Origin of the sequence: Bacillus sp. JHAA, assembly GCF_036961585.1 — a bacterium.
Lineage (GTDB): Bacteria > Bacillota > Bacilli > Bacillales > Bacillaceae > Bacillus > Bacillus velezensis.
In genome coordinates this window covers 1-55,243 of sequence record NZ_JBAMDE010000011.1, presented here as the reverse complement: position 1 = coordinate 55,243, position 55,243 = coordinate 1, and the positions used below count along the sequence as shown (strand labels likewise).

Below are 55,243 nucleotides of genomic sequence, written 5' to 3'. Positions count from 1 at the left end.
CCAAAGACGCCGAACCGGCCGCCTAATAAATACGCTTCAATTGCAAAATCTATGCATCCTTCACTCAGAATGCCGTTTTCGTCTTGAAGAAAGGGAAACAAAGGGGTAAGACATGCTTTTACGGACTGAATGATCTGCGTCAGTGACAGCTCCTTTAGTAAACTCTTCTCAAGCTCAAAATCCTTCTGCCGTTTCACGTCTGAAAAAGATAATACTTCTGCCATTGCCAGCCACGCTCCTTTTTACTGTTATTTTGAAAGGAAAAGGGAAAAAGCATGCTTTGTTGATAGTGGAAATCCTCCCAAATGAAGGAGTTTTATGTTAACTGGAAGAAGAAAGAACTGAGGTGACGTGATGAAAAAGCTGTTTCAATACAATTGGACGGTGCGTGACGAGTGGTTTATGATATGTGAAAAGCTGAGCCGGGAGGAACTGACGAAAACCCGGACGGGCGGAATGAAGAGCATCTTGCGGACTTTATTTCATATCATTGATGTCGAGATCAGCTGGGCTCGTGCCATTTTAGGTAAAGATGATGTTTTACCTGCTGAGTCTGACTATACGAGCATTCAGGATCTCAGAAAACTGTCTGAACAGTATCGGGAGGATGTCATTCATGCGGTCTCCCTCAAAGGACCGGATCTTGTTAAGCCGGGCTGGATGGACCAAACCTTTCCTAAAGAAGATATTCTCCGCCACATCCTTGCGCATGAGATTCACCATATGGGACAACTGTCGGTTTGGGCCAGAGAAATTGGAGTAGAACCGGTTTCGGCTAATGTGATCAGCCGTCCGCAGGAAAAAGCCGCAAAAAAACAGCACCTCTGACGGGATGCCGTTTTTATATTTTAATGCTTCTTGTTACGGAGTATGTATTAATGTATTCATCCAGCACGAGGCCGCCTTTGTCCTCGTAAAAACCGGCAACCATGAAGCCTGCGTCAATCTGACCTTTAATTTGATCCTCCAGCGTATGGCCGAATTCAAGCGCTTCATGATTATCAATAAGTTCCTTTACCTTTTTCTTACTCAGATCTTTTTCATCCGAAAACGGAATGGAATACTTTACTTTTAGTACGCCTTCCTGCTCTAAATCCATATCAAATAAGAACACGACGGGATTTACAAAACCGGAGACTAAAGACCCGCCTTTTTTCAATACGCGATGAGCTTCTTTCCATACCGGAAGAACCGTATCAACAAAGCAATTCGATACCGGGTGCACGATAAAATCAAATGACTCATCATCAAAACAGCTCAGATCATTCATGCTGCCTTTGACAGTCCGAAGCGTAAGATCGTCCCGCTCGGCAACCATTCTGTCTTGCGCAAGCTGTTTTTCCGAATTGTCAAAGATGGTCACGTCCGCTCCTGCAGCAGCAAGGACCGGCCCTTGCTGTCCTCCTCCTGAAGCGAGACAAAGAACCTTCAGACCGTCTATGGGCGGAAACCAATCCGCCGGCACATCTTTTCCGGGGGTCATTCTGATGCTCCAATTGCCTTTTTTCGCTTCACCAATCGTATGAGAATCAACCGCAACCGTCCATTCATTGCCTGTTTCGACTTTTTTATCCCATGCCTTGCTGTTATGTATGACTAACTTATTCATTATAACTGCGCTCCTTATTGGTAATGAATAGAGTATAACAAACAATTCTAGAAAAACATCGGATAACCTCTTGAATATGAGAAAAAAATACAAAAAAACCACAACCAAGAAGTTGTGGTTTTTGCCATCCAAAACGATTAACGTTTTGAGAACTGAGGTGCACGACGAGCGCCTTTAAGACCGTATTTTTTACGTTCTTTCATACGAGCGTCACGAGTCAGAAGACCAGCACGTTTAAGTGTTGCACGGTATTCTGGATCTGCTTCAAGCAAAGCACGAGCGATACCATGACGGATTGCTCCAGCTTGACCAGATAAGCCGCCTCCATGTACGTTTACTAAAACATCATAAGTACCAGCTGTTTCAGTTAAAGTTAATGGTTGTTTGATATCTTCGATTAGAGCTGGAGATGGAATGTGCTCGCTGATTTCACGATTATTAACGACGATACGACCTTCACCTGGAACTAAGCGCACACGCGCTACAGAACTTTTACGACGGCCAGTACCGTAATATTGAACCTGTGCCAAATTGGTAACCTCCTTTTTAATTAACCGCGAAGTTCGTAGACTTCAGGTTTTTGTGCTTCATGTGGATGCTCAGAACCACGGTATACGTTCAATTTCTTGAACATTTGACGACCTAGAGAACCTTTTGGAAGCATGCCTTTGATAGCAAGCTCAAGCATTTTCTCAGGGTAGTTTGTACGCATTTCAAGAGCAGTTCTTGATTTTAATCCGCCTGGATGTTGAGTGTGACGGTAGTAGATTTTGTCAGTTAACTTTTTACCAGTTAACTCGATTTTTTCAGCGTTGATGATGATCACATGATCTCCAGTATCAACGTGCGGTGTGTAAGTCGGTTTGTGTTTCCCGCGAAGGATAGATGCAACTTCTGTAGAAAGACGTCCTAAAGTCTTACCAGCAGCATCAACAACTAACCACTTGCGTTCAATAGTACTTGCGTTAGCCATAGGTGTTGTACGCATTGAATTTCCCTCCTAAATGATCTGTCATTTTCAATAATCTTCGATTACGTTCTATTTCACAACACAATAAGTTCCGGGGCTTATCGTGGGGTTGAAATACATACCATATGATATCTTATAACTTTATGCAGACTCTGTCAAGAAAATGTTACACCTGGTTTAGTTGTCATAGCAAACGCTCCATAAATACAGCCCGTGCCCCGGTGCGGTGCGCCCCGCGGCTTCGCGATCTTTCGCTTCGAGCATTGCTTTTACATCATCGGGAGAAAATTTTCCAGCTCCTGTATCCAATAACGTTCCGGCAATGATTCTGACCATATTATAGAGAAAACCGTTTCCGGTGATCCGCATCTGCAGGCCGTCTCCGGTCTCAGTCCAATCCAGCTCGTAAATCGTTCTGACTTTATCCTGAACCGCGGTATCAGCCGCGCAAAAGCTTGTGAAATCATGTGTCCCGACGAGGTGCCTTGAAGCTTCCCTCATTTTCTGCACATTAAGCGGATATGCAAAATGGTAAGCGTAATGTCGTTTAAATACGTCCGGGTGTTTCTCCGTATATACAAAGTAGCGATATTCCTTTTGGACCGCGCTAAATCGTGCATGGAACCCATCATCCGCAATCTCTGCTGTTTTGACGGCAATATCATCAGGCAGCAGGGCATTGAGCGCAAACGGCCATTTCTCAGCCGGGATGGACAGCGGCGTATCAAAATGAATGACCTGCCCGGCAGCATGAACGTCGCTGTCCGTGCGGCCGGATGAGTACACAGGCACTCTGCCGTCCGTTTTATGGATGACAGCCAGCGCTTTTTCCAATTCACTTTGAACGGTCCGTTTTCCAGGCTGAACCTGATATCCGTTAAATAAATGCCCGTCATAAGCAATGGTACATTTCACTCTCATTCAGCAGCACCTCTAACTTCTTAAGAAAAACAATAACACGGCTAATAAGATGATGAGCAGAATAGCTCCGGTATCCTTTCCGGTCCAGACGAGCTTTCTGTATTTCGTTCTCCCCTCACCGCCCTGGTAGCCTCTCGCCTCCATGGCGACCGCGAGCTCTTCCGCGCGTTTAAAGGCGCTGACAAACAGCGGGACAAGCAGCGGAACAACCGCTTTGATTCTGTCTTTCACCGGGCCGCTTGTAAAGTCCGCACCCCTCGCCATTTGCGCCTTCATGATTTTATCTGTCTCTTCCATCAATGTCGGGATAAATCGCAATGATATCGACATCATCAAAGCGAGTTCGTGTACGGGCAGCTTCACCTTTTTAAAAGGATTCAGGAGCTGCTCCATTCCATCCGTTATTTCAATCGGCGTTGTTGTCAGCGTCAGCAGCGTCGTCATAAAGATAAGGTAAACGAAACGGAGAGAGATAAAAATCCCCTGTATAAGTCCGCCCTCATACACTTTAAACCAGCCAAGCTGAAAAATGACAGATCCTTCATGCGTCATGAAAATGTGTAATAAAAAGGTAAACGCCACAATCCAGATAATCGGCTTAAGCCCCTTCAGCAAAAAGCTGAACGGCACGCGAGTCAAGGCGATCACCCCGAATGTAAACAAACCGAGCAAAGCGTACGTCTGTACGTTGTTTGCCAAAAAAACGATACATACAAAAAGAAAGATGCTGACAAGTTTTGTTCGCGGGTCCAATCGGTGAATAAGCGATGATCCGGGAACATACTTTCCGATAATCATGCTGTCCATCATTGGTCCTTTTCCTCCTGAAAGAAAGCCTTAATTTCACTGGCGGCATCCTGCAGGGTCAGCATGGGTTTTTCATACTTGACTCCGAGAGCCTTCTCAAGCCGTCTCTGAAACTTCACCGATTCAGGAAGATCCAGTCCCATTTCGGCCATCTCTTCACCTTTTACAAACAAGTCACGCGGACTCCCCGTCGCTTTAATGGTTCCTTTGTGCATGACGATCATTTCGTCAGCATAGCGGGCGGCGTCCTCCATGCTGTGGGTGACGAGAACGGTAGTCAGGTTTCCCCGCTGATGAAGCGCATAGAACATGTCCATAATGTCCTGGCGCCCTCTCGGATCAAGACCGGCCGTCGGTTCATCCAAAACCAGCACTTCCGGCTCCATCGCGAGAACGCCGGCAATCGCCACTCTGCGCATCTGGCCGCCGCTGAGCTCAAATGGTGAACGATCCAAAATGTCTTCCGGAAGGCCCACAAGCCCCAGCATTTCTTTTGCTTTCCGTTCAGCGTCTTCTTTTTTTACACCAAAATTCATCGGCCCGAATGCGATGTCCTTCAGCACAGTCTCTTCAAACAGCTGATGTTCGGGAAATTGGAAAACGATTCCGACTTTTTTTCGCAAAGTCTTAAGGTCTTTATTCTTTTTACCGGCTGCCAGAATCGTGCTCCCGAGTTCAAGCTGTCCTTTAGTCGGTTTCAGCAACCCGTTTAAATGCTGCAGGAGCGTCGATTTGCCCGACCCTGTATGCCCGATGACGGCAACGTAGCTGCCCTCTTTTATCACGGCATTGATATCATACAGAGCCAGCCGTTCAAAAGGTGTCTTCATTTGATAGCGGTGTTCTACATCTTTGATTTTAATGTCCACAGCTCATTCACCAGCCCTTCCTGAGTCAGATGGTTTTTCGTTAACGCCAGTCCGCTTTCTTTCAAAAGCAGGCTGAGCTGGAATGAGAAAGGCAAATCAAGACCGATGCGAACCAAGTCTTCGTTTAATTTAAAAATCTCTTCAGGCGTGCCCTCTGCATATTTCCTGCCGCCGTTCATCACAATGATCCTGTCCGCCCTTGCGGCTTCTTCCAGGTCATGTGTTATCGAAATGACGGTGGCCATGCCCTGATCTTTTAAGCGTCTGACAGTATCAAGGACTTCTTCTCTCCCAATCGGGTCAAGCATGGATGTCGCTTCATCCAAAATCATAATATCAGGACGCGCGGCAATAATTCCCGCGATCGCCACTCTTTGTTTTTGACCTCCGGAGAGATGGTGCGGCTCTTGATCAAGAAAATCCTGCATATTGACTTGTGTGACAGCCCAATCTACTCTCTCAATCATTTCTTCGCGCGGAACACCATTGTTTTCTAAACCAAAAGCCACATCATCGCGAACAGTCGTTCCGACAAATTGGTTATCGGGATTCTGAAAGACCATCCCTATTTTTTTTCTCACATCCCACACGGTATCCTCAGTCAGCTTGATGCCGCCGACTTCAATTTCTCCGGCCTCAGGCAAAATCAGCCCGTTCAGCGCTCTGGCCAAAGTCGACTTCCCTGAACCGTTGTGGCCTACGATAGCAAGCCATTCTCCTTCGTATACCTCCAGACTCACACCGTCCAGCGCCGGTCTTTCTGCATCTTTGCGGTAGCGGAATAGAATGTCTTTTACGGATATAAGCTGTTTTTGATCCACGGGCGCCTGACCTCCTCTCAGCTATAGCTCTGCTTTTCTGTCTCATGATAAAAAGTTCTGATATCTAAAAAAAGGGCATAGATCCAGTTAGAAACTGTCCCGCCCTTCTTTAGATACACAAAAATATGTGATTAAACCAATTCGATGATTGCCATTGGTGCACCGTCACCACGGCGAGGACCAAGCTTCATAATACGTGTGTATCCGCCTTGGCGCTCCTCGTAACGAGTTGCAATGTCAGAGAATAATTTTTGAAGTGCATCTTGGTTATTTTCTTCATTAGCAACCTCGTTGCGAATGTATGCAGCTGCTTGACGACGAGCATGCAAGTCACCGCGCTTACCAAGAGTGATCATCTTTTCAACAACAGAGCGAAGTTCTTTCGCACGTGTTTCAGTTGTTTCAATTCTTTCGTTGATGATCAAATCTGTTGTAAGATCACGAAGCATAGCTTTACGCTGTGAACTCGTACGTCCTAGTTTTCTGTATGACATGTGATGTCCCCTCCTTTAATGGAATGCTGTTTCTAAATAAAAAACACACGAAAATCCTAGTTCACATGGAAACTAGATCAATCGTCTTTGCGAAGGCCGAGTCCAAGTTCTTCTAGTTTCGCTTTCACTTCTTCAAGTGATTTGCGTCCCAGGTTGCGAACTTTCATCATATCTTCTTCCGTCTTGTTCGCAAGTTCTTGAACCGTGTTAATGCCCGCACGCTTCAAGCAGTTGTAAGAACGGACAGAAAGGTCAAGTTCCTCAATCGTCATTTCAAGAACTTTTTCTTTTTGATCCTCTTCTTTTTCAACCATGATTTCAGCATGCTGAGCTTCGTCAGTTAAACCGACGAATATATTAAGGTGTTCAGTTAAAATCTTTGAACCGAGAGCAATTGCTTCCTTCGGTCCAGTGCTTCCGTCAGTCCAAACATCAAGTGTAAGTTTGTCATAGTTTGCAACCTGGCCTACACGAGTGTTTTCTACCTGATAAGATAAACGAGAAACTGGCGTAAAGATTGAATCGATCGGAATCACGCCGATTGGCTGATCGTCTCTTTTGTTCGAATCAGCAGGTGTATACCCACGTCCTCTTTGTGCAGTAAGGCGAACTCGGAAACTCGCATTCTCACCAAGAGTCGCGATATGAAGATCCGGATTAAGGATTTCAACATCGCTGTCGTGTGTAATATCAGCTGCTGTGACAGTTCCTTCGCCCTGTACATCAATTTCAAGCGTCTTCTCTTCATCAGAGTAGATTTTCAATGCAAGCTTTTTAATGTGCAAGATTATCGTTGTAACATCTTCCACAACGCCTTCGATTGTCGAGAATTCGTGCAGTACACCATCTATCTGGATCGATGTTACAGCGGCACCAGGGAGTGAGGATAAGAGGATACGACGTAAGGAGTTACCCAGAGTTGTACCATATCCACGCTCAAGCGGCTCTACGACAAACTTACCAAATTTGGCATCGTCGCTGATTTCAACCGTTTCGATTTTTGGTTTTTCAATCTCGATCATTACTTAAAACCCTCCTTCAAAACGTCGAAACCTCGAATAGAATCATATGAGATTCCATCCGAAATTCCCCATTGTTTAGTCCCGTATGTGCTCAGGCAACGAGTCGGTGCATTCGTTTCATAAATAACTGTATCATAACCCATTATTGACAGGGACACAAAATCTATACAAACAAATTACACGCGGCGACGTTTTGGTGGACGGCATCCATTATGAGGAACAGGAGTTACGTCTCTGATAGCTGTAACTTCAAGTCCGGCAGCTTGTAAAGCACGGATTGCAGCTTCACGGCCAGAACCTGGTCCTTTAACAGTTACTTCAAGAGTTTTAAGTCCGTGTTCGATTGAACCTTTAGCAGCTGTTTCAGCAGCCATTTGCGCAGCAAAAGGAGTAGATTTACGAGAACCTCTGAATCCTAGAGCTCCGGCACTTGACCAAGAAAGAGCATTACCATGAGTATCAGTGATCGTAACGATCGTGTTGTTGAAAGTTGAACGAATATGAGCGATTCCTGACTCAATATTCTTTTTCACGCGACGTTTACGCGTGTTTTGTTTACGAGCAGCAGCCATTGTTTAGGTACCTCCCTTACTTATTTTTTCTTGTTAGCTACAGTACGACGCGGACCTTTACGAGTACGCGCATTGTTTTTAGAGTTTTGTCCGCGAACAGGCAAACCTCTGCGATGGCGGATTCCGCGGTAGCTTCCGATTTCGATCAGACGCTTGATGTTAAGAGAAACTTCACGGCGAAGGTCACCTTCTACTTTCAGTTTGTCAATAACATCACGGATTTTACCAAGTTCTTCTTCAGTAAGATCACGCACACGAGTATCTTCAGAAACACCAGCCTCTTTCAAGACTTGCTGAGCCGTTGTGCGGCCAATTCCGAAGACATATGTTAAAGAAATAACAACACGTTTGTCACGTGGGATATCTACACCAGCAATACGAGCCATTCTCTGGGCACCTCCTTATTAATTATCCTTGTTTTTGTTTATGCTTTGGATTTTCACAGATCACCATTACTTTTCCTTTTCTGCGAATAACTTTACATTTCTCGCAGATTGGTTTAACTGATGGTCTCACTTTCATGTGTTTCCAACCTCCTTCAGTTTCCGGAGTGCTTTATTTGTAACGGTACGTAATCCTGCCACGAGTTAAGTCATATGGAGATAATTCTACCGTAACTTTGTCTCCAGGTAAAATGCGAATGAAGTGCATGCGGATTTTACCAGATACGTGAGCCAAAACCGTATGGCCATTTTCGAGTTCAACTTTGAACATCGCGTTTGGCAGTGTTTCGACAATCGTACCTTCCACTTCAATTACATCGTCTTTCGCCATTCAAGTGTTCTCCCTTCTTCAAATCAGTAACTTGCTCTCTGACAAATTTCAAAAGAGAAAATCTCAGTTATCCGTTTGTCACACGCCCTGTTTCGTTTATACTGTTCTGAACTTCCGGAGATACGCAATCATAAAGGGTGAATGATTGATATTCTTTTTCTAAGGAGAATGAAATGTACGCTTTTCTCCGTCTGCTTTAGTACACGATGATGAATCTTCATTCCGATGACAGCAGCTAGCCGGTTTTTCTTCCGACCAATTGTAAACCTACAATCTGCCCAGGTGCGGAATGAAAAACATATGTCATGGAATTCATTTCATCATCTAGACTTTTGTCAGTATATCAAAACCCGTTTCCGTAATCGCAATCGTATGTTCAAAATGAGCACACTTTTTCCCATCTACCGTTACAACCGTCCAGTTATCAGCCAATGTTTTCACATATCGGCTGCCAGCGTTAACCATCGGTTCTATAGCGAGAACCATACCAGGCTTCAGCCTAGGTCCTTTGTTTGGCGGACCGTAATGAGGAATTTGCGGATCCTCATGCAAGTCTTGACCAACACCATGTCCGACATACTCCCTAACAACTGAAAACTGCTCATTTTCGACATACGTTTGTATTGCGTGGGAAATATTCGACAAACGTTCACCTGGTTTTGCTTCCTTCAAGCCTTTATATAAAGACTCCTCTGTTACTTCCAGCAGTCGTTTATCATCATCACTGATGTTTCCTACCGGATATGTCCAAGCAGAGTCACCATGATAACCATTTAATTTAGCACCGATATCAATGCTGATAATGTCACCGTCACGCAAAACCCTTTTACCGGGTATTCCGTGAACGAGTTCTTCATTAACTGATACACAGATGCTCCCGCGAAACCCATTATACCCCTTAAAAGATGGGATTGCACCCTGCTTCTCAATAAAACGTTCGGCAATTTGATCCAATTCTTTTGTCGAGATTCCTGGTTTAATGTGCTTTTTCATCTCTTCATGAGTCAAAGCCACGATTCGCCCTGCTTCCCGCATGATGCCAAGCTCACGAGGGGTCTTACAGATAATCATTTGCTCAATCCTCCAAGAAGCTCTTTCACATCTTTGTACACGTCGTTAATGTCCTGCTGGCCATTGACGTTGACAAGATACCCTTTCTCAGAATAAAAATCGAGTAAAGGCTGAGTCTGCTTCATGTTGACCTCAAGCCGTTTTGAGACGGTTTCCTCATTATCATCTGCCCGTTGATAAAGGTCTCCTCCGTCTTTATCACAAACACCCGGCGTTTTCGGCGGATTGAAAACCAAATGATAGGTTGTGCCGCAAACACTGCAAATTCTGCGTCCAGTCAAACGTTCCATTAAAGAGTCTTTGTCTACTTTAATGTTAATGACATAATCAATCGGCTTGCCGTATTCCTCAAGAATGTTTTCAAGAGCTTCAGCCTGAGCGACTGTTCGCGGAAATCCGTCCAGAAGAAAACCTCTTTCACAATCATCTTTGCCGAGTCTTTCTTTGACAATGCCGATTGTGACTTCGTCCGGTACGAGCTCGCCTTTATCAATATAAGACTTTGCTTCGAGTCCGAGTGGTGTTTCTTCTTTCATAGCAGCACGGAACATATCTCCCGTTGAGATATGAGGTATCCCATAATCCTCAACAATTCGTTCTCCCTGTGTGCCTTTACCGGCTCCAGGAAGTCCCATTAAGACTAAGTTCATTCGGATTTCCCCCGTCCTCTCTTATTTAGAGGAATGGTTAAAACCAGTCCTCTAATTTTTCATAAATCCTCGGTAATTACGTTTCACTAACTGGCTCTCCAGCTGCTTCATTGTCTCCAAGGCTACCCCGACGACAATTAACAATGATGTTCCGCCAATCTGTGCACTTTGAGGCAATCCAGCGAATTGAATGAAAAAGATAGGAAGAATGGAAATCACGGCTAAGAATATAGAACCCACAAACGTAAGTCGATACAAAATGCTCGTAATTCTATCTTGAGTCATTTTCCCTGGACGAACCCCCGGGATATAGCCACCCTGTTTTTTTAGGTTATCAGCCATTTGTTCAGGGTTTACCTGCACAAAAGCATAGAAGTACGTAAAGGCGATAATTAATGCGACATAAACCGCCATGCCCACCGGATGTGTATTGTCAAAGTTGGCTTGAATCCACTTTGTCACATTGTTTTCTCCGAAAAATGACGCGATAGTACGCGGCGTAATAAGAAACGCAACCGCAAAGATTACCGGAATAACCCCTGCCGGATTCACTTTAAGCGGAAGGTGAGTTGACTGGCCTCCGCCAACAGGTGAACGACCTTGCCCTTTTGCATATTGAATCGCGATTTTGCGTACGGCCTGCTGAATGAAAATAACACCAACAATAACGGCCAAAATCGCAATCACCAGTAAAGCGATTTTTACAATATGAATAAACAGCTGATCGCTGCTGCCGACAAATTGAGTCTCATAAATCTGCCCAACAGTTTTCGGAATACTAGCCACAATCCCCGCGAAGATGATGATCGAAATTCCGTTACCTACTCCATTGGAAGTAATTTGTTCTCCCAGCCACATTAAAAAAGCAGTTCCTCCAGTGAGTACTAAAGCAATAATCAGATATGTCGATATGCCGGATTTTTCAATCAGCATACCGTTTGCCAGGTTGTTAAACCCGTAAGACATACCTAATGCCTGGATAAAACCAAGCACAATCGTAAAATATCTCGTGAACTGAGCTAATTTACGGCGGCCGACTTCACCTTGCTTAGACCACTCGGTAAACTTCGGCACAACATCCATCTGAAGCAGCTGAATGATGATTGAAGCAGTGATGTAAGGCGTAATTCCCATCGCAAAAATGGAGAACTGATAAAGCGCACCGCCGCCAAATGTATTAAGGAGATCAAAAACCCCCATCGAACTTTGTGTCTGCAACGCCTGAGCATTTACATATGGCACAGGGATAAATGCACCTATGCGAAAGACGATAAGCATGAGTAATGTAAAAATGATTTTATTCCGAATATCACTCACACGCATAAAGTTGGAGATTGTCTTAAACAAGTTAGATCACCTCAGCTGTACCGCCAGCAGCTTCAACAGCTTCTTTCGCAGAAGCAGAGAATTTATTGGCTTTTACAGTTAATTTTTTCTCTAATTTACCGTTGCCAAGAATCTTTACTCCTGCATTAAGTTTGCTAATAACACCAGTCTCAAGAAGAAGTTCAGGAGTGACTTCCGTTCCTTCCGCAAAACCGTTCAATTTGTCTACGTTCACAATAGCGTAATCCTTACGGTTGATGTTTGTAAAACCGCGTTTAGGAAGACGTTGGAATAAAGGCATTTGTCCCCCCTCGAATCCAGGGCGTACACCGCCGCCAGAACGAGCGTTTTGACCTTTGTGACCTTTACCAGCTGTTTTACCGTTACCAGAACCAATACCACGACCTACGCGATTGCGTACTTTACGTGAACCTTCTGAAGGCTTTAATTCATGAAGTTTCATTAGGACACCTCCTTAGCCTATAATTTATTTTTATTGTTCTTTAACAGAAACTAGATGAGATACTTTATTAATCATACCGCGGATCGCAGCGTTATCTTCATGAACGACAGTTTGGTTTGTTTTCTTTAAACCAAGTGTTCTTACAGTAACGCGCTGATCTTCCGGGCGACCGATTACACTGCGTTTGAGGGTAATTTCTAATTTAGCCATTAATGTTCCCTCCTTATCCTAACAGTTCTTCTACAGATTTTCCACGAAGCTTCGCAACCTCTTCAGCACGTTTAAGCTCACTTAAACCTTGAAGTGTTGCACGGATCATGTTGATCGGTGTGTTAGAACCTAAAGACTTAGAAAGGATATCAGCAACGCCAGCAAGCTCAAGTACCGCACGTACAGGGCCTCCAGCGATAACTCCAGTACCTTCAGAAGCAGGTTTCAACAAGATATTGCCTGCACCGAAACGTCCGATGATTTCGTGTGGAATCGTAGTTCCAACCATTGGTACTTCAATCAAATTCTTTTTCGCATCTTCAACAGCTTTGCGGATTGCTTCAGGTACTTCTTGTGCTTTACCAGTACCGAAACCTACGTGACCGTTTTTGTCACCGACAACGACTAGAGCTGCGAAACGGAAACGACGACCACCTTTAACAACTTTCGCTACGCGGTTAACCGTAACTAAGCGTTCTTCTAACTCTAATTTGCTTGGGTCAATACGACGCATAATCATGTGTCCCTCCTTTTTTTATTAAAATTTCAGTCCGGCTTCACGAGCTGCATCGGCCAGAGCTTTTACACGTCCATGGTATAAGTATCCGCCGCGGTCAAATACTACGTCAGAAACACCTTTCTCAGAAGCGCGTTTCGCAACGAGTTCACCGACTTTAGCAGCAGCAGCGCTGTCACCAGTGCTTTCCACGTTCAAATCTTTATCGAGAGTAGAGGCACTAGCAAGTGTAACGCCATTTACATCATCGATGATTTGAGCATAAATGTGTTTGTTTGAACGGAACACATTCAGACGAGGTCTTTCAGCTGTGCCTGAAAGTTTAGCACGAACACGGGCATGTCTTTTTTGACGAGCAGCATTTTTGCTAGTTTTCGTAATCATCCTTAGGTCACTCCTTTCTTCACTTTAAGCGGTCTTACTTAGCAGATTTACCCTCTTTACGGCGAACAACTTCACCTTCGTAGCGGATTCCTTTACCTTTGTAAGGCTCTGGAGAACGTACAGCGCGGATGTTAGCAGCGATAGCTCCTACACGCTCTTTGTCTGTACCTTTTACAACTACTTTAGTTTGAGAAGGAACTTCGATTTCGATGCCCTCTTCAGGAACGATCTCAACAGGGTGAGAGTATCCAACGTTTAAAACAAGTTTGTTTCCGGATTTAGCCGCACGATAACCGACACCGACTAATTCCAAACCTCTTTCAAATCCTTTAGATACGCCTTCAACCATGTTTCCAAGCAGACTGCGAGTCGTACCATGCAGCGCACGGTGCTCTTTGTGATCAGAAGGACGAGTAACTGTAAGCACGTTGTCCTCAATTTTGATTTCCATATCAGGATGGAAAGTACGAGTTAATTCTCCTTTTGGTCCTTTTACAGCTACAGTGTTGCCTTCGTTCAGCGTTACTGTAACTCCAGAAGGGATCTCAAGCAGTTTTTTACCTACACGAGACATACTAAAACACCTCCATTCTTGTTAAACTTCTTACCAAACGTATGCTAGAACTTCTCCACCAGCTTGTTTTGCACGGGCTTCTTTGTCCGTTAAAACACCTTGTGATGTAGAAATAATCGCGATTCCAAGACCGTTAAGTACGCGAGGTACTTCATTTGATTTAGCGTATACACGCAAACCTGGTTTGCTGATTCTTTTAAGACCAGTGATAACGCGCTCGTTGTTTTGTCCGTATTTCAAGAAAACGCGGATGATACCTTGTTTGCTGTCTTCTACGAACTCAACGTCACGAATGAAACCTTCACGCTTTAAAATGTCAGCAATTTCTCTTTTCAATTTAGAAGCAGGAATTTCAAGCTTCTCATGACGTACCATGTTTGCATTGCGAATACGAGTCAGCATATCTGCAATTGGATCTGTCATAACCATTATATAATTACCTCCTTCCCATTCTTGGGGATTACCAGCTGGCTTTTTTCACGCCAGGAATTTGTCCTTTATATGCAAGCTCACGGAAACAAATACGGCAAAGTTTAAATTTACGAATGACTGAGTGCGGACGTCCGCAGCGTTCACAGCGAGTGTACTCTTGCACTTTAAACTTTGGTGTACGTTGTTGTTTCGCAATCATTGACTTTTTAGCCACGATTTCGCCTCCCTTTCATTGATTATTTCTGGAACGGCATACCTACTTGAGTTAATAGCTCACGAGCCTCTTCGTCAGAGTTAGCAGTCGTTACGATAACGATGTCCATTCCGCGAACCTTTGTTACTTTATCGTAGTCAATTTCAGGGAAGATTAACTGTTCTTTGATACCAAGAGTGTAGTTTCCGCGACCGTCGAAAGATTTCTTAGAAATCCCGCGGAAGTCACGTACACGCGGTAAAGATACAGAAATAAGTTTATCAAGGAAATCATACATGCGCTCTCCGCGAAGAGTTACTTTCGCACCGATAGGCATTCCCTCACGAAGACGGAATCCAGCAATTGATTTCTTCGCACGAGTAACGACAGGTTTTTGACCTGCGATAAACGTTAATTCTTCAACAGCACTGTCGATTGCTTTTGCGTTTTGAACAGCATCACCGACACCCATGTTGATTACGATTTTTTCGATTTTTGGCACCTGCATAACAGAGTCGTAGTTGAACTTCGTCATTAAAGCAGGTGAAATTTCTTTATTGTACTTTTCTTTAAGGCGGTTCATGAGATAGACCTCCCTTCCTTTAAATACTATTTATCTAAGACTTGCCCAGATTTTTTTGCAACACGAACTTTTTTGCCATCTTCCACTTTGTATCCTACGCGAGTCACTTCACCTGTTTTAGGATCGAGCGGCATAACGTTTGATACATGAATTGGCGCCTCTTGATTAGAAATACCGCCTTGAGGGTTTGCTTGAGTTGGTTTAGAGTGCTTCTTCACCATGTTTACGCCCTCAACTAGAACGCGGTCCTTTTTAGGGAAAGCAGCAAGGATCGTACCTTGTTTGCCTTTATCTTTACCAGAGATAACCATTACTTTATCGCCTTTTTTCACATGCATCCTGATCGCACCTCCTTGAGTAAGGCATTTATTTCATTAGATAACTTCTGGAGCCAGAGAAACAATTTTCATGAAGTTGTTTTCACGTAATTCACGGGCAACCGGTCCGAAGATACGAGTTCCACGCGGGCTCTTGTCGTCACGGATGATAACACATGCATTCTCATCGAAGCTGATGTATGATCCGTCAGTTCTGCGTGCTCCGCTTTTTGTGCGAACGATAACAGCTCTTACGACTTCACCTTTTTTGACAACGCCTCCTGGTGTTGCTTGTTTAACCGTGCAAACAATTACATCACCAATGTTAGCCGTTTTACGTCCAGAACCGCCAAGAACTTTAATAGTAAGTACCTCACGCGCACCGGAGTTGTCAGCAACTTTTAAACGAGTCTCTTGTTGAATCATTATTTGTTACCTCCCTTCGGAAAAAGAATTCCGAACTTTATTAGATAATAACAGCTTCTTCGACAACTTCTACTAGACGAAAACGCTTAGTTGCAGATAATGGACGAGTTTCCATGATCTTTACGATGTCTCCGATTTTAGCTTGGTTATTTTCATCATGTGCTTTGAATTTCTTTGAGTATTTTACGCGTTTACCGTAAATAGGATCCTTTTTGTATGTTTCAACAACAACAGTGATGGTTTTATCCATTTTGTCAGAAACAACACGGCCTTGGTAAACTTTGCGTTGGTTACGTTCGCTCATGCTCACGACCTCCCCTCAGTGATTATTTGTTGGCAGCAATTTCTCTTTCACGAATCACAGTTTTCATGCGCGCGATAGCTTTGCGCACTTCACGAATGCGAGCAGTATTTTCAAGTTGTCCTGTCGCTAATTGAAAGCGAAGATTGAAAAGTTCTTCTTTAAGAGACTTTACTTTTTGTTCAATTTCAGCAGTGGTAAGGTCACGAATTTCATTAGCTTTCATTTGATTCACCACCAATTTCTTCACGTTTTACGAACTTCGTTTTAATTGGCAATTTGTGAGATGCAAGACGAAGAGCTTCACGAGCTACCTCTTCAGACACACCAGAAATTTCAAATAAAACTTTGCCCGGTTTTACAACAGCTACCCAGCCTTCAGGAGCCCCTTTACCGGAACCCATCCGTACCTCAAGCGGTTTAGCAGTGTAAGGTTTTGAAGGGAAAATTTTAATCCAAACTTTACCGCCACGTTTCATGTAACGAGTCATCGCAATACGTGCAGCTTCGATTTGGCGGTTTGTGATCCAAGAAGCTTCAAGAGCCTGGATACCGTACTCACCAAAATGTACTTCAGTACCGCCTTTAGCGCGACCGCGCATTTTTCCGCGATGCTCTCTGCGATATTTAACGCGTTTTGGTAATAACATATTATTTTCCTCCTTCCTCAGTTTTCTTCTTAGTAGGAAGAACCTCTCCACGATAGATCCAGACTTTTACACCAAGCTTACCGTAAGTTGTGTCAGCTTCAGATGTTGCATAGTCGATGTCAGCACGTAAAGTGTGCAATGGAACAGTTCCTTCACTGTAGTATTCAGAACGAGCAATGTCAGCTCCGCCAAGACGGCCGGAAACCATTGTTTTCACACCTTGTGCTCCAGCACGCATAGTGCGTTGGATTTGTTGTTTCTGCGCACGGCGGAAAGAAATACGGTTTTCTAGTTGACGAGCGATGTTGTCAGCTACAAGCTGAGCATCAAGATCTGCTCTTTTGATTTCAAGAATGTTAATGTGTACACGCTTGCCAGTAAGGCTGTTAAGGGCTTTACGAAGTGCTTCAACTTCAGATCCGCCTTTACCGATTACCATACCAGGCTTAGCAGTGTGGATCGTAATGTTAACGCGGTTTGCTGCGCGCTCGATTTCTACTTTAGAAACAGAAGCGTCAGAAAGGCGTTTGCTAATGAATTCACGAATTTTTAAATCTTCGTGCAGGAAGTCAGCGTAATCTTTACCAGCGTACCACTTAGATTCCCAATCACGAATGACTCCGATACGAAGACCGACTGGATTTACCTTTTGACCCACTACTTATCCCTCCTTCTTTTCTGATACAACGATTGTAATGTGGCTCGTACGTTTGTTGATTTGGCTCGCACGTCCCATAGCACGCGGGCGGAATCTTTTTAACGTTGGGCCTTCGTCAACAAATGCCTGAGAAATAACCAGATTGTTAGCGTCCATCTCGTAGTTGTGCTCAGCATTTGCGATAGCAGATTTTAAAACTTTTTCGATGATCGGAGAAGCAGCTCTCGGAGTTAAGTTCAGGATAGATACTGCTTCGCCTACTTGCTTACCTCGAATCAGGTCCATTACTAGACGTGCTTTACGAGGAGCAATACGGACTGTTCTTGCAACAGCTTTAGCTTGCATTTAAAAGCCTCCTCTCTTAGCGTCTTGTTTTTTTATCGTCACTGGCGTGGCCTTTGTAAGTACGAGTCGGTGCGAATTCGCCCAACTTGTGGCCTACCATGTCTTCAGAAATGAATACAGGCACGTGTTTACGTCCGTCATATACTGCGATAGTGTGACCGATAAATTGTGGGAAAATAGTTGAACGGCGAGACCAAGTTTTTACAACTTGTTTCTTGTCCGTTTCATTTAATTTCTCGATTTTTGTCATCAAGTGTCCATCGACAAATGGTCCTTTTTTCAAGCTGCGAGCCATTTTGGAACCTCCCTTCGTGATTGCACTACGGTCCGAAATGAACCGTAGACAACCCCGTTATTTATTTTTACGACGACGTACGATAAATTTATCAGATTTGTTCTTTTTCTTACGTGTCTTGAATCCAAGAGTCGGTTTGCCCCAAGGAGACATTGGTGATTTACGTCCGATTGGCGCGCGACCTTCACCACCACCGTGCGGGTGATCGTTAGGGTTCATTACAGAACCGCGGACTGTAGGGCGGATGCCTTTCCAGCGAGAGCGTCCTGCTTTACCAACGTTGATAAGTTCGTGCTGCTCGTTACCTACTTGACCGATAGAAGCGCGGCAAGCAGAAAGGATCATGCGAACTTCACCAGAGTTAAGACGTACAAGAACGTATTTGCCTTCTTTACCAAGAACCTGAGCAGATGTACCAGCTGAACGTACAAGCTGTCCGCCTTTACCAGGTTTTAATTCAATGTTATGCACAACTGTACCAACAGGGATGTTGATAAGCGGAAGTGCGTTACCTACTTTGATGTCAGCTTCAGGGCCGGACATGATTTCAGTACCTACTTGAATTCCTTTTGGTGCAAGAATGTAACGTTTTTCTCCGTCTACATAGTTGATTAGTGCAATGTTAGCTGAACGGTTTGGATCGTACTCAACTGTAGCAACGCGTCCAGGTATACCATCTTTATCGCGTTTGAAGTCGATAACACGGTATTGGCGTTTGTGTCCGCCACCTTGGTGACGTACAGTCAATTTACCTTGGTTGTTACGTCCGCCTTTTTTGTGAAGGGGCGCAAGCAAGGATTTTTCCGGCTGGTCAGTCGTGATTTCAGCAAAATCTGAAGTTGTCATGCCACGACGTCCGTTAGAGGTCGGTTTATACTTTTTAATCGCCATTTTGAATTTCCCTCCTTCTTTTTACAGATAATTAAGCTTCAAAAATTTCGATTTCTTTGCTGTCTGCAGTAAGTTTTACGATCGCTTTTCTGCGACGGCTAGTCATACCAGTGTAGCGGCCGACACGTTTTGATTTCCCTTTGTAGTTCATGATGTTGACTTTGTCAACTTTCACTCCAAAGATACTTTCAACTGCATCTTTCACTTCTGTTTTGTTAGCTCTTACATCAACTTCAAAAGTATATTTTTTTTCAGTCATTAAATCAGCAGAACGTTCAGTAATGACGGGGCGCTTAAGAACATCACGAGGATCTTTCATTATGCAAGCACCTCCTCTACTTTTTCAACCGCAGCTTTTGTAATCAGAAGCTTCTCGTGGTTGACAACGTCTAACACGTTGATTCCGTTAGCTTGAACAACTGTAACTCCAGGGATGTTGCGTGCAGAAAGAGATACTGCTTCGTTTGCATCCGCAGTTACGATTAAAGCTTTTTTCTCAACAGATAATCCTTTAAGGATAGCTGCCATTTCTTTTGTTTTAACCGTATCAAGAGTAAGATCTTCAAGAACAATAATGTTGTTGTCGTTCACTTTAGAAGACAATACTGATTTGATTGCCAAGCGGCGAACTTTTTTAGGTAATTTGTAAGAATAGCTGCGTGGTGTTGGGCCGAATACGACACCACCTCCGCGCCATTGCGGTGAACGGATTGAACCTTGACGGGCACGACCTGTACCTTTTTGACGCCATGGTTTGCGACCTCCGCCGCGTACTTCAGAACGATTTTTTACTTTGTGAGATCCTTGACGTAAGGAAGCTCTTTGCATAAGAATAGCGTCGAATACTACGCTCTCATTTGGCTCAATTCCAAATACAGACGCGTTTAATTCGATATCACCAGCAGTAGAACCGTTTTGGTTGTATAATGCTACTTTTGGCATGATCAATTTCCTCCTTTCCTAAGAGACTTATTTAGATTTAACAGCACTTTTAACAGTGATTAAAGTTTTTCTCGCACCAGGTACGTTACCTTTAATCAAAAGAAGATTGCGCTCAGCATCTACTTTTACGATTTCAAGGTTTTGGACAGTGATTTGATCTCCGCCCATGCGTCCAGGTAATAGTTTACCTTTGAATACACGGTTAGGATCTACAGGTCCCATTGAACCAGGACGACGGTGGTAGCGTGAACCGTGAGACATAGGTCCGCGAGATTGTCCGTGGCGCTTGATTGCACCTTGGAAACCTTTACCTTTAGATACTCCTGTTACATCTACGATTTCTCCTGCAGAGAAAATTTCAACCTTGACTTCCTGACCAATTTCATACGCATCCATATCCACGCCGCGTAATTCTTTAACGAAGCGCTTAGGAGCAGTTTCCGCTTTTGCAACGTGTCCTTTTTCCGGTTTGTTTGAAAGCTTTTCACGCTTATCGTCAAAACCAAGCTGGATCGCTTCATAGCCATCATTTTCAGCTGTTTTCTTTTGAAGAACAACGTTTGGAGCTGCTTCAATAACAGTTACCGGGATAAGATCACCGTTCTCTGCGAATACTTGCGTCATACCAATTTTTCTTCCTAAGATTCCTTTGGTCATTCGTCACACCTCCTATTAAGATCATTCTATATTTTAGAATTAAAGTTTGATTTCGATATCGACACCAGATGGTAAGTCTAATCGCATGAGAGCATCAACAGTTTGTGGTGTTGGGTTCACAATGTCGATTAAACGTTTATGTGTACGCATTTCAAATTGCTCACGAGAATCTTTGTATTTGTGCACCGCACGAAGGATTGTGTAAACTGATTTTTCAGTTGGCAACGGAATCGGACCAGATACGCTGGCACCAGAACGTTTTGCCGTTTCAACAATCTTCTCTGCAGATTGATCAAGGATTCTATGATCATATGCTTTTAAACGAATACGAATTTTTTGTTTTGCCATTATTTTCCCTCCTTTTCGCCTACATCACGTTAGACAGTTCTCCGTGAGAAAAACCTGATCACCTTGCCATGGCAAAGCGGCCGGGTGTGTCAGCAACCTCTCACTTCATCGCAGTCAAAGACCAACATACACTATTATACAGAAAATAGACGCATGTTGCAAGGTTTATTTAAAGAACCTTGTGGTTTTCACACTTTGATTATTATACAGGTGATACCATGATTAATCAAGGATATGCCTGTTTTCTTTCAGAGATGGAACGATGCGAACCGGCTGACAACTTCGGCAAAGCGATCCGGTTCCTCCAAGTGAGGCGAATGGGCTGAGTTCTCAAACCAATGCCATTCTTTATACGGCGCATCAACCTTCTGATAATATTCATAAGACGTCGTCCCCGGGACCGTCAAATCGTATCTCCCTGACATAAAACAGCACGGTATTATAATAGAAGAAACTGATTCTCCGGCATCAAAGAAAATGAGATCCTCCCACAGGTGTTTCAGGCTGAACATTTGCCCCCGCGCGGCTAAGAAACTCCCTCTCACACCGTACGGTTCACCAAACAGCATTCGCCCCCCTGCTTTAAGAGCACCGATCGGATGATGGGTAAAGCCCCCTCCCCTCATCTCGATACAAAGCAGAAACAACGTTCGCTGCAGCTGTTTCTCCCATGGAGGCGCTCCGATAAAGCTCAGCGTCTTTTCCAGCAGGAAATGTTTGCGTTGCCTGCTCCATTCCATCATCAGCCGGTAAGCTTCCGTTTCTTCCTTTTGAATATTAACCACCTGACTGATACCGATATACCCATAATACAAATCAGGTCTCTCTTGAAGAACATGAAGCGCCAGAACTGAACCCCACGAATAGCCGGCGATATATATTTTTTGCCTGCTGAATTGCTTGCATAGGCGTTCGGTCAAATGAATGGTATCGGCTGTCAGCTGATCCAAGGTCATAGATGAACCCGGAATTTCCTTTGAATAAGAGAGACCCGCCCCTCTCTGATCCCAGTTCACAACGGTGAAATGCTTTTCCAGCTTATTCTGGTATTTTCTCGCATAGCCGATTTGGGGCGTGCCGGGACCGCCGTGCAAAAACAAAAGCAGCGGATTACTCCTGTCATCACCATTAATCATAATGGTTTGTTCACTGCCATTAATCAGCAATTGCTGAAGCATTGAAATACGATTGGTTTTCTTGAAGTTATCGTTCATCGCTCTGCTCCTAAAATTTGTATACGTTCTATTATACATGGAATCAGCGGGGAAACAAAAAAACGAGGCCCCATAAGGGACCCCGCATTAATGAACGAGTCGATTACTCAGTGATTGTAGAAACAACGCCTGAACCAACTGTACGTCCGCCTTCACGAATAGAGAAACGAGTTCCTTCTTCGATAGCGATTGTAGAGATAAGTTCAACGATCATTTCAGTGTTATCTCCAGGCATAACCATTTCTACGCCTTCTGGAAGATTGATGATACCAGTTACGTCAGTTGTACGGAAGTAGAACTGAGGACGGTAGTTAGAGAAGAATGGAGTATGACGTCCACCCTCTTCTTTAGAAAGAACGTAAACTTCAGCTTTGAATTTGCTGTGTGGAGTGATTGTACCTGGTTTAGCAAGTACTTGTCCACGTTGGATGTCTTCACGAGCTACACCGCGAAGAAGTGCACCGATATTGTCTCCAGCTTCAGCATAGTCAAGAAGCTTACGGAACATTTCAACACCTGTAACAGTTGTTTTGCTGTTTTCTTCTTGAAGACCGATGATTTCAACTTCGTCACCGACTTTAACTTGTCCGCGTTCTACACGGCCAGTAGCAACTGTACCACGACCAGTGATTGAGAATACGTCCTCAACTGGCATCATGAATGGTTTGTCAGTGTCGCGTTCTGGAGTTGGGATGTACTCGTCAACTGCAGCCATAAGTTCAAGAATTTTTTCTTCGTACTCAGCGTCACCTTCAAGAGCTTTAAGAGCAGAACCTTTAACAACTGGTACATCATCACCAGGGAAGTCGTATTCGCTAAGAAGATCGCGAACTTCCATTTCAACAAGCTCAAGAAGCTCTTCGTCGTCTACCATGTCGCATTTGTTAAGGAATACTACGATGTATGGTACACCAACGTTTTTAGAAAGAAGGATGTGCTCACGAGTTTGTGGCATTGGGCCATCAGCAGCAGATACTACAAGGATAGCTCCGTCCATTTGCGCAGCACCAGTGATCATGTTTTTAACATAGTCAGCGTGTCCTGGGCAGTCAACGTGTGCATAGTGACGAGTGTCAGTTTCGTACTCAACGTGTGCAGTAGAGATTGTGATACCGCGCTCACGTTCTTCTGGAGCACCATCAATTTGATCGTACGCCATAGCTGTACCTTTACCAGATTTCTTATGAAGTACTGTTGAGATAGCAGCAGTTAATGTTGTTTTACCATGGTCAACGTGTCCAATTGTACCGATATTGGCATGTGATTTGGAACGGTCGAATTTTTCTTTAGCCATTCTAAAATCCTCCTTAAGAGCTTTTAATTAGTAATGTATAGAGTGATAGAAAGTGAAAGCAAGCTCTCACTTCCTCATCTTACAATAGTAGTTATACTTGAGTTAAGTGGCAAAATCAATTATTCGCCTTTATTTTTTTTGATAATTTCTTCAGCGATGCTCTTCGGCACTTCTTCGTAGTGATCCATGAACATTGTGAACGTACCGCGTCCTTGCGTGTTAGAACGAAGGGCAGTAGCGTAACCGAACATTTCAGCAAGAGGTACCATCGCACGCACAACTTGAGCGTTACCGCGAGCTTCCATACCTTCTACGCGTCCGCGACGAGAAGTAACATCACCCATGATGTCTCCCATGTATTCTTCAGGAATAACAACTTCAACTTTCATGATTGGTTCAAGAAGAACTGGGTTACATTTGCTGACTGCATTTTTCAATGCCATAGAAGCAGCGACTTTAAACGCCATTTCGTTTGAGTCAACATCATGGTAAGATCCATCAAAAAGTTTCGCCTTGATGTCGATTAGCGGGAATCCGGCTAGGACACCATTTTCAAGAGAGTCTTCAAGACCTGCTTGTACGGCTGGGATGTATTCACGAGGAACAACACCACCGACGATTGCGTTTTCGAATTCAAAGCCAGCGCCTTCTTCGTTCGGTTCAAATTCGATCCAAACGTGACCGAACTGACCGCGTCCGCCTGATTGACGTACGAATTTACCTTCAACTTTTGCACCGGTACGGAATGTCTCACGGTACGCAACTTGAGGAGCACCAACGTTAGCTTCAACTTTGAACTCACGCTTCATACGATCAACAATGATATCAAGGTGAAGCTCACCCATACCAGAGATGATTGTTTGACCCGTTTCAGGGTTTGTTTGTGTACGGAATGTAGGATCTTCTTCAGCAAGTTTCGCTAAAGCGATACCCATTTTATCTTGGTCAGCTTTTGATTTAGGCTCAATCGCTACGTCGATAACAGGCTCTGGGAATTCCATTGATTCAAGGATTACAAGATCCTTCTCATCACATAGAGTATCTCCAGTAGAAGTATCTTTTAGACCTACAGCAGCTGCGATGTCTCCAGCGTAAACAGTAGAGATCTCTTCACGGCTGTTAGCGTGCATTTGAAGGATACGTCCTACGCGCTCACGCTTGCCTTTTGTAGAGTTCTTTACATATGAACCGGAATCAAGTGTACCGGAATATACGCGGAAGAATGTCAGCTTACCGACATAAGGGTCAGTCATAACTTTAAATGCAAGTGCAGAGAAGGGCTCTTCATCAGAAGAATGACGAACGATCTCTTCATCTGTGTCAGGACGTACACCTTTGATTGCAGCAACATCAGTTGGCGCAGGAAGGTAGTCAAGAACAGCATCAAGTACAAGCTGAACACCTTTGTTTTTGAAAGCAGATCCAACAAGTACAGGGTAGAATTCAACATTCAGTGTACCTTTACGGATAGCAGCTTTCAGTTCAGGGATAGTGATTTCTTCACCTTCAAGGTACTTTTCCATAAGCTCTTCATCAAGCTCAGCTACAGCTTCAATCAGGCTGCTGCGAAGCTCTTCAGCTTGCTCTTTGTACTCTTCAGGGATTTCTTTCGCATCTGAACGAGTTCCAAGGTCATCTTCGTAGAAATACGCAACGTTTTCTACTAAGTCAATGATACCTTCGAAGTTGTCTTCAGCGCCGATCGGCAATTGAATTGCGTGAGCGTTAGCTTGAAGACGGTCTCTTAAAGTGCCTACAGAGTAAAGGAAGTCTGCGCCGATTTTGTCCATTTTGTTGACAAATACAACGCGCGGTACTCCGTAAGTTGTTGCTTGACGCCATACTGTTTCTGTCTGAGGCTCAACACCTGATTGAGCATCAAGTACGGCAACCGCACCATCAAGTACACGGAGTGAACGTTCAACTTCAACTGTGAAGTCTACGTGTCCCGGTGTATCGATGATGTTTACACGGTAACCTTTCCACTGTGCAGTCGTTGCTGCAGAAGTGATTGTGATACCGCGTTCTTGTTCCTGCTCCATCCAGTCCATTTGCGAAGCACCTTCGTGAGTTTCGCCAATTTTGTGGATACGGCCTGTGTAGAACAAGATCCGTTCTGTAGTAGTCGTTTTACCGGCATCGATGTGAGCCATGATCCCGATATTACGAGTTTTTTCTAAGGAGAACTCTCTTGCCATTGGGTAATTTCTCCTTCCTTATTAGGGAATTATTATTTTGATTATATGAATCCTACCAGCGGTAGTGAGCAAATGCTTTGTTCGCTTCTGCCATCTTGTGAGTGTCTTCACGTTTCTTAACGGCAGCACCAGTGTTGTTAGCTGCATCAAGAATTTCGTTAGCCAGGCGCTCTTCCATTGTTTTTTCTCCGCGAAGACGCGCATAGTTAACCAACCAGCGAAGACCAAGAGTTGTACGGCGTTCAGGACGAACTTCTACAGGCACTTGGTAGTTAGCTCCACCTACACGGCGTGCTTTTACTTCAAGTACAGGCATGATGTTTTTCAATGCTTGTTCGAAAACCTCCATTGCATCATTGCCAGTGCGTTCTTTAATGATATCGAATGACTTGTATAGGATTGTTTGAGATTTACCTTTTTTACCGTCGATCATCATTTTGTTGATCAGGCGGGATACCAGCTTAGAGTTGTAAAGCGGATCAGGTAAAACATCTCTTTTTGCTACAGGACCTTTACGTGGCATCTGAATATCCTCCCTTCATAGTTTTAATGATTTATTTGATTACTTTGCTTTAGGACGTTTCGTACCGTATTTAGAACGGCCTTGCGCACGGTTTTCAACTCCGGCAGTATCAAGCGCGCCACGAACGATGTGGTAGCGTACCCCCGGTAAGTCTTTTACACGTCCGCCGCGGATCAGTACAACGCTGTGCTCTTGCAGGTTGTGACCGATACCAGGAATGTAGGCAGTAACCTCGATTCCGTTAGTCAAACGAACACGAGCATATTTACGAAGTGCTGAGTTCGGTTTTTTCGGTGTCATTGTACCCACACGAGTACATACCCCGCGTTTTTGTGGAGAAGATACGTTAGTGTGCTCTTTTTTAAAGCTGTTGTATCCTTTGTTTAGTGCAGGTGACTTAGAGTTTTCAACTTTGCTCACGCGTCCCTTGCGAATTAGCTGATTAATTGTAGGCATGTTGTGTTCCTCCCTTCATTACGTTTTATAACCCACATACCCAGGTGGTTCATCATTAGGCAAAAAACAATGTCTTTACACAAGATTGATATCTTATATAAAAACAAAAAGTACGCTATAACATAATGGCAACAGCTGCTGCTCCCACTTCAATTCCGCAGGCTTTGCCGAGCTTTTTCATGGAATCCACCATACAGACAGCGGTATTTTGGTTCTTTGCAAGCTGGATAACGCCAGCTGTAAGAACTGAATCCGCGTCTTTTGCCACGACGACTTCCTTCACTGAACCTCGTTTTAGAGCTTTCACTGTTTGCTTCGTACCAATAATAATTGATTTGGCCTGTGATACTTTATCATAAGACATAAACATATCCTCCAAAGTAACAGGTTTTATTTCGAGCACCTTGGTTATATTATCACTCTGCGGGACGGATGTCAACAACGTATGACATTTTTTAGTGCAGTCCACCGCCAGAATAATTGTAATACTGAGGAAAAGCTGTCGAAACAGCCTTTCCTGCAGCAGTTTCTATTATTCAGCCGGAACCATATCTTCCGAAGGCTGAACGTTTGAAACAGGTTTTACTTTTCTGTAATTCATCATACCGGTACCGGCCGGAACCAGCTTACCGATGATAACATTCTCTTTCAGGCCGAGAAGTTCATCGCGCTTGCCTTTAATCGCAGCATCTGTAAGAACGCGTGTTGTTTCTTGGAATGATGCGGCAGACAAGAATGAATCCGTCTCGAGTGAAGCTTTTGTGATACCGAGAAGGACAGGACGGCCTGTAGCAGGTCGATTGCCTTCAAGCAGCACTTTTTTGTTCGCTTCTGTGAATTGGTGAATATCAAGCAATGTGCCAGGGAGAACATCAGTATCTCCGGCATCGATCACACGGACTTTGCGAAGCATCTGGCGAACCATTACTTCTACGTGTTTATCGCCGATTTCAACCCCCTGCATACGGTAAACCTTCTGAACCTCATGCAGAAGATATTCCTGAACCGTTGTCAGGTCAGTGACTTTAAGAAGTTCTTTCGGATCGATTGAACCTTCTGTCAGCACTTGACCGCGGGTAATCTGATCACCCTCAGCCACTTTCAGGCGTGAGTTGTAAGGTGCCGTGTATGAACGTGTCTCAACAGCGCCCTGAACAACAATCTCCTGCTGTTTGTCGCGGACTTCATTGATTTCGGCAATTGTACCGTCAATCTCAGAAATCGTCGCTTGACCTTTCGGATTACGCGCTTCGAAAAGCTCTTGGATACGCGGAAGACCTTGTGTGATATCGTCTCCGGCAACCCCGCCTGTGTGGAACGTACGCATTGTTAACTGTGTTCCAGGCTCACCGATAGATTGAGCGGCGATAATACCTACTGCTTCGCCGACTTCAACATCAGTTCCGGTTGCAAGGTTACGTCCGTAGCATCGTTTACATACACCATGAGGAGTGTTACATGTGAACGCAGAACGGATCCACACTTCTTCGATTCCGGCTTCAACGATTTCCAGTGCTTTATCTTCATCGATCAATTCATTTTCGTTAATGAGCACAGCACCCGTTTCAGGATGTTTGATCTGTTTTCTGGCGAAACGTCCGATCAGACGCTCTTCCAGACGCTCGATGATTTCCGTGCCTTCTTTGAGCGGTTTTGCAAGAATACCGCGGTCTGTTCCGCAATCAGTTTCACGAATGATAACATCCTGCGCAACATCAACAAGACGGCGTGTAAGGTAACCTGAGTCAGCTGTTTTCAGGGCGGTATCGGCAAGACCTTTACGCGCACCGTGAGTGGAGATAAAGTACTCCAATACTGTCAGACCTTCACGGAAACTTGATTTAATCGGCAATTCAATGATTCGTCCAGCCGGGTTGGCCATCAGACCGCGCATACCCGCAAGCTGTGTAAAGTTAGATGCGTTACCACGGGCTCCTGAGTCACTCATCATGTAGATTGGGTTGACTTCGTCTAATGATTTCATCAGTTTGCCTTGGATAACATCTTTCGCTGAACTCCAAATTGAAATGACTCTTTCATAACGTTCTTCTTCGGTGATTAAACCGCGTCTGAACTGTTTCAGGACATTATCAACTTTGCTTTGTGCTTCTTCAAGGATTTCCTGTTTGTCATCGAGAACGACGATATCAGAAACCCCTACTGTGATGCCGGCTTTCGTTGAATATCTGAAACCGAGGTTTTTCATGCGGTCAAGCATTTTAGACGTTTCCGTGATATGGAATCGTTTAAAGATTTCCGCGATGATTTTACCGAGAATACCTTTTTTAAACGGTGCGTTGATCGGCTGCTCAGCAATCACAGCTTTTACGTCAGCACCTTTATCTAAGAAGAAACGGTCAGGTGTCTTCTCTTCAATGTTGCTCTTCGTTGGTTCATTCATGTAAGGGAATGATTCCGGAAGAATTTCATTGAAGACGAGCTTACCGACAGTTGTAATTAACAATTTTGAACGCTGTTCTTCAGTAAATGTCACATTCTTAAGGGAGTTCGCTGCAACAGCAACTCTCGTATGAAGGTGAACATAACCGTTTTGATAAGCAAGAAGCGCTTCGTCCGTATTTTTGAAAACCATACCCTCGCCGACTGCTCCGGCGCGCTCAAGCGTCAGGTAGTAGTTTCCTAATACCATATCCTGAGACGGCGTAACAACCGGTTTACCATCTTTAGGGTTCAAGATGTTTTGGGCCGCAAGCATCAGAATGCGCGCCTCAGCTTGAGCCTCAGCTGATAAAGGTACGTGAACCGCCATTTGGTCACCGTCAAAGTCAGCGTTATAAGCTGTACATACTAACGGGTGAAGACGGATGGCGCGTCCTTCAACAAGCGTCGGTTCGAAAGCCTGGATACCTAATCTGTGAAGAGTAGGGGCACGGTTCAGTAAGACCGGATGCTCCTTAATGACAGATTCAAGTACATCCCATACTTCAGGCTGCACGCGTTCGATTTTGCGTTTTGCGCTCTTGATATTGTGAGCAAGGCCTTTTTCAACAAGCTCTTTCATGACGAAAGGCTTGAAGAGCTCAAGCGCCATTTCCTTCGGCAAACCGCACTGATACATTTTCAGATGCGGACCTACGACGATAACGGAACGTCCTGAGTAGTCTACACGTTTACCGAGAAGGTTCTGACGGAAACGCCCTTGTTTCCCTTTCAGCATGTGAGAAAGAGATTTAAGCGGACGGTTACCCGGTCCGGTAACCGGACGGCCGCGGCGTCCGTTGTCAATCAGAGCATCGACTGCTTCCTGAAGCATACGTTTTTCGTTCTGAACGATGATGCTTGGCGCGCCGAGGTCTAACAGACGTTTTAAACGGTTATTACGGTTGATGACACGACGGTAAAGGTCGTTCAGGTCAGACGTTGCGAAACGTCCGCCGTCAAGCTGAACCATCGGTCTTAATTCAGGCGGAATAACCGGAAGCACGTCGAGGATCATCCAAGACGGCTTGTTTCCTGAATTACGGAAGGCTTCAAGCACTTCAAGGCGTTTGATCGCACGTGTACGGCGCTGTCCTTGAGAAGTCTTCAGCTCTTCTTTTAACATATCAACTTCTTTGACAAGGTCGATGTCCTGCAGAAGTTTATTAATGGCTTCCGCACCCATAGAGGCTTGGAATTTGTTTCCGTACTTATCCAGATACGCACGGTATTCCTTTTCAGATAAAAGCTGTTTCTTTTCGAGCGGTGTATTGGCCGGGTCAGTTACGACGTAAGAAGCAAAGTAAATAACTTCTTCCAGCGCACGCGGTGACATATCCAATACAAGACCCATACGGCTCGGAATACCTTTGAAATACCAAATGTGAGAAACCGGGGCAGCCAGTTCAATATGCCCCATTCTCTCACGACGGACTTTAGCCCGCGTTACTTCAACTCCGCAACGGTCACAAACTACGCCTTTATAACGAACCCGCTTGTACTTGCCGCAATGACATTCCCAGTCCTTAGTCGGTCCGAAAATGCGTTCGCAGAACAGGCCGTCCTTTTCAGGTTTCAATGTACGATAGTTTATCGTTTCAGGCTTTTTCACTTCACCAAAAGACCATGAACGGATTTTATCCGGTGAAGCAAGACCGATGTTCATATACTCAAAATTGTTCACATCTAGCAAGGGGCCTACCTCCCTTTTTATCTTCGGATTAACCGATGTCACTTGCCTTTATCAATCAGAGACTACTCTTTCGTTACTGCGTCACGTTCAACGTCTGGAGATGCTGTTTCTTCCGGCGCTTCATCACCTGATAATGCAAGGCCGTCAGCTTGTTTCGCATCTTCCTCGTCTTCTAGATCTCTCATTTCTATTTCTTCTTCATCGCCTGAAAGGATTTTCACGTCCATACCTAAGCTTTGAAGCTCTTTGATCAATACTTTGAATGATTCCGGAACACCAGGCTCTGGAACATTGTCGCCTTTGACGATGGCTTCATATGTTTTCACACGTCCGACCACGTCATCGGACTTCACAGTCAGGATTTCTTGAAGCGTGTAAGCTGCGCCGTAAGCTTCAAGCGCCCAAACCTCCATCTCACCGAAACGCTGTCCGCCGAATTGGGCTTTACCGCCGAGAGGCTGCTGCGTAACAAGTGAGTAAGGACCTGTAGAACGGGCATGAAGTTTATCATCAACCATGTGTGCCAGTTTGATCATGTACATGATTCCGACAGATACACGGTTGTCAAACGGTTCTCCCGTACGGCCGTCATAAAGAACTGTTTTAGCGTCTCTTGACATGCCTGCTTCTTCAAGTGTTTCCCACACATCTTCTTCACGCGCGCCGTCAAATACAGGTGACGCGATGTGAATGCCGAGGTAGCGGGCAGCCATACCCATGTGAAGTTCTAATACCTGACCGATATTCATACGTGATGGTACACCCAGCGGGTTAAGCATGATATCGATCGGCGTGCCGTCAGGAAGGTAAGGCATATCTTCTTCAGGAAGAATCTTCGAGATAACCCCTTTGTTTCCGTGACGTCCGGCCATTTTATCACCTTCAGAAATCTTACGTTTCTGAACGATATATACGCGTACAAGCTGGTTCACTCCCGGAGGAAGTTCGTCGCCGTCTTCACGGTTGAAGACTTTTACGTCGTGGATAATTCCGCCGCCGCCGTGAGGCACACGGAGAGAAGTATCACGGACTTCACGCGCTTTTTCTCCAAAGATCGCATGCAGAAGGCGTTCTTCAGCCGTAAGCTCAGTTACACCTTTAGGCGTTACTTTACCTACGAGAAGGTCTCCGTCGTTGACTTCCGCACCGATACGGATAATTCCGCGGTCATCAAGATTGCGAAGCGCGTCTTCCCCTACGTTTGGAATATCACGGGTGATCTCTTCCGGCCCAAGCTTTGTATCACGTGCTTCTGATTCATATTCTTCAATGTGAATAGATGTGTATACATCATCTTTCACAAGGCGTTCACTCATGATGATGGCATCCTCATAGTTGTAACCATCCCATGTCATGAAGCCGACCATTACGTTGCGGCCGAGAGCAAGTTCACCAAGCTCCATTGAAGGTCCGTCAGCAAGGATTTCTCCTTTGACTACTTCATCGCCGACACTGACGATCGGACGCTGGTTGTAGCACGTACCTTGGTTGGAGCGGACAAATTTCAGCAAGCTGTACTTATCCAGGTTGCCTTTTACTTTTTGGCCGTCAATTTCTTCATAGCGGCGCACCCATACGTTTTTCGCTTCCACCCGTTCAACGATACCAGGGTGTTTACAAATAACGGCTGCACCGGAGTCTTTACCGGATACGTATTCCATACCCGTTCCGACGATCGGAGCTTCCGGCTGCATCAAAGGCACAGCCTGACGCTGCATGTTCGCTCCCATGAGGGCGCGGTTCGAGTCATCGTTTTCCAAGAACGGAATACATGCTGTCGCAGCAGATACAACCTGTTTAGGAGATACGTCCATGTAATCCACGCGGTTGCGGGCTACAACGGTGTTTTCCCCTCTGAAACGCGCTACGATGCTGTCATCCAAGAAAGAACCGTCATCGCTCAGCTTAGCATTCGCTTGGGCTACGACATAGTTATCCTCTTCATCAGCAGTCAGGTAGTCGATTCTAGGCGTTACTTTTCCTGTTTCAGGATCAACGCGGCGGTATGGCGTCTCAATGAAACCAAAGCGGTTTACTTTCGCAAATGATGACAATGAGTTGATCAAACCGATGTTCGGGCCCTCAGGCGTTTCAATCGGACACATACGGCCATAGTGAGAGTAGTGAACGTCACGTACTTCCATACCTGCGCGCTCACGTGTCAAACCGCCCGGTCCGAGAGCTGACAGACGGCGTTTGTGCGTCAATTCAGCAAGCGGGTTCGTCTGATCCATGAATTGAGAAAGCTGTGAGCTTCCGAAGAACTCTTTAATAGACGCAATAACAGGTCTGATGTTAATCAGCTGCTGCGGCGTAATTGTATTCGTGTCTTGAATAGACATTCTTTCACGTACGACACGTTCCATCCGGCTTAAACCGATACGGAATTGGTTTTGCAGGAGCTCACCTACAGAACGCAGACGGCGGTTTCCGAGATGGTCGATATCATCAGTGTCGCCCACTCCGTGCAGGAGGTTGAAGAAGTAGCTGATAGAAGAAATAATATCAGCAGGCGTAATGTTTTTAATCGCCTCTTCGATGTAAGCATTGCCGATCACATTGATCGTCTGCTCTCCTTCTGCATCGGTAGGAGCATAGATTTTAATGGATTGAAGCATCACTTCATCCTCGACAACGCCGCCGTTAGGATAAAGCTTTCTGAAGCCGATTCCATTTTCTAAGTATGGCAGTACTTTATCAAGTGTTCTTCTGTCAAGAATCTGCCCTTTTTCAGCGAGAATTTCACCGGTTTCCGGATCCACCAGTGTTTCTGCAAGGCGCTGGTTAAACAGGCGGTTCTTGATATGAAGCTTTTTATTAATTTTATAGCGTCCTACATTCGCAAGGTCGTATCGCTTCGGATCGAAGAAACGGGAATCCAGCAAGCTTTTTGCGTTTTCTACTGTAGGCGGCTCTCCGGGACGAAGGCGCTCATAGATTTCAAGAAGCGCTTTGTCACTGTTTTCAGTGTTGTCCTTATCCAGTGTATTGCGGAGATATTCGTTCTCACCAATGAGATCGAGAATCTCTTGGTCGGAACCGAAGCCGAGAGCACGCAAAAGAACCGTAACCGGCAACTTACGTGTGCGATCAATGCGGACATACACAACATCTTTCGCATCAGTTTCGTATTCTAACCATGCGCCACGGTTTGGAATGACAGTCGCGGTAAAACCTTTTTTACCGTTTTTGTCTACTTTACCACTGAAATATACACTTGGAGACCGAACAAGCTGAGATACGATAACACGTTCTGCACCGTTGATGATAAAAGTACCGGTATCAGTCATAATAGGGAAATCACCCATGAAGACATCCTGGTCTTTTACCTCTCCAGTTTCTTTGTTAATTAAACGAACCTTCACTCTCAGCGGAGCTGAGTAAGTCACATCACGTTCTTTTGACTCTTCAACGGGATACTTAGGATCTCCTAAACTGTAGTCAATGAACTCTAGAGAGAGGTTACCAGTGAAATCCTCAATTGGTGATATGTCTTGAAACATCTCTCTAAGACCCTCATCAAGAAACCACTGATAAGAAGAGGTTTGAATTTCAATGAGATTTGGTAATTCTAACACTTCGCTAATGCGAGCATAGCTTCTGCGCTGGCGGTGTCGTCCATACTGAACTAGTTGACCTGTCAACTGATTCACCCCTCAAATCATGCGTATTATATGTGTAATAAGCATCTCTTACAATAAAGAAATACTTTTACAAGACAAAAGAAAAAAGGGTTTCTAATTAAGAAAACCACATCCAAAAACAAATACCGATTTTATTAGCATTTCCATGTTTGTATAATTTATACATGCACTATGATTATTTCAGCATATCATGCAAAATATATACATTGGCATTTTACAATATTAACATAGCTGAAAATTCAAGTCAAACTTTTTTTGCTTTTATGATATAATAGCCTTTCTTTTTTTGAACCACAGAAACTTCGTCAAAAAGCTCCTTCAGTTTTTCAATGGCAGAAGGCCCGCCCTGTTTTTTCTGTATAACGATCCACAATTCACCTGAAGCCCTTAAATGCTCAGCGCTTTTTTCAAAAATGGCATGGACAACTTTTTTTCCGGCGCGGATTGGGGGGTTTGTAATAATAGAAGCAAATGTTTGAGCAGAATCAATATTTGAAAATAAATCACTCTGATAAATTCGAACGTTTTTTATTCCGTTTTTTTCTGCATTTTCATTTGACAGCTCTACGGCTCTTTCATTCACGTCAATCATGTGCACGGTCCGGTCTGTAAATTCACCGGCGAGTGACAGACCGATCGGGCCGTAACCGCAGCCTGCATCCAGGAAGTCACCATCGATCTCCGGCTCTTCAAACGCTTCAATTAAGACACGCGAACCGAAATCAACTTCCTTTTTCGAGAAAACGCCGCTGTCACTTGTGAATGTATAAGATCTGTTCCGCAGTGTAAATGACCATGTCTGTTTATCGCTTTTAACTGAAGGTTTTTCTGAATAATAGTGATCACTCATTATTAGAACCTCCTTTTATAATGGCACTTAAAGAAAAGCAAAGAAAAAGCCCGCCTCATAAAAGCGAGCTTCCCCTACAGGCAAGTGAAGATTACTTAACTTCTACAGAAGCGCCAACTTCTTCAAGTTTAGCTTTAAGCTCTTCAGCTTCTTCTTTCGCAATACCTTCTTTAAGTGGTTTTGGAGTGTTGTCAACAAGTTCTTTAGCTTCTTTCAAGCCAAGACCAGTGATTTCACGAACAACTTTGATAACTTTGATTTTCTGAGAACCTGCACCAGCAAGGATAAGGTCGAATTCGCTTTGCTCTTCAGCAGCGCCGCCAGCAGCAGCTCCGCCAGCTACAGCTACAGGAGCAGCAGCAGTTACGCCAAATTCTTCTTCGATTGCTTTTACTAGGTCGTTCAATTCAAGTACAGTTGCTTCTTTAACGGAAGCAATGATTTCTTCGATATTTAAAGCCATTTGAAATTCCTCCATTTGTTTTATTTTAGGGTAAAATCAGATTAAGCGCCTTGTTCTTCCTTTTGGTCTGCAACTGCTTTAGCTGCAAGTGCAAGGTTGCGAACTGGAGCTTGAAGTACGCTAAGCAACATAGAAAGTAAGCCATCGCGTGAAGGAAGTTCAGCAAGAGCTTTCACTTCTTCAACAGAAGATACTTTTCCTTCGATAACGCCCGCTTTGATTTCCAGAGCTTCGTGATTTTTCGCGAACTCGTTAAGAACTTTTGCCGGAGCGATAACATCTTCAGTACTGAATGCGATCGCATTCGGTCCAGTTAAGACATCATTCAAACCATCAAGTTCAGCTTGTTCAACCGCACGGCGAGTCATTGTGTTTTTGTACACTTTGAACTCTACGTTAGCTTCGCGAAGCTGTTTACGGAGTTCAGTTACTTCAGAAACGTTAAGTCCGCGGTAGTCAACGATGATCGTTGATTTGCTTTCTTTCAGTTTAGAAGCAATCTCTTCAACAACAACTTTTTTTGTATCAATTGCGCTGCTCATGGTTACACCTCCTGTAGATTTTGTGTAACACTTATACCGCTAGGTGATCACGACTGTGACGACGATTTCATATAAAAAGCCTCCATGTGGACATGGAGGCTGTATATACAAGCATACGTAACGTAATAGCTGTGATATATATACACCTCGGCAGGATATTAAGCCTCAACGGCCCCTGCTGTCTACGGTATAAATGACATATTATATTTTACAACATTTTGAATCATATCAGAATGCTGATCTAAAGTCAAATATTATTTTACGTTGAAAGTAGAAGCGTCTACTTTGACACCAGGGCCCATAGTAGAAGTAACGGCAACGTTTTTCACGTAAACACCTTTAGCCGCAGCCGGTTTTGCTTTCAGGATTGTATCATACATTGTTGTGAAGTTCTCAACAAGTTTTTCATCCTCGAAAGAAACTTTTCCGATCGGAACATGGATGTTACCAGCTTTGTCAACGCGGTATTCTACTTTACCAGCTTTGATTTCGCCGATTGCTTTTTCTACTTCGAATGTAACAGTTCCTGTTTTAGGGTTTGGCATAAGACCTTTTGGTCCAAGCACACGGCCGATTTTACCGACTTCACCCATCATGTCAGGAGTCGCAACGATTACATCGAATTCGAACCAGCCTTGCTGGATTTTCGCGATGTAATCAGAATCGCCAACGTAGTCTGCACCGGCAGCTTCAGCTTCTTTTGCTTTTTCGCCTTTAGCGAATACTAGCACGCGCTGAGTTTTACCAGTTCCGTTAGGAAGTACAACTGCACCGCGGATTTGCTGATCGTTTTTACGAGGGTCAACCCCTAAACGAAAAGCAACTTCAACTGTAGCGTCGAATTTAGCTGTGTTTGTTTTTTTAGTAAGCGCCACTGCTTCAGCGACGTCGTAAGCTTTCGCACGGTCTACAAGCTTCGCAGCTTCAACGTACTTTTTACCTTTTTTAGCCATTTTAAAATTTCCTCCTTATGTGGTTATAGCGGAATAACCTCCCACGAATAAGGGTTGCGAACTTGTGAAAACTCGCAACCCGACAAGAAACAAATTAATCCTCGATAACGATACCCATACTGCGGGCAGTACCTTCAACCATGCGCATTGCCGCTTCAACGTCTGCTGCGTTTAAGTCAGGCATTTTCGTTTCAGCGATTTCGCGAACCTTATCGCGCTTAACGGTTGCCACTTTATTACGGTTTGGTTCACCAGAACCAGACTCAATTCCAGCTGCTTTTTTAAGCAATACTGCAGCAGGCGGAGTTTTTGTAATAAATGTAAATGAACGGTCTTCGTAAACCGAAATTTCAACAGGAATGATTAAACCAGCTTGGTCAGCTGTACGAGCGTTAAACTCCTTACAGAATCCCATGATATTTACACCGGCTTGACCTAGTGCAGGTCCAACTGGCGGCGCTGGGTTAGCTTTTCCAGCAGGAATTTGCAATTTTACAACTTTTACTACTTTTTTAGCCACGAGACACACCTCCTTAAGTCCGTGATGTGGTAATAGGGTAAACCCTCCCACTCAAGGTTTCATTCTTTATATGAATGACGAAATATCAAGCTAGCTGCCTTGGATTAGTCCAAGACGTACCTTTGCTATATTATCATTAATATATAGCAATTTCAAGTTTTTTCACATTACAATTTGTCGATCTGGGTAAATTCCAGTTCAACCGGCGTTTCACGGCCGAACATGTTAACGAATACTTTCACTTTGCTCTTATCATAATCAATCTCTTCAATTGATCCTGTAAAGTTGGCGAAAGGTCCGTCTATGACTTTGACTGTCTCATTCAATTCAAAATCAATGTCGGTTTTCCGCTCATCCATGCCCATGCGTTTTAAGATGGTTTCCGCTTCGCCAGGAAGAAGCGGAGTCGGCTTTGAGCCTGAACCGGCTGATCCGACGAATCCGGTAACGCCCGGCGTGTTGCGGACCACATACCAGGAATCATCAGTCATGACGATTTCAACAAGCACATAACCCGGGAACACTTTCTTTTTGACTACTTTTTTCTTGCCGTTCTTAATATCAGTCTCTTCTTCTTCAGGGACGACAACGCGGAAAATTTTATCCTGCATTCCCATTGATTCCACACGTTTTTCAAGGTTCGCTTTTACTTTGTTTTCATAACCGGAATACGTATGAACGACATACCAATTCTTTTCCATTCTATCAGGACTCTGCAGTCCTTCCCTCCCCGCATTTAAAAATGAAGTGTAAAACAAAAAATAGGCTCAGGGCCTATGAATCCTTTTTTCAACAACACAATAAAAAACCCGCTGAACGGGTTTTGGCAAACGATATTATGATCTATTATAGCACGTATTGCTGATCATTATTCAACTATTAAACGAATTAATTGAGAAATTCCTGTATCAAGGAGGGCAAAAAAGATAACAAAAAAGATAACCGTTGAAATCACCGTGATCGTATAGCGCGTTAACTCTTTGCCTTTAGGCCAGCTAACCTTTTTCATTTCTTTCCCAACATCTTTAAAGAAACTCATCATGCGCATGTAAAAGACCTCCACAATTTAAAAAGCGAACACTATTTTGTTTCTAAATGAGCTGTATGTGAATTGCAAGTGCTGCAGTACTTCTTAACTTCTAACCGCTCAGCCGCTGATGCAGAGCTTTTCATTGTCGTATAATTACGATTTCCGCATGTTTTGCATGCCAGCGTAATCTTTTTTCTCATGTCGTTACACCTTTTCCTAAACATTCATTTATCTTAATAAAATAGCACAGTCAGAAAAATTCTGTCAATATGACACAGAAACCTGCTACAGGCTGATCTCTCTTATTTCTAAATACTTTTCAAGCTTGCGCTTCACGCGCTGCAGGGCATTATCGATTGATTTTACGTGTCGGTTTAAGTCATCTGAAATCTCTTGGTAACTTCTTCCGTCCAAGTACAAAACAAGCACCTTTCTCTCCAGATCGCTCAGCAGTTCTCCCATTTTCATTTCGATATCATCAAATTCTTCCTGATTAATAATCATCTCTTCAGGATTTAACGTTTTAGCGCCTGAAATGACATCAAGCAGTGTTCTGTCAGATTCTTCATCAAAAATAGGTTTGTCTAAAGAAACATAGGAATTTAAAGGAATGTGTTTCTGACGGGTAGCTGTCTTTATTGCGGTAATAATCTGGCGGGTAATGCATAATTCTGCAAAAGCTTTAAATGAAGTAAGCTTGTCCTCTCTAAAGTCTCGGATAGACTTATATAAGCCTATCATCCCTTCCTGTACAATATCTTCTCTGTCGGCCCCTATTAAAAAATAAGACCTTGCTTTCGCCCGTACAAAATTACGGTACTTCGTAATCAAGTAATCTAACGCATCACTATCCCCAACATGAACCTTTTCAATGACCTGCTCGTCCTCCAACTGGCAAAATTGCACTTTGTTGAACTTTCCCTTGCTGTTCTGTAGATTCACTGCGATCCCCCCGGCGCACGTAGATAGAAATATTATACATTAATGGGCGAAAAAGCGTCAACCTAATCCAGACCGCCTCGGCGCCACTTTTCAAACGTTTTCAAAACCTCTTCGGACAGCTCGATTTTACCCGGTGGTTTTTCAGAAGTGATCTTTGAAACCCGCCTTTGAATCCGGCGTTCTATCGTATCCACTTCCCTCAGGAGCTCCCGGGCGGATTTACGGAGAGCCCCTTGTCCGAAAATCGCCCACTGCTCCGTATAATCGGAGGTTGCGACATGAATCTGTGTCGCAATATTATTCAGCGCCTGGGCAAGCTTCTCGATCCGCTCATCCGCCGTTTCATTCTCCCGTGTGAAAATCACTTCGACTCTGTGATTCGTTTGTTTTTTCTCTATGCCTTTTACCAGGTGTGCGTCAAACACCACAATGACTCTGATTCCCGTGTAGGACTGATATTCCGCCATCTTCTGGATCAGTACATCTCTCGCTTCTTCAAAACTGTTCGCTTTTAAATCCTTTAGCTGCGGCCAAGCTCCAATCATGTTGTATCCGTCTACTAACAGGATGTCCATCTGTCTTCATTCCCCTAAAGGATTGCGCTTCCGGTAGACTTCATACATGAGAAGGCCGGCCGCTACCGACGCATTCAGAGAAGTGACTTTTCCGGCCATCGGAAGCTTAATGAGAAAATCACATTTCTCTTTCACAAGCCGGCCCATTCCTCTGCCTTCGCTTCCGATAACGAGCGCCAAAGGCATCTTGCCGTCCATAGAGCGGTAGTCTTCCCGGGCGGATGCATCCGTTCCGACGACCCAAATCCCCCGCTCCTTCATTTCATCAAGTGTCCGGGCAAGGTTGGTCACCTTCACGACGGGAATGTGTTCAATCGCACCGGTCGAAGCTTTTGCGACCGTCGAAGTCAGTCCGACCGCTCTGCGTTTCGGAATCACGATGCCGTGTGCACCGACAGCGTCAGCCGTTCTCATGATGGAACCGAGATTATGAGGGTCTTCCAGCTCGTCCAGTATGAGAAAGAAAGGCTGTTCGTTTCTCTCTTCCGCTCTTTTATATAATTCGTCTAATTGTGCATATTCATATGCCGCCACCTGGGCGACAACACCCTGATGCTGCCCCTCCACCATCTGATCGAGTTTTTTCCTCGGTACAAATTGAATGGTGACGCCGCGCTTTTTAGCAAGCTCCATAACTTGCTGGGCCTGTCCTTTTACTGTGTTTTCCGCCATCCATAACTTATACAGCTTGCGATCTGACTTCAACGTCTCAATCACCGCGTTTTTTCCTATGACGTAATCATGTTGCTGACTCATTTGTTTTCCTCCCTGACGTCCCGACTTGTATAGCCTCAGCAATCAGCTGATTCAGTCTTTCTTCTCTTTTCTCAAGAAAAAGGTATCCGAGTAAAGCCTCAAAAGCTGTACTATGGCGGTACGTCTGTACATCTGTGTTTTTAGGCGTCGTCCCTGATTTCGCGTTTCTGCCTCTTCTCAGCACGGCTTCCTCTTCCTCCGTGAAAAAGGATTCGTCCTGAAGGCGGAACAATATGTCTGCCTGTGATTTTGCCGATACAATCCGGCTCGCCTTCTTATGAAGGTCATTCGGTTTCGTAAAGCCCTGCTTAAGCAGGTGATGCCGGACGTATATTTCAAAAATGGCATCACCCATATAAGCAAGCGCAAGACCGTTTAACTGCTTTGAATCTTTGATTTGTTCAAATTGAAGCATCCGCTTACTCTCCCCGCTTCCAGCGAGTTCCCTGGGCCGTATCTTCAAGAATGATATTCATGCTTTTCAGCTGATCGCGAATCTGGTCTGACAAAGCAAAATCGCGATTGCGGCGGGCTTCATTTCTCTTCTCAATCAACTCTTCAATCTCTTCGTCGACAAGCTCTTCTTCGCCGAGCGTAAGTCCGAGAACAGATCCGATTCTGTCAAACATGCTGATAAAGGCTTTAATGACGTGATCCGCCGTATTGTCTTCCTGCATGTAGTAATTGGCGAGCTTCGCCAGATCAAACCAAACGGAAATCGCATTCGCCGTATTAAAATCATCATCCATTGCTTCTTCAAACGCAGTGCGGTGCTCTTCGATTTTAGCGAGCCATTCCTCATCATTGTCAGTCAGATTCGTGCTGCTAATCAAACGATGGTTTAAATTACTGTAGGCCGTCTTCAGGCGGTTAAACGCGTTTTTTGTTTTCTCAAGCAGCTCTTCCGAATAGTTGATCGGGTGGCGGTAATGAACGGACAGCATGAAAAATCTCAAAAGCTGCGGGTCATATTGCTTAATGATATCGTGCACCAAAACAAAGTTGCCGAGCGATTTTGACATTTTCTCATTATCGATATTGATATATCCGTTGTGAAGCCAGTATTTTGCGAATGTCTTGCCTGTTAATGCTTCAGATTGGGCGATTTCGTTTTCATGGTGCGGGAATGTCAGGTCCTGACCGCCGGCATGAATATCGATTTCGTCACCCAAATACTTTTTCACCATTGCGGAGCATTCAATATGCCAGCCAGGGCGGCCTTTTCCCCAAGGGCTATCCCATGAAATTTCTCCGTCCTTAGCAGCTTTCCAAAGAGCAAAGTCCAGCGCATCCTCTTTCTTCTCGCCGACACGGATACGCGCGCCTGATCTGAGTTCATCAATTGATTGCTGAGATAGTTTGCCGTACCCTTCGAAGGCCCTTGTTTTGAAATAGACGTCGCCTTCTGATTCATAAGCGTAGCCTTTTTTAATCAGTTCGCTGACAAATTCAATAATGGCGTCCATGTTTTCCATGACCCGGGGGTGAAGATCCGCTTTCCGGCATCCGAGGGCGCCCACGTCTTCAAAATACGCTTTAATGAACCGTTCAGAAACGGTCGGGACGTCCTCGCCGAGCTCGTTGGCCGCCTTAATCAGTTTGTCGTCAACATCGGTGAAATTCGATACGTATTGAACATCGTATCCTTTATACTCTAAATAGTTGCGTACGGTATCATACACAATCGCCGGACGGGCGTTTCCGATATGAATATAGTTGTATACAGTCGGTCCGCACACGTACATTTTTACTTTGCCTTCCTCAAGAGGAACGAATGTTTCCTTTTTCCGTGTCAATGTATTATAAAGTGTAATGGTCATTTTTGGTTGATCCTTTCTTTTTTATCTTCCAGTTCAGCCTGCAGTTCAAAAATCTGCTGCTCCAATGCTCTAAACCTGTCAGCAACCGGATCGGGCAAGTCTTGGTGATTGAGATCGCGTTTGATTTTTCTTCCGTTCTGAATGACGACTTTCCCCGGTATGCCGACAACGGTCGAAAAGTCGGGAACATCACGAAGCACAACGGAGCCGGCCCCTACTTTAGAACCCTGCCCGACCGTAATAGAGCCGAGCACCTTCGCTCCGGTTGCAATTAAAGCATCATCTTTTATGGTCGGATGCCGCTTCCCCTTTTCTTTTCCCGTTCCCCCGAGAGTGACACCTTGGAATACCGTCACGTTATTGCCGATTTCACATGTTTCCCCTATAACGACCCCCATACCGTGGTCAATGAAAAACCTTCTCCCGATGGTCGCGCCGGGATGGATTTCAATTCCGGTAAAGAAACGGGCAATCTGTGATATCAGGCGCGCCAGGAAGAAAAATCTCCGTTTATATAAAGCATGTGCAATCCGATGCGCCCATATAGCATGTAAACCAGAATAAGTTAAAACAACTTCGAAATAGCTTCTTGCTGCCGGATCTTGATCGAACACTGTATCTATGTCTTCTTTTAGCATTTTAAAAAACACATGCTTCCCCCCATTCTCTCCCCGCTCCAGTCTGTTTTTCCGCCTATAAAAAAAGCGCCTCTGCATGTAAACATGACAGAGACGCTTTTACCGCGCGGTTCCACTCTGTTTGAAAAACAAGTCACTGTTTTCCCAACTTAAAAGCCGGTAACGGCGGCGGCCGCCTTTAAATACTGATTTCCGCAGAAATGTTCTTCAAAGGTCTTAAGGGCGCACTTCTAAAACATGACGCATGAATCTCTCTCAGCCGATGAAGATTCTTTCTGTAATGGTCATTGTTTTATACTCTTCCCTGTCAACAATCGTATATTTAAATGCTTTTCAGGCGTCTGACGGCTGTTTCTCTGCCGATCAGCTCAATGGCCTGCGGAAGCTCAGGACCGTGTGTCTGACCGGTAACCGCTACGCGAATCGGCATGAACAGCTTTTTGCCTTTATGACCTGTTTCTTTCTGAACAGCTTTGATTGAGGCTTTGATCAGCTCAGGCGTAAATTCTTCAAGCTCTTCAAGCTTCGCAGCAAATACGCTGAGCACTTCAGGCACCTGTTCCTCTTCCAGAACGGCTTTTGCCTCTTGATTATACTCGATCTCATCTTTAAAGAACAAATCAGTCAGCTCGACAATTTCAGCGCCGTAGCTCAATTGCTCATGGTAAAGAGAAATTAATTTACGAACCCATTCCTGCTCCTCGGCAGAAAGCTCAGTGCCGACTTTTCCTGCTTTTTGCAGGTGCGGCAGGGTCAGCTCAACCACTTGATCAAGATCCAGCGCTTTGACGTATTGGTTGTTGACCCATTTCAGTTTATGCATATCAAACAGAGCCGGTGACTTAGACAAACGATTCACATCAAAAATTTCAATGAATTGTTCTCTTGTGAAAAGCTCTTCTTCACCGACGGGAGACCAGCCGAGAAGTCCGATAAAGTTAAACAGCGCTTCAGGCAGGTAACCCAGCTCATCATACTGCTCAATAAACTGGATAATTGATTCATCACGTTTACTTAATTTTTTGCGGCTTTCGTTTACGATAAGCGTCATATGTCCGAAGACAGGAACATCCCAGCCGAATGCCTGGAAAATCATGATCTGTTTCGGTGTATTTGAAATGTGATCCTCACCGCGGAGCACGTGCGTCATTTTCATTAAGTAATCGTCAATCGCGACGGCAAAGTTATACGTCGGTGTTCCGTCTTTTTTGACGATGACAAAGTCGCCGATGCCGTCTGATTCAAAAGAAATCTCGCCTTTTACGATATCGTTAAATGCGATGATTTTCCCTTCCGGCACGCGGAAACGGATGCTCGGCTGTCTGCCTTCGGCTAAAAACTGCTCCTGCTCTTCCTGAGTCAGGTTTCTGTGTTTGCCGGAATAGCGCGGCATTTCCCCGCGGGCGATTTGCTCTTCACGTTCTTTCTCAAGTTCTTCTTCCGTACAGAAACATTTATAAGCAAGCCCTTTTTCAAGAAGCTCTTCATAGTACTTTTTGTAAATGTCGTTACGCTCAGACTGGCGGTACGGGCCGTATTCTCCGCCGATATCCACACTTTCATCCCAGTCCATGCCGAGCCATTTCAAATAGTTGAGCTGGCTTTGCTCTCCGCCTTCAATATTTCGCTTTTTGTCCGTATCCTCAATCCGGATAATAAACTTTCCGCCTTGGCTGCGGGCAAATAAATAGTTAAAAAGCGCCGTTCTGGCGTTACCGATATGCAAATGTCCGGTCGGACTCGGTGCATAACGAACGCGTACTTCATTTCCCATGTTCAAATACTTCCTTTCATCTCGTCTGTAGCCTCTAGCCGAATATATGTATCTATTCTACCACCAAATAGACCGGGCATCAAAACAATGATCAGGCTTTTTGGATCAGAACGGTCGCCTGAGCGGCAATTCCTTCGGCTCTTCCGGTAAACCCGAGCTTTTCTGTCGTCGTCGCTTTTACGTTTACTTGAGAGACGTCTGCCTCAAGGCCTTCCGCTATCCGTTTTCTCATAGCATCAATATGCGGCGCCATTTTCGGCTTTTGCGCAATAATCGTGCAGTCTATATTTCCGAGTACGTACCCTTTTTCTTTTACAATGTTCCAGACATGCTGAAGCAGCTTAAAAGAGTCCGCATCCTTGAATTCCGGATCAGTATCCGGGAAATGCTTGCCGATATCTCCTTCACCTGCCGCTCCGAGACACGCGTCTGCGACTGTATGCAGCAATACATCAGCATCTGAATGTCCGAGCAGCCCCTTTTCATAAGGAATTTCAATTCCGCCGATGATGAGAGGACGGCCTTCCGTTAATTGATGCACATCAAATCCTTGTCCGATTCTAAACATTATGATTCCCACTTTCCGCTTTCATGATTGCTTCCGCAAATATCAGGTCATCCGGCGTTGTCAGCTTAATATTGGTATAGCTGCCTTCAACGATACTCACCTGATATCCATCAAGACGCTCGACGAGGCTGGCGTCATCCGTCCCTAAGAAGCCTTTGTTTTCCGCTTCCATATGCGCCGTCTTCAATAAAGAAAGACGAAAAGCTTGCGGCGTTTGAACGGCCCACAAGCTTGAACGATCAAAGGTCTCCGCAACCCGGGAGCCTTCCGCCCGTTTTATCGTGTCTTTCACAGGAACAGCCAGGACAGCCGCTCCCGCCTCCTCTGCTGTTTCCACGAGCTTATCGATATGCTGATGTGTGACAAACGGGCGCGCTCCGTCATGAACAAGGACGACCCAGTCCTTATCAATCACTTTCAGTCCTTCGTATACACTGTGCTGACGCTCCGCACCTCCGGTAACAAGCTCAATTTCCGTCTGAATCGGAAATTGGGCCAGCAGCTGGCGAAAATCTTCCCGTTCACTCTCGTTTATCACCAGGATTATTTTCTGACAGGGTGCGTGGCTTTCAAAAACCCGCAGTGTGTGTATAATAACAGGCGCACCTTTTAAGCTGATGAACAGCTTATTTTTCCCGGCCTTCATCCGTTTTCCTTGTCCGGCAGCCGGAATAACGACAACATACTCCATATGAACTCCCTCTTAAAGAGCTTTCTCAAGCAGCTTGGGCTTGGCAAAAATCATTCGTCCCGCCGCTGTCTGCAGTACGCTGGTTACGAGCACATCAATATGTTTCCCTATATAATTGCGGCCTTCTTCCACAACAATCATCGTCCCGTCATCCAAGTAAGCCACACCTTGATTATGCTCTTTCCCGTCCTTAATCACCTGCACATTCATCTCTTCGCCCGGAAGCACAACCGGCTTCACCGCGTTTGCAAGGTCATTAATATTCAGTACCGCAACCTTCTGAAGCTCACATACTTTATTTAAATTAAAATCATTCGTCACAACGACGCCGGATGTCAGCTTCGCAAGTTTGACAAGCTTGCTGTCAACCTCCTGAATGTCCTCGAAGTCGCCTTCATAAATTTCAACCGTAATATCCAGTTCCTTTTGAATGCGATTCAAGATATCCAGTCCGCGGCGTCCTCTGTTACGTTTTAAAACATCTGAAGAATCAGCGATATGCTGTAATTCCTCCAGCACAAATTGAGGAATGACAATGACGCCTTCTAAAAAGCCCGTCTGACAAATATCTGCAATTCTCCCATCAATAATAACACTTGTATCCAAGATTTTCAGCCTTTTATCCTGTTCCTCCTGCTCCTCATCAGCACTTCCCTTTTTCTTCTGCATTCTTGCAGAAATGGAGAAAAGACTGATCAGTTCATCCTTTTTCTTAAATCCGACTTGGAAGCCCAGGTAACCGAGAAAGAAAGCCAGAAAGACCGGAATGATGGTGCTGAATATACGGTACGGAATATTGTCCAGCGGAATCACGTTTACAATGAGATATGCGATGATAAGTCCAAAAACCAATCCGAGACTCCCGAATAACAGATCCGGCACCGGAGCTCTCAGCAAAGAATCTTCAATCCATTTTACCCAATTAATCACATATTCTGTCGTCCATATACTGATGAGAAAAAAGATAATAGCACCAATTGCAGCAGACGTATATGCGTTTGTTATTAAAGGTATGTCCTGTATATTTGACAGCACAAACAATTCAGGTATTAAAAAGATACCGACAACGCCGCCCACAATAATGAAGAACGCCTGAACTATTCGTTTTAACATACCTCCACCTCCTTTTAAGTAGCATTTTTTCAGCAGACTGTCAGAGCCTACAAATTCAGAATAAACAAAAACTAACAATAATATACCCGGATTCCGACAGGTTTAAGCGATTCTTAAAGCTGTCTATCTATATAGTGTTTTTCCTGAAGGCGTTTTAAGCCTTTTTTGATTTTTTTGGCGCGCACTTCGCCGATACCCTCAACATCATCAAGCTCTTCTACAGTGGCTTCCGTTATGCTTGGCAAAAATCCGAACGCCTCAACCACATTTTCAACAATCGGCATCGGCAGACGCGGAATTTTGTTCAGCAGCCTGTATCCTCTCGGGAGCACATAATCATCAATATTGGTAGAAGCCGGATATCCAAGCAGCTTAAACAGAATGGAATCATCAAGCAGGTCATAGCTGGACATATCCTGAAGCTCTTTTAACAGCACGAACGGATCTTTGATTTTTTCTTTGACATAGTCTTTGATGAAAAGTGCCGCCTCTTCTTCCATGTCCGTAATCAGTTCAATCACCTGCAGACGGATTAAGTGGCCTTCCGTTCCGAGTTCTTTAATATACATATTGATTTCATTTTTTATTCGGAGCACCATTTCATATCGATGCATGACGGACAGCACGTCACTGAATGTCACAAGCTCCTCAAACTCTAATGCGTTTAAAGCCGTAATCGTTTTGTCTAAAATGGTTTTATACTTCTCAAGCGTTTGAATGGCCTGATTTGCCTTTGTTAAAATAAATCCTATGTCCTTTAGTGTGTACTTCATGCTGTCCTGATATAACGTAATGACATTTCTGCGCTCAGAAATGGCTATGACGAGACAGCCGGTCTGCTTCGCCACCCGTTCCGCCGTACGGTGCCTCATTCCCGTTTCTGAAGAAGAAATGGTCGCTTCCGGCATAAGCTGCGTATTCGCATAAAGAATTTTCTGGCCGGAATCACTTAAAATAATGGCACCGTCCATTTTGGCCAGCTCGTATAAGTGAGCGGGCGCAAATGATGTATTAATATGAAAACCGCCATCCACGACTTGCTTTACCTTATCATTGTATCCGACAACAATCAGGCCGCCTGTATTTGCCCGAAGTACATTCTCTATCCCGGCTCTGAGCGGGGTGCCCGGTGCAACGAACTGCAGAATTGCAGACAGGTCAAGCTCTTGTTTCGCCCCTTTTTTCTCTTTTTCCATCTATTATGATCCTCCTAATGAAGTACGAAGCGCTTCTGCAACATTTGCTACTCCGACAACCTCAATCCCTTTTGGTATTGTCCACCCGTCTGCATTCGCCTCAGGTATGATCATGCGCTTGAAGCCGAGTTTCGCCGCTTCCTTTACGCGCTGTTCGATTCTTGACACCCTGCGGACTTCTCCTGTCAGACCCACTTCACCGATAAAGCAATCTGCGGGATTCGGCGGTGTATCTCTGAAGCTTGAGGCAATGCTGACGGCTACTGCCAAATCAATCGCTGGTTCATCCAGTTTGACCCCGCCGGCGACCTTTAAATACGCATCTTGATTTTGAAGCAACAGACCCACCCGCTTCTCAAGCACAGCCATAATTAACGATACCCTGTTGTGGTCAATGCCTGTAGCCATGCGGCGCGGGTTTCCAAAACTGGTCGGTGAAATGAGCGCCTGGATTTCAACCAGAATCGGTCTCGTTCCTTCCATTGACGCAACGATACTCGAACCCGATGCCCCGGCAGAACGCTCTTCCAAGAAAATTTCAGAAGGGTTCAGCACTTCCGTAAGCCCCTCTTCCCGCATTTCAAAGATGCCCATTTCATTTGTGGAGCCGAAACGGTTTTTTACGGCCCGCAAAATACGGAATGTATGGTGCCGCTCTCCTTCAAAGTATAGAACGGTATCGACCATGTGCTCAAGCAATCTCGGCCCCGCGATCGATCCTTCTTTTGTGACATGTCCGACGATAAAAATAGGTATGCCGTTTGTTTTCGCGATTTTCATCAATTCGGCCGTACACTCTCTTACTTGTGATACACTGCCGGGAGCTGAGGTGATATCACTTTGATAAACGGTCTGAATGGAGTCTACGACAACAAATGCGGGTTTCATCTCTTGTATAGCAGACGAAATATACTCCATATCGGTTTCAGATAAAACATGTAACATTTGGCTGTTGATTCCAAGTCTGTCGGCGCGCAGCTTCGTTTGCTTCACGGATTCTTCCCCTGAAATGTAAAGCACGCTGCCGGCCGTATCTGCTAATTGTGCGGATACTTGGAGAAGGAGCGTTGATTTTCCGATCCCGGGATCGCCGCCGATTAATACTAACGAGCCTTTCACAACGCCGCCGCCAAGCACTCTGTTGAATTCTTCGAGCTTTGTTTGAACGCGGGGTTCTTCCGATGTTTCAATTGATGTAATGGGTGATGGTTTCTGGACGGTTTGAACGGAGTGGGAGAAAGCCGCCCGCCGATTCGCCGGCGCTTTTTTTATGGTTTCTTCCACCATTGTATTCCAAGCCCCGCAGCCCGGGCACTTTCCCATCCACTTTGCGGATTCATAACCGCATGAGTGGCAGATGAATTTTGTTTTTGATTTAGCCATATATGTTGTAAGACCTCTTCCTTATCGAATATTTCTCTATATAACAAAGTGAGGCATACACTTGCTTACGTATGCCTCATGTTTGTCACTATATTAGTTCGTTTTAGCAGTTGTTTTTACGACAAATTCGCCGTCCTCAACATCAAGAACAATGTGCTGGCCTTTATCAATATTGCCTCTGAGGAGTTCTTCTGATAACCGGTCCTCCACATGCTTTTGAATCGCTCTTCTTAACGGACGTGCGCCGTATTCCAAATCGACGCCCTCTTCTGCCACTTTTGCTTTTGCAGCATCCGTCAGCTCGATAGAGAGATCTTGTTCTTTCAGACGTTTTGTTAACTGATCAGACATAAGCGACACGATGTCTGTAAGGTGTTTTTTCTCAAGGGAGTGGAAGACGATAATTTCGTCAATCCGGTTGATAAACTCAGGTCTGAAGGCACGCTTCAGCTCTCCCATGACTTTGTCTTTCATGTCTTTATGGTTTTGTGATTCATCCTGCACATTGAAGCCCACATATTTGTTGCGTTTCAGCTCGCTCGCTCCGACGTTTGACGTCATAATCAGGATCGTGTTGCGGAAATCCACAGTGCGTCCTTTTGAATCAGTCAAGCGTCCGTCTTCAAGCACTTGCAGGAGTATGTTAAACACATCAGGATGCGCTTTTTCAATTTCATCAAGCAATACGACAGAATAAGGTTTTCTTCTCACTTTTTCTGTCAGCTGACCGCCTTCATCATAGCCGACATATCCCGGAGGAGAACCGACAAGACGTGAAGTCGAGTGTTTCTCCATGTATTCGGACATATCCACTCTGATCATCGCTTCCTCATCACCGAAAATGGATTCCGCCAGCGCTCTTGCCAGCTCTGTCTTCCCAACGCCTGTAGGGCCTAGGAAGATGAATGAACCAATCGGGCGTTTCGGGTCCTTCAGACCGGCTCTTGCACGTCTGACGGCCTTTGCAACGGCTACAACAGCTTCATCCTGGCCGATGACGCGGGAGTGCAGAATGTTTTCCATATTGAGAAGCTTATCTGTTTCCGTTTGGGCAATTTTAGATACAGGCACCCCGGTCCAGCTGGATACAACCATCGCGATATCCTCTACAGAAACTTCGGAGTTCTCCTGGCCTTGTTTTTCTTTCCAGGTTTTTTTCGTGTCTTCCACCTGTTCTCTCAGGCGCTGCTCCGTATCACGAAGGGAAGCCGCTTTTTCAAACTCCTGGCTCTGAACGGCAGCGTCTTTTTCCTTGCGAACTTCATCGAGTTTCTGCTCAAGCTCTTTTAAGTTCGGAGGCGTTGTGAACGAACGGAGACGCACTTTTGAACCGGCTTCATCAATTAAATCGATCGCTTTATCCGGAAGGAAGCGGTCAGAAATATAACGGTCGGACAATTTTACCGCCGCTTCAATCGCTTCATCGGTAATGGATACGCGGTGATGCGCTTCATAGCGGTCACGAAGCCCTTTTAAAATTTGAATGCTTTCATCGGCTGAGGGCTGATCCACCTGAATCGGCTGGAAACGGCGCTCGAGAGCGGCGTCTTTTTCGATATATTTACGGTATTCATCAAGCGTTGTCGCACCGATGCATTGAAGCTCTCCGCGGGCCAGTGAAGGTTTTAAGATATTCGACGCGTCAATCGCACCTTCTGCTCCCCCCGCTCCGATCAGTGTATGCAGTTCGTCAATGAATAAAATAATATTGCCGGCCTGACGTATTTCATCCATTACTTTTTTCAAGCGGTCTTCAAATTCTCCGCGGTATTTCGTACCGGCTACAACCGTACCCATGTCTAATGTCATTACGCGTTTATCACGTAAAATTTCCGGCACTTCATTATTGATGATCTGCTGTGCGAGGCCTTCAGCAATCGCAGTTTTACCTACACCCGGTTCTCCGATAAGAACGGGGTTATTCTTCGTTCTGCGGCTTAATACCTCAATAACACGCTGAATTTCTTTGCTTCGGCCGATAACCGGATCAAGACTGTCTTCCTTCGCAATCGCAGTTAAATCACGCGCCAGACTGTCCAGCGTCGGCGTGTTTGCATTGCTGTTCGTACCGGATGCAGAAGATCCCGTCTCATTGCTTCCCAGAAGCTGCAGCACTTGCTGTCTCGCCTTATTCAAGCTGACACCGAGATTATTCAGAACTCTCGCCGCTACGCCTTCTCCTTCACGAATCAGTCCGAGAAGTATGTGTTCTGTTCCCACATAAGAATGTCCTAGCTTTCTGGCTTCATCCATGCTGAGCTCAATGACTTTTTTTGCTCTTGGCGTATAATGAATCGTTTGAGACATTTCCTGTCCCCGTCCGATTAAGCTCTCCACTTCTTTCTGAATTTTATCCGAACCGAGTCCGAGTGCTTGGAGTGCTTTAGCCGCAATCCCTTCTCCTTCACGAACCAGACCTAATAAGATATGTTCAGTTCCAATATTGTTATGGCCTAAGCGCAGTGCTTCTTCCTGTGCCAGTGCCAATACCTTTTGAGCTCGCTCTGTAAACCTTCCAAACATCATATCGAATCATCCTCCTGTCTATTTGCACTCATTTCTAAATGCAGCCTTTCCCTGATAAGAGCCGCTCTTCTCGCGTCTCTTTCGTTCGGCCGTAATGCACCGCCCGAATATTGCTGGAGAAAACCCGGCTGTGTCAAAATCATCAGTTCATTAAGTATATTGCTTGATAGCCCTTTAATGATCCCCAGGTCTATCCCCAGCCGAACGTCAGAAAGGCATTTCGCCGTTTCCTTTGATTCAATCATACGGCAGTTGGATAAAACACCGTAAGACCTGAATACCCGGTCCTCCAATTCAATTTTCGAGGTTTGGTAAAGCGCTTCTCGGGCTGAACGTTCCTGCTCAATCAGCTGGGCAGCCACACTGTTTAAATCATCGACAATGTCCTGTTCTGATTTTCCGAGTGTGATTTGATTTGAAATTTGAAAGATATTTCCTAATGCTTCGCTGCCTTCACCGTAAATTCCTCTAACAACTAAACCTAATTGGTTAATTGCCGGTATAATTCGATTCATTTGCCTAGTTAATACAAGGCCCGGCAAATGCATCATGACTGAAGCCCTTAGTCCCGTCCCTACATTTGTAGGACAGCTTGTTAAGTACCCTCTCTTCTCTCCAAAGGCGTAATCCACTTTCTCCTCAATCCAGTCATCAACCTGGTTTGCCGCTTTTATGGCATTGAGAAGCTGGAAGCCGGGGAAGAGGCATTGAATTCTGATATGATCTTCTTCATTTAACATAATGCTGACTTCTTCATTTTCAGAAAGCAGACAGCCGCCAAAAGGGGATTCCGTTAAATTCGGGCTGATCAGATGTTTCTCCATCAGCACCCGTTTTTCCAAAGGCTGAGCTTCACTCATTCTGATTAAATGAAATTGACCGATATCAGGCAGTTCTTTTCCTGAAAAGTGATCTTCGAATTGCTGAATGATGGATGAGGCTTCTTCATTCGTATACCGGGCGGGAAACTTTATATTTTCAAAGTTTCGGGCCAACCGTATACGGCTGCTGAGTACAATGTCACTTTCAGGTCCCTTTTGCTTCATCCAATTGCTTAGTGCGTCCTGAATAAAATGCTTGAGCGACATTACCCTTGTTCCCCCTCACTGTCTTTACTTTTTAACTTCTGCTCTAACGATCGGATCTGATCCCTGACCTCCGCTGCTCTTTCAAACTCTTCGTGGTGTATTAAAGATTCAAGTTCTTTTTTTAACATTTCCATTTGCCGTCTTACATGCAGGTTTCCGCCTATTCGTTTTGGAATTTTCCCGGCATGCACCGTATTCCCGCTGTGAACTTTTCGCAAGATCGGCGTAATTTGGCTGTAGAACGTATCGTAACATTCCGCACAGCCGAAACGCCCTGTTTTTCTCAGCTGCTGAAACGTCATACCGCATTTCTTACAAGCTGTGCCTTGCTCTGAGTAGCCGAACATTTGAGAACCGGTGTTTTGAAATGAAGACTCCATATTCAGCAGCCCTGATAATAAATTATGGATCGAGAACCCTTGGTTTCCACTTATACTGTATGAATCGCTATTTTCTTTTGCACATTGTTCACAAATATGAACTTCTTGTTTTTCTCCATTAACAACTTTCGTAAAGTGAAAAGTGGCCGGTCTCTCATTGCATTCTTGACAAATCAATCTTTTCACCCGCTTACTTTAGTTTTAAAGATGTGAGCATTGCTTTCATCATTCTGGCTCTTAGTTCATCCCGTTCGGGCAAATCAATATATAGAACTGAACGATCCATTACACTCACCATCATTTTAGCTTCTCTTTCCGAAATAACTCCGTCCTCTAACAGTCTGAGAATAATGTCATCAGAGGCTGCCTGGGACAAGTGGGTATGAATCTGCGAAATAATATTATTGATGAGGACGACTTCGTTATTCATTTTAATTTTGATAATACGAATATAACCGCCGCCTCCCCGTTTACTTTCAACAATATATCCTCTTTCACTTGTAAATCTGGTGTTGATGACATAATTTATTTGGGAAGGAACACATTGAAATTTATCAGCGATTTCACTGCGTTTGATCTCTAAAATTTCTTTGCCATTTTGATCTAATACTTGTTTCAAGTACTGTTCAATGATGTCAGAAATATTATGTCCCACTCAACCCCCTCCTTTATTGACTTTGACTATATTTGACTTTAATCTTACTATAAGGTGTTTCGCAAAATTTTTCAACTGTATCGCTCTATCTCTATTATTTCCACTTTGCACAAGCATAAAACCTGCTTTTGCAAAAAGGCATATCGTTACGTTTCTCATATTATATAACGTATGCAGAAAAACACAAAAAAGGCAGCTCATGATGAGCTGCCTTTACCGTAATGATA

At 44.6% G+C, this 55,243-nt stretch carries 71 protein-coding genes, 1 pseudogene and 2 other annotated features (1 of these 74 cut by a window edge); of the genes and pseudogenes, 1 reads left to right on the top strand and 71 read right to left on the bottom strand.

Annotation, left to right across the window (positions count from 1 at the left end; all coding sequences use genetic code 11):
• On the bottom strand, positions 1-224 hold the 5' portion of the coding sequence (locus V7728_RS19450) for a DUF2521 family protein (RefSeq protein ID WP_011996201.1). The gene continues 220 nt to the left of window position 1, outside the view; the window shows 224 of its 444 coding nt (coding positions 1-224); its start codon is at positions 222-224; its stop codon lies beyond the left edge, outside the window.
• 130 nt (positions 225-354) lie between these two features.
• Here V7728_RS19450 and V7728_RS19445 point away from each other — a divergent pair, with 130 nt between their 5' ends.
• The gene (locus V7728_RS19445; RefSeq protein WP_059366899.1) at positions 355-828 is read left to right on the top strand and encodes a DinB family protein; all 474 of its coding nucleotides are present in this window, start codon (positions 355-357) and stop codon (positions 826-828) included.
• Positions 829-841: 13 nt separating this feature from the next.
• Here V7728_RS19445 and V7728_RS19440 read toward each other — a convergent pair whose 3' ends face one another.
• From V7728_RS19440 to ctsR, 70 genes and pseudogenes are all read right to left on the bottom strand, one after another.
• Positions 842-1,609 (bottom strand): class I SAM-dependent methyltransferase, encoded by a 768-nt coding sequence (locus V7728_RS19440; protein ID WP_007410414.1) that lies wholly within the window; start codon positions 1,607-1,609, stop codon positions 842-844.
• A gap of 137 nt (positions 1,610-1,746) precedes the next feature.
• A complete protein-coding gene (gene rpsI / locus V7728_RS19435) occupies positions 1,747-2,139 on the bottom strand; it encodes a 30S ribosomal protein S9 (RefSeq protein WP_003225846.1) in 393 nt (130 codons plus the stop codon).
• A 20-nt stretch (positions 2,140-2,159) separates the two neighbouring features.
• Entirely contained in the window at positions 2,160-2,597 is a 438-nt protein-coding gene (rplM, locus tag V7728_RS19430; RefSeq protein ID WP_003225844.1) for a 50S ribosomal protein L13, read from the bottom strand.
• 159 nt (positions 2,598-2,756) lie between these two features.
• Positions 2,757-3,500 (bottom strand): tRNA pseudouridine(38-40) synthase TruA, encoded by a 744-nt coding sequence (gene truA, locus V7728_RS19425; protein WP_015416678.1) that lies wholly within the window; start codon positions 3,498-3,500, stop codon positions 2,757-2,759.
• A 12-nt stretch (positions 3,501-3,512) separates the two neighbouring features.
• On the bottom strand, positions 3,513-4,310 hold the full coding sequence (locus V7728_RS19420; protein WP_041481996.1) for an energy-coupling factor transporter transmembrane component T family protein: 798 nt from the start codon (positions 4,308-4,310) through the stop codon (positions 3,513-3,515).
• Positions 4,307-5,176 (bottom strand): energy-coupling factor ABC transporter ATP-binding protein, encoded by an 870-nt coding sequence (locus V7728_RS19415; protein ID WP_014416754.1) that lies wholly within the window; start codon positions 5,174-5,176, stop codon positions 4,307-4,309. The genes V7728_RS19420 and V7728_RS19415 overlap by 4 nt, the downstream gene beginning before the upstream one ends.
• Positions 5,152-5,997 (bottom strand): energy-coupling factor ABC transporter ATP-binding protein, encoded by an 846-nt coding sequence (locus tag V7728_RS19410; RefSeq protein WP_007615256.1) that lies wholly within the window; start codon positions 5,995-5,997, stop codon positions 5,152-5,154. The genes V7728_RS19415 and V7728_RS19410 overlap by 25 nt, the downstream gene beginning before the upstream one ends.
• 131 nt (positions 5,998-6,128) lie before the next feature.
• Positions 6,129-6,491, bottom strand: a complete 363-nt coding sequence (gene rplQ, locus V7728_RS19405; RefSeq protein WP_003156550.1) for a 50S ribosomal protein L17 — start codon at positions 6,489-6,491, stop codon at positions 6,129-6,131.
• Between the two features lie 77 nt (positions 6,492-6,568).
• Positions 6,569-7,513, bottom strand: coding sequence for a DNA-directed RNA polymerase subunit alpha (locus V7728_RS19400; protein WP_003156549.1), 945 nt, complete (start codon positions 7,511-7,513; stop codon positions 6,569-6,571).
• Between the two features lie 176 nt (positions 7,514-7,689).
• Entirely contained in the window at positions 7,690-8,085 is a 396-nt protein-coding gene (gene rpsK / locus V7728_RS19395) for a 30S ribosomal protein S11 (protein ID WP_007410409.1), read from the bottom strand.
• Between the two features lie 20 nt (positions 8,086-8,105).
• Entirely contained in the window at positions 8,106-8,471 is a 366-nt protein-coding gene (gene rpsM, locus V7728_RS19390; RefSeq protein WP_003156545.1) for a 30S ribosomal protein S13, read from the bottom strand.
• Positions 8,472-8,493: 22 nt separating this feature from the next.
• Positions 8,494-8,607, bottom strand: coding sequence for a 50S ribosomal protein L36 (gene rpmJ, locus V7728_RS19385; protein ID WP_003156543.1), 114 nt, complete (start codon positions 8,605-8,607; stop codon positions 8,494-8,496).
• A gap of 33 nt (positions 8,608-8,640) precedes the next feature.
• Positions 8,641-8,859, bottom strand: coding sequence for a translation initiation factor IF-1 (gene infA / locus V7728_RS19380; RefSeq protein ID WP_003156508.1), 219 nt, complete (start codon positions 8,857-8,859; stop codon positions 8,641-8,643).
• Positions 8,837-9,161: pseudogene (locus tag V7728_RS19375) on the bottom strand (KOW domain-containing RNA-binding protein). Before V7728_RS19375 ends, infA begins: the two are co-directional and overlap by 23 nt.
• Before the next feature lie 22 nt (positions 9,162-9,183).
• Positions 9,184-9,930 carry a type I methionyl aminopeptidase gene (map, locus tag V7728_RS19370; RefSeq protein ID WP_007410408.1) on the bottom strand — a complete coding sequence of 249 codons (747 nt, stop codon included), beginning with the start codon at positions 9,928-9,930 and terminating at the stop codon, positions 9,184-9,186.
• The gene (locus tag V7728_RS19365) at positions 9,927-10,580 is read right to left on the bottom strand and encodes an adenylate kinase (protein ID WP_007410407.1); all 654 of its coding nucleotides are present in this window, start codon (positions 10,578-10,580) and stop codon (positions 9,927-9,929) included. The genes map and V7728_RS19365 overlap by 4 nt, the downstream gene beginning before the upstream one ends.
• 51 nt (positions 10,581-10,631) lie before the next feature.
• Entirely contained in the window at positions 10,632-11,927 is a 1,296-nt protein-coding gene (gene secY, locus V7728_RS19360; protein WP_007615246.1) for a preprotein translocase subunit SecY, read from the bottom strand.
• A gap of 1 nt (position 11,928) precedes the next feature.
• The gene (rplO, locus tag V7728_RS19355; protein WP_007410405.1) at positions 11,929-12,369 is read right to left on the bottom strand and encodes a 50S ribosomal protein L15; all 441 of its coding nucleotides are present in this window, start codon (positions 12,367-12,369) and stop codon (positions 11,929-11,931) included.
• A gap of 30 nt (positions 12,370-12,399) precedes the next feature.
• Complete coding sequence (gene rpmD / locus V7728_RS19350; protein ID WP_003156497.1) at positions 12,400-12,579, bottom strand: 50S ribosomal protein L30; 180 nt, start codon at positions 12,577-12,579, stop codon at positions 12,400-12,402.
• Between the two features lie 13 nt (positions 12,580-12,592).
• Positions 12,593-13,093, bottom strand: a complete 501-nt coding sequence (gene rpsE, locus V7728_RS19345; protein ID WP_003156493.1) for a 30S ribosomal protein S5 — start codon at positions 13,091-13,093, stop codon at positions 12,593-12,595.
• Positions 13,094-13,117: 24 nt separating this feature from the next.
• Positions 13,118-13,480: a 50S ribosomal protein L18 gene (gene rplR / locus V7728_RS19340; protein ID WP_003156492.1), complete on the bottom strand. Its 363-nt coding sequence runs from the start codon at positions 13,478-13,480 to the stop codon at positions 13,118-13,120.
• A gap of 34 nt (positions 13,481-13,514) precedes the next feature.
• On the bottom strand, positions 13,515-14,054 hold the full coding sequence (rplF, locus tag V7728_RS19335; RefSeq protein WP_003156490.1) for a 50S ribosomal protein L6: 540 nt from the start codon (positions 14,052-14,054) through the stop codon (positions 13,515-13,517).
• Positions 14,055-14,084: 30 nt separating this feature from the next.
• A complete protein-coding gene (gene rpsH / locus V7728_RS19330; protein ID WP_003156489.1) occupies positions 14,085-14,483 on the bottom strand; it encodes a 30S ribosomal protein S8 in 399 nt (132 codons plus the stop codon).
• Between the two features lie 31 nt (positions 14,484-14,514).
• Positions 14,515-14,700, bottom strand: coding sequence for a 30S ribosomal protein S14 (rpsN, locus tag V7728_RS19325; RefSeq protein ID WP_003156488.1), 186 nt, complete (start codon positions 14,698-14,700; stop codon positions 14,515-14,517).
• A 22-nt stretch (positions 14,701-14,722) separates the two neighbouring features.
• Positions 14,723-15,262, bottom strand: coding sequence for a 50S ribosomal protein L5 (rplE, locus tag V7728_RS19320; RefSeq protein WP_003156487.1), 540 nt, complete (start codon positions 15,260-15,262; stop codon positions 14,723-14,725).
• 26 nt (positions 15,263-15,288) lie between these two features.
• The gene (rplX, locus tag V7728_RS19315; protein WP_003156486.1) at positions 15,289-15,600 is read right to left on the bottom strand and encodes a 50S ribosomal protein L24; all 312 of its coding nucleotides are present in this window, start codon (positions 15,598-15,600) and stop codon (positions 15,289-15,291) included.
• A gap of 36 nt (positions 15,601-15,636) precedes the next feature.
• Positions 15,637-16,005 (bottom strand): 50S ribosomal protein L14, encoded by a 369-nt coding sequence (gene rplN / locus V7728_RS19310; RefSeq protein WP_007410404.1) that lies wholly within the window; start codon positions 16,003-16,005, stop codon positions 15,637-15,639.
• 40 nt (positions 16,006-16,045) lie between these two features.
• A complete protein-coding gene (gene rpsQ / locus V7728_RS19305; protein WP_003156484.1) occupies positions 16,046-16,309 on the bottom strand; it encodes a 30S ribosomal protein S17 in 264 nt (87 codons plus the stop codon).
• Positions 16,310-16,331: 22 nt separating this feature from the next.
• Complete coding sequence (rpmC, locus tag V7728_RS19300) at positions 16,332-16,532, bottom strand: 50S ribosomal protein L29 (RefSeq protein ID WP_003156482.1); 201 nt, start codon at positions 16,530-16,532, stop codon at positions 16,332-16,334.
• Positions 16,522-16,956 carry a 50S ribosomal protein L16 gene (gene rplP / locus V7728_RS19295; protein WP_003156478.1) on the bottom strand — a complete coding sequence of 145 codons (435 nt, stop codon included), beginning with the start codon at positions 16,954-16,956 and terminating at the stop codon, positions 16,522-16,524. Before rplP ends, rpmC begins: the two co-directional genes overlap by 11 nt.
• A 1-nt stretch (position 16,957) precedes the next feature.
• Positions 16,958-17,614 carry a 30S ribosomal protein S3 gene (rpsC, locus tag V7728_RS19290; protein ID WP_003156476.1) on the bottom strand — a complete coding sequence of 219 codons (657 nt, stop codon included), beginning with the start codon at positions 17,612-17,614 and terminating at the stop codon, positions 16,958-16,960.
• Between the two features lie 3 nt (positions 17,615-17,617).
• Entirely contained in the window at positions 17,618-17,959 is a 342-nt protein-coding gene (rplV, locus tag V7728_RS19285) for a 50S ribosomal protein L22 (RefSeq protein ID WP_003156475.1), read from the bottom strand.
• A gap of 16 nt (positions 17,960-17,975) precedes the next feature.
• Entirely contained in the window at positions 17,976-18,254 is a 279-nt protein-coding gene (gene rpsS, locus V7728_RS19280) for a 30S ribosomal protein S19 (protein ID WP_003156472.1), read from the bottom strand.
• A 57-nt stretch (positions 18,255-18,311) separates the two neighbouring features.
• Complete coding sequence (gene rplB / locus V7728_RS19275; RefSeq protein ID WP_003156470.1) at positions 18,312-19,145, bottom strand: 50S ribosomal protein L2; 834 nt, start codon at positions 19,143-19,145, stop codon at positions 18,312-18,314.
• 31 nt (positions 19,146-19,176) lie between these two features.
• Complete coding sequence (gene rplW, locus V7728_RS19270) at positions 19,177-19,464, bottom strand: 50S ribosomal protein L23 (protein ID WP_003156467.1); 288 nt, start codon at positions 19,462-19,464, stop codon at positions 19,177-19,179.
• Positions 19,464-20,087, bottom strand: coding sequence for a 50S ribosomal protein L4 (gene rplD / locus V7728_RS19265; RefSeq protein ID WP_007615239.1), 624 nt, complete (start codon positions 20,085-20,087; stop codon positions 19,464-19,466). Before rplD ends, rplW begins: the two co-directional genes overlap by 1 nt.
• Before the next feature lie 27 nt (positions 20,088-20,114).
• Positions 20,115-20,744, bottom strand: coding sequence for a 50S ribosomal protein L3 (gene rplC, locus V7728_RS19260; RefSeq protein WP_007410402.1), 630 nt, complete (start codon positions 20,742-20,744; stop codon positions 20,115-20,117).
• Between the two features lie 39 nt (positions 20,745-20,783).
• Positions 20,784-21,092 carry a 30S ribosomal protein S10 gene (rpsJ, locus tag V7728_RS19255; RefSeq protein ID WP_003156464.1) on the bottom strand — a complete coding sequence of 103 codons (309 nt, stop codon included), beginning with the start codon at positions 21,090-21,092 and terminating at the stop codon, positions 20,784-20,786.
• Positions 21,093-21,340: 248 nt separating this feature from the next.
• On the bottom strand, positions 21,341-22,306 hold the full coding sequence (locus V7728_RS19250; RefSeq protein ID WP_099566358.1) for an alpha/beta fold hydrolase: 966 nt from the start codon (positions 22,304-22,306) through the stop codon (positions 21,341-21,343).
• 103 nt (positions 22,307-22,409) lie between these two features.
• A complete protein-coding gene (gene tuf / locus V7728_RS19245) occupies positions 22,410-23,600 on the bottom strand; it encodes an elongation factor Tu (RefSeq protein ID WP_007410400.1) in 1,191 nt (396 codons plus the stop codon).
• Between the two features lie 119 nt (positions 23,601-23,719).
• Complete coding sequence (gene fusA / locus V7728_RS19240) at positions 23,720-25,798, bottom strand: elongation factor G (protein ID WP_007410399.1); 2,079 nt, start codon at positions 25,796-25,798, stop codon at positions 23,720-23,722.
• Between the two features lie 52 nt (positions 25,799-25,850).
• On the bottom strand, positions 25,851-26,321 hold the full coding sequence (gene rpsG / locus V7728_RS19235; protein WP_003156447.1) for a 30S ribosomal protein S7: 471 nt from the start codon (positions 26,319-26,321) through the stop codon (positions 25,851-25,853).
• A 39-nt stretch (positions 26,322-26,360) separates the two neighbouring features.
• A complete protein-coding gene (rpsL, locus tag V7728_RS19230; protein ID WP_003156445.1) occupies positions 26,361-26,777 on the bottom strand; it encodes a 30S ribosomal protein S12 in 417 nt (138 codons plus the stop codon).
• 115 nt (positions 26,778-26,892) lie between these two features.
• Positions 26,893-27,141: a 50S ribosomal protein L7ae-like protein gene (locus V7728_RS19225; protein ID WP_003156443.1), complete on the bottom strand. Its 249-nt coding sequence runs from the start codon at positions 27,139-27,141 to the stop codon at positions 26,893-26,895.
• 168 nt (positions 27,142-27,309) lie between these two features.
• The gene (rpoC, locus tag V7728_RS19220) at positions 27,310-30,909 is read right to left on the bottom strand and encodes a DNA-directed RNA polymerase subunit beta' (protein WP_007410398.1); all 3,600 of its coding nucleotides are present in this window, start codon (positions 30,907-30,909) and stop codon (positions 27,310-27,312) included.
• 62 nt (positions 30,910-30,971) lie between these two features.
• The gene (gene rpoB, locus V7728_RS19215) at positions 30,972-34,553 is read right to left on the bottom strand and encodes a DNA-directed RNA polymerase subunit beta (protein ID WP_003156440.1); all 3,582 of its coding nucleotides are present in this window, start codon (positions 34,551-34,553) and stop codon (positions 30,972-30,974) included.
• A gap of 244 nt (positions 34,554-34,797) precedes the next feature.
• Positions 34,798-35,403 (bottom strand): class I SAM-dependent methyltransferase, encoded by a 606-nt coding sequence (locus V7728_RS19210; RefSeq protein ID WP_007410397.1) that lies wholly within the window; start codon positions 35,401-35,403, stop codon positions 34,798-34,800.
• Between the two features lie 91 nt (positions 35,404-35,494).
• On the bottom strand, positions 35,495-35,866 hold the full coding sequence (gene rplL / locus V7728_RS19205) for a 50S ribosomal protein L7/L12 (RefSeq protein WP_003156436.1): 372 nt from the start codon (positions 35,864-35,866) through the stop codon (positions 35,495-35,497).
• A gap of 41 nt (positions 35,867-35,907) precedes the next feature.
• Complete coding sequence (gene rplJ, locus V7728_RS19200) at positions 35,908-36,408, bottom strand: 50S ribosomal protein L10 (protein WP_007410396.1); 501 nt, start codon at positions 36,406-36,408, stop codon at positions 35,908-35,910.
• A gap of 63 nt (positions 36,409-36,471) precedes the next feature.
• Positions 36,472-36,614, bottom strand: a sequence feature (ribosomal protein L10 leader region).
• A gap of 48 nt (positions 36,615-36,662) precedes the next feature.
• Complete coding sequence (rplA, locus tag V7728_RS19195) at positions 36,663-37,361, bottom strand: 50S ribosomal protein L1 (protein WP_003156431.1); 699 nt, start codon at positions 37,359-37,361, stop codon at positions 36,663-36,665.
• A gap of 94 nt (positions 37,362-37,455) precedes the next feature.
• Positions 37,456-37,881, bottom strand: a complete 426-nt coding sequence (gene rplK / locus V7728_RS19190; protein WP_003156430.1) for a 50S ribosomal protein L11 — start codon at positions 37,879-37,881, stop codon at positions 37,456-37,458.
• Between the two features lie 167 nt (positions 37,882-38,048).
• On the bottom strand, positions 38,049-38,582 hold the full coding sequence (gene nusG, locus V7728_RS19185) for a transcription termination/antitermination protein NusG (RefSeq protein ID WP_003156423.1): 534 nt from the start codon (positions 38,580-38,582) through the stop codon (positions 38,049-38,051).
• A 167-nt stretch (positions 38,583-38,749) separates the two neighbouring features.
• Positions 38,750-38,929, bottom strand: a complete 180-nt coding sequence (secE, locus tag V7728_RS19180; protein ID WP_003156422.1) for a preprotein translocase subunit SecE — start codon at positions 38,927-38,929, stop codon at positions 38,750-38,752.
• Between the two features lie 32 nt (positions 38,930-38,961).
• Positions 38,962-39,111, bottom strand: a complete 150-nt coding sequence (gene rpmG, locus V7728_RS19175; protein WP_003156421.1) for a 50S ribosomal protein L33 — start codon at positions 39,109-39,111, stop codon at positions 38,962-38,964.
• Positions 39,112-39,196: 85 nt separating this feature from the next.
• A complete protein-coding gene (sigH, locus tag V7728_RS19170) occupies positions 39,197-39,853 on the bottom strand; it encodes an RNA polymerase sporulation sigma factor SigH (RefSeq protein ID WP_003156415.1) in 657 nt (218 codons plus the stop codon).
• 62 nt (positions 39,854-39,915) lie between these two features.
• The gene (gene rae1, locus V7728_RS19165; protein WP_003156414.1) at positions 39,916-40,428 is read right to left on the bottom strand and encodes a ribosome-dependent mRNA decay endonuclease Rae1/YacP; all 513 of its coding nucleotides are present in this window, start codon (positions 40,426-40,428) and stop codon (positions 39,916-39,918) included.
• Positions 40,429-40,434: 6 nt separating this feature from the next.
• Complete coding sequence (rlmB, locus tag V7728_RS19160; protein ID WP_003156413.1) at positions 40,435-41,184, bottom strand: 23S rRNA (guanosine(2251)-2'-O)-methyltransferase RlmB; 750 nt, start codon at positions 41,182-41,184, stop codon at positions 40,435-40,437.
• Positions 41,168-41,599, bottom strand: coding sequence for a Mini-ribonuclease 3 (locus tag V7728_RS19155; protein ID WP_003156412.1), 432 nt, complete (start codon positions 41,597-41,599; stop codon positions 41,168-41,170). Before V7728_RS19155 ends, rlmB begins: the two co-directional genes overlap by 17 nt.
• A gap of 4 nt (positions 41,600-41,603) precedes the next feature.
• A complete protein-coding gene (cysS, locus tag V7728_RS19150) occupies positions 41,604-43,004 on the bottom strand; it encodes a cysteine--tRNA ligase (protein ID WP_003156411.1) in 1,401 nt (466 codons plus the stop codon).
• Positions 43,001-43,654 carry a serine O-acetyltransferase gene (cysE, locus tag V7728_RS19145; protein ID WP_003156410.1) on the bottom strand — a complete coding sequence of 218 codons (654 nt, stop codon included), beginning with the start codon at positions 43,652-43,654 and terminating at the stop codon, positions 43,001-43,003. Before cysE ends, cysS begins: the two co-directional genes overlap by 4 nt.
• 74 nt (positions 43,655-43,728) lie before the next feature.
• Positions 43,729-43,962 (bottom strand) — a binding site (T-box leader).
• A gap of 2 nt (positions 43,963-43,964) precedes the next feature.
• The gene (gene gltX / locus V7728_RS19140) at positions 43,965-45,416 is read right to left on the bottom strand and encodes a glutamate--tRNA ligase (RefSeq protein ID WP_007410392.1); all 1,452 of its coding nucleotides are present in this window, start codon (positions 45,414-45,416) and stop codon (positions 43,965-43,967) included.
• A gap of 91 nt (positions 45,417-45,507) precedes the next feature.
• On the bottom strand, positions 45,508-45,984 hold the full coding sequence (gene ispF, locus V7728_RS19135; protein WP_003156407.1) for a 2-C-methyl-D-erythritol 2,4-cyclodiphosphate synthase: 477 nt from the start codon (positions 45,982-45,984) through the stop codon (positions 45,508-45,510).
• On the bottom strand, positions 45,977-46,675 hold the full coding sequence (gene ispD, locus V7728_RS19130; RefSeq protein ID WP_007410391.1) for a 2-C-methyl-D-erythritol 4-phosphate cytidylyltransferase: 699 nt from the start codon (positions 46,673-46,675) through the stop codon (positions 45,977-45,979). Before ispD ends, ispF begins: the two co-directional genes overlap by 8 nt.
• Positions 46,676-46,687: 12 nt before the next feature.
• Entirely contained in the window at positions 46,688-47,788 is a 1,101-nt protein-coding gene (locus V7728_RS19125; RefSeq protein ID WP_003156403.1) for a PIN/TRAM domain-containing protein, read from the bottom strand.
• A 113-nt stretch (positions 47,789-47,901) separates the two neighbouring features.
• Positions 47,902-48,984 carry a DNA integrity scanning diadenylate cyclase DisA gene (gene disA / locus V7728_RS19120; protein ID WP_007615225.1) on the bottom strand — a complete coding sequence of 361 codons (1,083 nt, stop codon included), beginning with the start codon at positions 48,982-48,984 and terminating at the stop codon, positions 47,902-47,904.
• A gap of 3 nt (positions 48,985-48,987) precedes the next feature.
• Positions 48,988-50,367, bottom strand: a complete 1,380-nt coding sequence (gene radA / locus V7728_RS19115) for a DNA repair protein RadA (RefSeq protein WP_014304212.1) — start codon at positions 50,365-50,367, stop codon at positions 48,988-48,990.
• 93 nt (positions 50,368-50,460) lie between these two features.
• Complete coding sequence (gene clpC / locus V7728_RS19110) at positions 50,461-52,893, bottom strand: ATP-dependent protease ATP-binding subunit ClpC (RefSeq protein ID WP_015239036.1); 2,433 nt, start codon at positions 52,891-52,893, stop codon at positions 50,461-50,463.
• Entirely contained in the window at positions 52,890-53,981 is a 1,092-nt protein-coding gene (locus tag V7728_RS19105; protein ID WP_003156398.1) for a protein arginine kinase, read from the bottom strand. The genes clpC and V7728_RS19105 overlap by 4 nt, the downstream gene beginning before the upstream one ends.
• Positions 53,981-54,538 carry a UvrB/UvrC motif-containing protein gene (locus V7728_RS19100; RefSeq protein ID WP_007410387.1) on the bottom strand — a complete coding sequence of 186 codons (558 nt, stop codon included), beginning with the start codon at positions 54,536-54,538 and terminating at the stop codon, positions 53,981-53,983. Before V7728_RS19100 ends, V7728_RS19105 begins: the two co-directional genes overlap by 1 nt.
• A gap of 13 nt (positions 54,539-54,551) precedes the next feature.
• The gene (ctsR, locus tag V7728_RS19095) at positions 54,552-55,016 is read right to left on the bottom strand and encodes a transcriptional regulator CtsR (RefSeq protein WP_003156396.1); all 465 of its coding nucleotides are present in this window, start codon (positions 55,014-55,016) and stop codon (positions 54,552-54,554) included.
• Between the last annotated feature and the right edge of the window lie 227 nt (positions 55,017-55,243).

Bases quoted from the DNA above. Each gene is read 5' to 3' on its own strand.
- V7728_RS19445 (WP_059366899.1), top strand. From the start codon at position 355: ATGAAAAAGCTGTTTCAATACAATTGGACGGTGCGTGACGAGTGGTTT.
- V7728_RS19440 (WP_007410414.1), bottom strand. From the start codon at position 1,609: ATGAATAAGTTAGTCATACATAACAGCAAGGCATGGGATAAAAAAGTC.
- rplM (WP_003225844.1), bottom strand. From the start codon at position 2,597: ATGCGTACAACACCTATGGCTAACGCAAGTACTATTGAACGCAAGTGG.
- truA (WP_015416678.1), bottom strand. From the start codon at position 3,500: ATGAGAGTGAAATGTACCATTGCTTATGACGGGCATTTATTTAACGGA.
- V7728_RS19420 (WP_041481996.1), bottom strand. From the start codon at position 4,310: ATGATGGACAGCATGATTATCGGAAAGTATGTTCCCGGATCATCGCTT.
- rplQ (WP_003156550.1), bottom strand. From the start codon at position 6,491: ATGTCATACAGAAAACTAGGACGTACGAGTTCACAGCGTAAAGCTATG.
- V7728_RS19400 (WP_003156549.1), bottom strand. From the start codon at position 7,513: ATGATCGAGATTGAAAAACCAAAAATCGAAACGGTTGAAATCAGCGAC.
- rpsK (WP_007410409.1), bottom strand. From the start codon at position 8,085: ATGGCTGCTGCTCGTAAACAAAACACGCGTAAACGTCGCGTGAAAAAG.
- rpsM (WP_003156545.1), bottom strand. From the start codon at position 8,471: ATGGCTCGTATTGCTGGTGTAGATATCCCACGTGACAAACGTGTTGTT.
- rpmJ (WP_003156543.1), bottom strand. From the start codon at position 8,607: ATGAAAGTGAGACCATCAGTTAAACCAATCTGCGAGAAATGTAAAGTT.
- infA (WP_003156508.1), bottom strand. From the start codon at position 8,859: ATGGCGAAAGACGATGTAATTGAAGTGGAAGGTACGATTGTCGAAACA.
- map (WP_007410408.1), bottom strand. From the start codon at position 9,930: ATGATTATCTGTAAGACCCCTCGTGAGCTTGGCATCATGCGGGAAGCA.
- V7728_RS19365 (WP_007410407.1), bottom strand. From the start codon at position 10,580: ATGAACTTAGTCTTAATGGGACTTCCTGGAGCCGGTAAAGGCACACAG.
- rplO (WP_007410405.1), bottom strand. From the start codon at position 12,369: ATGAAACTTCATGAATTAAAGCCTTCAGAAGGTTCACGTAAAGTACGC.
- rpmD (WP_003156497.1), bottom strand. From the start codon at position 12,579: ATGGCTAAATTAGAAATTACCCTCAAACGCAGTGTAATCGGTCGCCCG.
- rpsE (WP_003156493.1), bottom strand. From the start codon at position 13,093: ATGCGTCGTATTGACCCAAGCAAATTAGAGTTAGAAGAACGCTTAGTT.
- rplR (WP_003156492.1), bottom strand. From the start codon at position 13,480: ATGATTACGAAAACTAGCAAAAATGCTGCTCGTCAAAAAAGACATGCC.
- rplF (WP_003156490.1), bottom strand. From the start codon at position 14,054: ATGTCTCGTGTAGGTAAAAAACTGCTTGAGATCCCTTCTGGAGTTACA.
- rpsH (WP_003156489.1), bottom strand. From the start codon at position 14,483: ATGGTTATGACAGATCCAATTGCAGATATGCTGACTCGTATTCGCAAT.
- rplE (WP_003156487.1), bottom strand. From the start codon at position 15,262: ATGAACCGCCTTAAAGAAAAGTACAATAAAGAAATTTCACCTGCTTTA.
- rplX (WP_003156486.1), bottom strand. From the start codon at position 15,600: ATGCATGTGAAAAAAGGCGATAAAGTAATGGTTATCTCTGGTAAAGAT.
- rplN (WP_007410404.1), bottom strand. From the start codon at position 16,005: ATGATTCAACAAGAGACTCGTTTAAAAGTTGCTGACAACTCCGGTGCG.
- rpsQ (WP_003156484.1), bottom strand. From the start codon at position 16,309: ATGAGCGAACGTAACCAACGCAAAGTTTACCAAGGCCGTGTTGTTTCT.
- rpmC (WP_003156482.1), bottom strand. From the start codon at position 16,532: ATGAAAGCTAATGAAATTCGTGACCTTACCACTGCTGAAATTGAACAA.
- rplP (WP_003156478.1), bottom strand. From the start codon at position 16,956: ATGTTATTACCAAAACGCGTTAAATATCGCAGAGAGCATCGCGGAAAA.
- rplV (WP_003156475.1), bottom strand. From the start codon at position 17,959: ATGCAAGCTAAAGCTGTTGCAAGAACAGTCCGTATTGCTCCTCGTAAA.
- rpsS (WP_003156472.1), bottom strand. From the start codon at position 18,254: ATGGCTCGCAGCTTGAAAAAAGGACCATTTGTCGATGGACACTTGATG.
- rplB (WP_003156470.1), bottom strand. From the start codon at position 19,145: ATGGCGATTAAAAAGTATAAACCGACCTCTAACGGACGTCGTGGCATG.
- rplW (WP_003156467.1), bottom strand. From the start codon at position 19,464: ATGAAAGATCCTCGTGATGTTCTTAAGCGCCCCGTCATTACTGAACGT.
- rplD (WP_007615239.1), bottom strand. From the start codon at position 20,087: ATGCCAAAAGTAGCATTATACAACCAAAACGGTTCTACTGCTGGTGAT.
- rplC (WP_007410402.1), bottom strand. From the start codon at position 20,744: ATGACCAAAGGAATCTTAGGAAGAAAAATTGGTATGACGCAAGTATTC.
- rpsJ (WP_003156464.1), bottom strand. From the start codon at position 21,092: ATGGCAAAACAAAAAATTCGTATTCGTTTAAAAGCATATGATCATAGA.
- V7728_RS19250 (WP_099566358.1), bottom strand. From the start codon at position 22,306: ATGAACGATAACTTCAAGAAAACCAATCGTATTTCAATGCTTCAGCAA.
- tuf (WP_007410400.1), bottom strand. From the start codon at position 23,600: ATGGCTAAAGAAAAATTCGACCGTTCCAAATCACATGCCAATATCGGT.
- fusA (WP_007410399.1), bottom strand. From the start codon at position 25,798: ATGGCAAGAGAGTTCTCCTTAGAAAAAACTCGTAATATCGGGATCATG.
- rpsG (WP_003156447.1), bottom strand. From the start codon at position 26,321: ATGCCACGTAAAGGTCCTGTAGCAAAAAGAGATGTTTTACCTGATCCG.
- rpsL (WP_003156445.1), bottom strand. From the start codon at position 26,777: ATGCCTACAATTAATCAGCTAATTCGCAAGGGACGCGTGAGCAAAGTT.
- V7728_RS19225 (WP_003156443.1), bottom strand. From the start codon at position 27,141: ATGTCTTATGATAAAGTATCACAGGCCAAATCAATTATTATTGGTACG.
- V7728_RS19210 (WP_007410397.1), bottom strand. From the start codon at position 35,403: ATGAGTGATCACTATTATTCAGAAAAACCTTCAGTTAAAAGCGATAAA.
- rplL (WP_003156436.1), bottom strand. From the start codon at position 35,866: ATGGCTTTAAATATCGAAGAAATCATTGCTTCCGTTAAAGAAGCAACT.
- rplJ (WP_007410396.1), bottom strand. From the start codon at position 36,408: ATGAGCAGCGCAATTGATACAAAAAAAGTTGTTGTTGAAGAGATTGCT.
- rplA (WP_003156431.1), bottom strand. From the start codon at position 37,361: ATGGCTAAAAAAGGTAAAAAGTACGTTGAAGCTGCGAAGCTTGTAGAC.
- nusG (WP_003156423.1), bottom strand. From the start codon at position 38,582: ATGGAAAAGAATTGGTATGTCGTTCATACGTATTCCGGTTATGAAAAC.
- secE (WP_003156422.1), bottom strand. From the start codon at position 38,929: ATGCGCATGATGAGTTTCTTTAAAGATGTTGGGAAAGAAATGAAAAAG.
- rpmG (WP_003156421.1), bottom strand. From the start codon at position 39,111: ATGAGAAAAAAGATTACGCTGGCATGCAAAACATGCGGAAATCGTAAT.
- rae1 (WP_003156414.1), bottom strand. From the start codon at position 40,428: ATGGACATCCTGTTAGTAGACGGATACAACATGATTGGAGCTTGGCCG.
- rlmB (WP_003156413.1), bottom strand. From the start codon at position 41,184: ATGAGTCAGCAACATGATTACGTCATAGGAAAAAACGCGGTGATTGAG.
- V7728_RS19155 (WP_003156412.1), bottom strand. From the start codon at position 41,599: ATGCTTCAATTTGAACAAATCAAAGATTCAAAGCAGTTAAACGGTCTT.
- cysS (WP_003156411.1), bottom strand. From the start codon at position 43,004: ATGACCATTACACTTTATAATACATTGACACGGAAAAAGGAAACATTC.
- gltX (WP_007410392.1), bottom strand. From the start codon at position 45,416: ATGGGAAATGAAGTACGCGTTCGTTATGCACCGAGTCCGACCGGACAT.
- ispF (WP_003156407.1), bottom strand. From the start codon at position 45,984: ATGTTTAGAATCGGACAAGGATTTGATGTGCATCAATTAACGGAAGGC.
- ispD (WP_007410391.1), bottom strand. From the start codon at position 46,675: ATGGAGTATGTTGTCGTTATTCCGGCTGCCGGACAAGGAAAACGGATG.
- V7728_RS19125 (WP_003156403.1), bottom strand. From the start codon at position 47,788: ATGTTAAAACGAATAGTTCAGGCGTTCTTCATTATTGTGGGCGGCGTT.
- disA (WP_007615225.1), bottom strand. From the start codon at position 48,984: ATGGAAAAAGAGAAAAAAGGGGCGAAACAAGAGCTTGACCTGTCTGCA.
- radA (WP_014304212.1), bottom strand. From the start codon at position 50,367: ATGGCTAAATCAAAAACAAAATTCATCTGCCACTCATGCGGTTATGAA.
- clpC (WP_015239036.1), bottom strand. From the start codon at position 52,893: ATGATGTTTGGAAGGTTTACAGAGCGAGCTCAAAAGGTATTGGCACTG.
- V7728_RS19105 (WP_003156398.1), bottom strand. From the start codon at position 53,981: ATGTCGCTCAAGCATTTTATTCAGGACGCACTAAGCAATTGGATGAAG.